Genomic DNA, 46,346 nt, shown 5'->3' with positions numbered 1-46,346 from the left:
GAATCGTACTTGTCTTGAATGCTTTCTACTACCTGCTTATCAGACATATAAGCCTTTAATTCGGTTACATTCCGATCATCTAACCATTCGGCAAATTGTTCAAGTTATTTTTACATGATGCCTAAGGTACTAAAATGGTCATTAGCCAAAGTGAGTACTATATCTCCCCAGAAGAATATCTAGAAGGCGAGAAATTTAGTGAAATCAAACACGAGTATATTGATGGGCAAGTCTATGCAATGGCAGGGGCAAGTGATGCTCATGTCACAGTTAGCATGAATGTATCAATACTGTTAAGAAACCATCTCCGGGGTAGTGGTTGCCGTGTTTACATGGCAGATATGAAAGCACAAATTGATGTGATAAATCGCTATTTTTATCCCGATGTAATGGTTACTTGCGATACACGAGAGAAAGAATTTGAATATTTTAAGTGCTATCCTTCCTTAATTATTGAAGTACTTTCTGAATCAACCGAAGGCTATGACAGAGGGAAGAAATTTGCTAGTTATCGACACTTAGAATCACTACAAGAATATGTGCTAATTTCATCAGAGCAAATGAGTGTGGAATGCTTCCGCCGCAATGAGTCAGGATACTGGGTACTTTACCCTTATGAAAAAGGAGAAGAAGTGCATTTAGGTAGCGTTGATTTTCATTGTGCGATGCCTACGGCGGGCTACGCCTACGCAGAAATATATGAAGATGTAATATTAGTAGATGAGAATATTTCCTAATCTAACATTTCTGGATCAATTCCTAAAGCATTGAGTTGTTCAGCAGATAGCGATCGTAATTTCTCTACAATTCTTTCCCGCTTTTGTCGCTCAACTTCCGCTCTTTCTCGTTCAATCACAGCACGTTCCTCACCCGTTAGCAGTAAATTTCCTTGTGCATCCCACCAGCGTAACCAAGGTAACTCTGCATTCTGATAAAATCCTTGCCAGATTCCTAACTCTACACCCATAGGAGCAATTGGGTAATGTCCTCGTTCATTGGGTTGCATCAGTTGATAAGTATTATCGACTAGGTGATACACTTCAACTTGTGCTTTTGCTACTTCATAAATTCCATAATAAGGCACTCGAATTGCCTGCTCATAAACCCAAAATTTACCAACATTTCCACCTTCCCCTTGAGATGGCGGCGTTTTATCTCGTTCTTCTGAACCATCTCCAGAGACAAATTCAATCACAATTAGGGGTGCAACATACTCCTTCCACAGCACATAAGAACGGCGCATTTTACCGTTAAGTGTCGGTGGTACATTGGGTACATAAAACCAGTCTGGCGCTTCAGCCCCTTTCTCAGGAGGATCTGTCAATCGCCAGTAAATACCAGAATCTTGTCCGATACAATATTGACCATCAGGATGAAGTTTTTCTAAAACAGGTTTAATTGAATCTGTGATTAAAATGCTTTGCGGATGCTCCTGAAGATTTTTCACAAATGTACCATCTGAGTCTGGTAATTGGGTGTGGTCAGGTAAAGTTAATGCCGATAGAGAAGTCATAGGCTTTAACCAATGGGTTGTCTGATTCTTATTGTAGATTGCTATTTTGCTATTTTTGAATAGACGTGCTACTAGACTAAATGCCATTCATATAACAAAAGTCAATCTTTCTATATGAAAAAAGCTATTACGATTACTGCGGATATTCTCTATATCCTCACAATCATTTGCATTCGGCTTAACTATAGATAATATAAAGCGAGAACCTATTGCTTGTAAATCGTATGGTATTACATAAGTTGGTATATCAAAAATCCATCCTATGCCTGCTTATGCAGTATTTTCCGAACGTTCCCAGACTACCCTTGTGTATCCTCCATCCATGTGAAAAATCACTCTTACAGTTTCTCTGGCTAACATAAATATTTCATTCATTACAATATAATTATTCTGTTTTGATGCTTTTGAGAGGGCGGGCTAGCCCACCCCACAATAATTACAAACCAGATGTCAAATCCGCAGCAATAGATGCATAATACCCGATCACATTTCTGGCAAAGCATCCTTCAAGCCGCTCGCCGCAACTCTTCTTAACTTTTATCCACTGAATAATATGGTTCTCAGGAAACACCAGGATCGTCAGCAGTTTTGATTTCTTTTAAAATTCGTTCTACTTGGTTAACTTTTTCACCTCTATTCTGTTCTTTGAAAATATTTAAAGCTTTTTCTAAAGAAGATAGCGCCTCGTCTTTTTTATTTGTTTGCCACAATGCCAGTGCAAAATTAGTCAGCCCTTCGCCATAATTAGGATTAATTTCCAGAGCTTTTTTATATTCAGTAATGGCTTCTTGCCAGCGACTTTGGCTTGCGTAAACAATACCGATCGCATTGTAAGCTAGAGCGTATTTTGGCCGGAGGCGAATGGCTTCTCGAAAGGAGCTAATTGCATCTTCTGGTTTCTTTTGCCGAAAAAGTACATTTCCCAGTTGAAAGTGTCCAAAGGCATCTTCTGGAAATTTTTTAATTAATTTGCGTAAATTTTCCTCTGCACCTGTTAAGTCTCCTTGACTAAATAAACCATTGGCTTGTTGCAGGAGTTGCGATCGCTCTGGTGCATCTGTACCTGAAGATTGTGCTATTTTTTGGGGTTGTCTCTGTGCAGACTGTTCTGGTGAATGTAAAGAAACTTGTCCAGGAACCGCTAACACTAATGGCGATATTCCCATTACACTGATAATACTCAGCATCATGCAGCCAATAGGTTGAACAAATGCTGATTTGGATTTGCACTTCACCTTCATCGCCCTGAATGCCTCAATAATGTTCTAATCTTTATGATAAATTGGACTGCGTTAGCGCGTAATGCATCACAGGACAGACGATAAGGGCGCACATATATGTGCGCCCTTATTAAGCTAATTTGGAATTATTTACACACCTTCTCTTAACTTATCCAATACACTCCGATCTTCCAATGTTGAAGTATCTCCAGATACCTCTTGTCCGGCAGCTAGATTCCGCAGCAAGCGCCGCATAATTTTACCCGATCGCGTTTTGGGCAAAGCGTCTGTAAAGCGAATTTCTCCCGGACGTGCGATCGCACCAATTTCTTTGACAACATGCAGTTTGAGTTCTTTACTCAGTTCCTCACTTGCCTGATAAGTACCTTCTAAAGTCACAAAAGCAACTACTTCTTCACCTTTAAGTTCATCGGGTTTACCCACTATCGCCGCTTCTGCAACTGCTGGATGCGAAACCAATGCTGATTCTACTTCCATTGTACCGAGTCGGTGTCCTGATACATTCAGTACGTCATCCACACGACCCATTACCCAGAAGTAGCCGTCTTTATCTTGTCTTGCGCCATCACCAGCAAAGTAAGTATAGTTACCATTTTGGGGCGGAATGTGTTCCCAATAGGTGCGGCGGAAGCGTTCTGGATCGCCGTAGACTGTCCGCATCATTCCTGGCCAAGGATGTCGCACCGCCAAATAGCCACCTTCGTTATTGGGTACAGTGTTTCCTTCTAAATCCACGACATCTGCAATAATTCCAGGGAAGGGAAGAGTTGCAGAACCGGGTTTGGTGGGAATTGCTCCTGGTAGCGGTGTAATCATGATACCGCCGGTTTCCGTTTGCCACCAAGTATCCACAATTGGACAACGTTCCCCACCAATAACTTTGTGATACCACATCCAAGCTTCCGGGTTAATCGGTTCGCCGACGGTTCCCAGCAAACGCAACGAAGACAAGTTTCGCGCATTCGGATGTTGTTCGCCCATTTTAATAAATGCTCGAATTGCTGTAGGTGCGGTATAAAAAATATTCACGCCGTATTTTTCAATTACATCCCAGAAACAGCCAGGATTAGAAGCACGGGGCGCACCTTCATACATCACCGTGGTTGCACCATTGGAAAGCGGCCCGTAGACAATATAGCTATGTCCCGTAATCCAACCGACATCAGCGGTACACCAATATACATCTGTGTCTTGAAGGTCAAAGATCCATTTAGTGGTGATATGGGTATACAAATTATAACCAGCAGTTGTATGCACTACACCCTTCGGTTTGCCCGTGCTGCCAGAAGTGTAGAGGACAAACAGCATATCTTCGCTGTCCATCGGTTCGGCGGGACAATCTGCTGATACACCCTTTTGCAAATCATGCCACCAATGATCGCGTCCGCCCAACTGCATATAAGTTTCCTGTCCGGTGCGCTTGACAACTAGGACATTTTCTACACTGGGAACAGCACCATCAGCCAAGGCTTTATCTACTTGTTCCTTGAGAGGAACGATCGCATCTTTGCGCCAACCACCATCAGCCGTAATTACCAGTTTGGCTTTAGCATCAATTAAGCGATCGCGCAAAGCTTCGGCACTAAAACCACCAAATACTACCCCGTGGGGTGCGCCAATTCTGGCACAAGCTAACATAGCGATCGCAGCTTCGGGAATCATCGGCATATAAATACCAACGCGATCGCCTTTTTGTACGCCTAGTTGCTTCAATACATTGGCAAACTGGCAAACTTCCCGGTGCAGTTGGGCGTAGGTAAGGGTACGCGAATCACCTGGTTCTCCTTCCCAAATCAATGCGGCTTTATTTTTGCGCCAGGTAGTGAGATGTCTGTCAAGGCAGTTGTAAGAAATATTCATCTTACCGCCAACGAACCACTTAGCAAAAGGTGGTTGCCAATCTAATACTGTGTCCCATTTTTGGAACCATTCTAATTCTTTTCCAGCCAAATCTGCCCAAAATTGCTGTGGATCGGCTTTGGCTTTGTCATAAAGGCGCTGATACTCTTCCAGACTTTTGATATGGGCGTTCTGCGAGAATTCTGAGCCGGGATGAAAGAGGCGGTTTTCTTGTAGGATTGATTCTATAGTTGGTTGAGACATGATTACATTTACGAGCGGTATTGTTACTGAAAACTATTTTTAGCTTAGTTTTGCTAGACGCTGTTTAGATTTTCGTTAAGCTAGATAAAAATTGCCGAGTTATTTAGTTTACATTCATTTTCATCTAGAACTTATCAGTTAATACCATTATTAAGTCTGAATGAATCTCCAGATGCAATAGAGTTATTAAGGGGTGCATCCCAGTTTTATTTTGCACTGAGAGAATAACTATCATTGCGTTCGCGCAGCGTGTCGCAGACAATCAATCGCATGGACTAGTTCTTAGTTGGAGATTTTGCGATTGCTTATCTACGAGACGCTACGCGAACGCTTCACTATACCTGTTCAAGTTGAGTTAATGAATGATCGAACTGTTGCAAAAGTAGGAAGAAAGGTAAGAACACTGTGACTACCGATGTCAGCACTTGGTTCGAGTGGGCGCGAAGTAAGCGGATTGTGCTGGCAATACTAATGTTAAAAAATGATAACTTCTGATTGGACTAAATAAAATTAATTAATACGTATCTATCTTAGGTTATAGTTTATTTGGCTTATAAAGATTGATAGTTGATGGTTTTGAACAGCATGATAACTACACTCATACTGGCCATGTTTTACAAAAAAATAAATCTATATGCATAGACGAGCGCCCTTATATTATTTGTTTTTAGGAGTATTAACGAGTTCTAGCTGTTTTATCTTCAGTGTAGCAGCCCAAGTCCCATCTAATTCGCAGCAATCCTCGACTCGGAGTGAAGCTCAAGCTGCTAGTTGGTTTGAAGCCCATCGCGCACAGCCAGGCGCTTTACGAGCATTTGTACAGCGAATGCCGAAGGGAGGAGATATCCACAGTCATCTAAGTGGGGCTGTGTACGCAGAACACTATCTGGAGTGGGCTGCCACCGATGGTTATTGTGTGAATCCAAAGGTAGGGGTTTTAGTTGAACCTAAAGCTTGCGGTCAGGACAGTAGCTATTTTCCAGCTTCAGAATTGTTAAACCGAACATCTATTTATGATTCCCTAATAAATCGTTGGTCTACTCGCAACCTCCAATCTGCTGGTAAATCCGGACACGACCAATTTTTTGAAGCTTTTAGTGGTTTTGGGACAAGATCAGACTCTATGAGCCGTCGGGATGATATGGTCGCAGAAGTAGCAAATCGGGCAGCTTCGCAGCATATTACCTATCTAGAGTTAATGCTTACCGTTCAGGGCAGTGAGGTTCGACAGCTAGGGCGTGAAGTTGGTTGGAATAAAGATTTGCAAGAGATGCACCGTCAATTGCTCAAACGAGGATTAAGCAAGCTAGTGACACTGGGCAGCCAACAATTTGCACAGTTGGAGCGCGAAGTCTCGAAAACACTCGGTTGCGGCACTCCATCAGCACAGCCTGGATGTACAGTGACGGTGCGCTATTTGCAGCAAACGACAAGAACAAAGTCGCCCGTTGAAGTGTTTGCTCAGTTAGCTTATGCTTTTGCACTAGCTTCATCGGATTCGCGGGTAGTTGGCATCAATCTCGTCGCCCCAGAAGACAACCCGATTGCACTGCGCGACTACACCCTGCAAATGCAAATGCTGCAATTTTTCAAACGCCAATATCCCGATCTCAAGGTCGCGCTCCATGCAGGAGAGTTAACCCTCGGTTTGGTTCCGACCGAGGATTTACGTTTTCATATTCGGCAAGCTGTAGAAGTGGCACAGGCATCTCGCATCGGACATGGCGTGGATATTCTTTTTGAGGAGCGTCCCTTCGAGCTGATGGAGCAAATGCGGCGACTCGGCGTGTTGGTTGAAATCTGCTTGACTAGTAATGAGGTCATTTTGAATGTCCAGGGAGACAATCATCCTTTTAGGGAGTATTGGAAGGCTGGAGTACCAATGACCCTTGCTTCAGATGATGAAGGCATTTCCCGCATTGATTTGAGTCATGAATATCTATTAGCGGCAACGAGATATGGGCTGGGATATAAAGACCTCAAGCGACTGGCTCGCAATAGCTTAGAATATAGTTTCGCTCCGGGAAATAGTCTTTGGAAGTCGCCTGAGTTTAAGGCAATGGTTCCAGCTTGTGCAAGCGATACTCCTGGTGAAACCTCTGTTTCTCAAGGGTGCAGTGCTTTTTTGCAGAAGAACGATCGCGCGCGGATTCAATGGCAGCTAGAGTCAGAATTTGCTCGATTTGAGCCATTGCAGAACTGGCTTTGATTGATTTTCACAAAAAATGTAGAGCAACGAATTATTTGACCGCAGCGACAAATTAGAAGTCAAGTTTTTCATACCTGCAAGCTTTACTGGAAACAATACATTATCTTTCGCCAGTCTCGCCGCCTGCGATCGCTAGTTGACGGTTTTATTGTCCATCTCATTTTCCCGGCTGTCTTTGCGTTTGATAATGAGTAATAAGTAATGGGTAATGAGTAATAAGTAAAAGAGCAACAGGCGCAATACCAGTGCAAGAACTTGTACATTCTTACTCATTACTCCTTACTCACTACTCATTACTCCTGCATTCGAGGTGTGGTGAGAAATCCGGGATTTATGGCTCGGAGTGTTTTGGAGAGCGATCCTCATCGCGTTTTAGAAGGAATGGCGATCGCACGACAGTTAAAGAACTCCAAATCGTCTAGTACCGCAAGGCGGAAATCAAAAGTTAACACTGAGCGACTTGCCTTGAGCGCAGTTGAAAGAAGTCGAAGTGTCAAAAGTCAAAAAAGAGAGGCTTGTGTCTCAAAAAATTATTATCGATCCAGTTAGCCGGATTGAAGAACACGCCAACAAAAGTTCTCTCGTAACATTCAACATTCATTCTTCTGTAATTTGCATTCCAAAATGCAAATCTTCCAAGGGCGATAATGCCTAATGGTACAATAACAGAAGCATGAAAGCGTGAATAAAAAAATCCTCATTTCTCCTGAAGAACTCACGTCACTGCTAGCAGAAAAATCATCACAGACTGTCATTATCGATACGCGAAGTCAAGAAGATTATGATATTTCTCATATTTATCAAGCCATAAATATTAGAGATTTTTTCACCTATCTTTTAGAGAATTCATCCCCAGGAGGATTAAAGGAATTGCAAGAGTATTTTGCAGAAATCATGAGTAGGGTAGGAATATCTGGTGCAGAACATTTAATTGTTTATGAAGATGCTTTAAATAAAGGTTATGGTCAATCTTGTCGAGCAGCTTTCTTACTGAAATATTTGGGTTGCGCTCAGGTATCTATTTTACATGGAGGATATAGAGCATGGCTCAAGGCAGGATTACCTACTACCGATGAAGTAGCGAAGCGTGAAAGCAGTATATTTAGATTGCATCCCAACGCTGATATAATGGTGACTACCACCGAGATGTTGCAAGCAATTGAGAATCCAGCAATTATTAAATTAGATGTGCGCGATCGCAACGAATGGCTTGGGTTGAGTTCTTCTCCTTACCATCCTGATTTTTGTCCCCGCAAAGGTAGAATCCCTAACTCTGTATGGTTAGAATGGCATCATCTGATGAATTCTGAATCGGAAATCCCTACGTTCCGATCGCCAGATGAAATCCGAGAAATTTGCCAGTCAGTAGGTATTACTTCGGAGTCAATTGTGTACATTTACTGCTTTAAGGGTTCAAGGGCTGCGAATACATTAATAGCCCTTGAAGAGGCGGGAATTTCTACTAGAAATTATTTTGGCTCTTGGAATGAATGGTCTCGTGATTTTTCACTACCAATTGATAGCAAAGTTATGCAATGAGCGTATAAACTTCAGTCTTAACAGCTACTACTATTTTATTTGGAAGGTAACATCAAATCGCTGGACGATCGAGCGATCGCCTTCCCAAGATCGCCATTCCTTGAGTTTTAATCTAACTACCCCTGTAGCTTTAGCTTTGAAGGTAAATATTCGTTTTCCACCAACACCCGTGCGTCCATCTGTTGGGCTGCTATAAAAGGTTGAATTCTGAAGTTCAATCACATCTGGATCGCTTTTTTCAATCTCCCAGATGTATCCCGTGCTTGGATTTTCTGCTAGATTGAGTACAATTGCACGACCCCTATAAACTGTAAAAGTTTTACCTTGGTCTACCTGGGTAATGGCAAGCGGTGACACTTTCTTCTTTTTAATACACTTGTGGCGATCGACTACCCCAACGACAGTTGGAGCATTGAGATAACTTATAAACCCTTGATTAAATTCTAAAACCGTAACCAAAGTTATTGGCATCAACATAAAGAACATTGTTCAGCACCAAAAAGATCGTAAAACTCATTGACAAACAGACATCAATTAATAGTTTCATAGATACTGTGAACCTACAAGTTCATTTGGAGACGCTTGGCGAGGTTCTGTTAGATTTTACAGCGATCGCAGATTTATTTAACTTCAACCAGAGTCGGTAGTTGACTAACTTTTCAGACCTTTTATGGGTGCAACAATTACGTGGCGGCTCTGAATCATTTACCCATTGATTCTGACTCCTGAATTCTGAATTATTCTTCAATCAGACATCAACATTTATCTGTTCTATCTGTCTAGCGGCTTTATCCCAAAGCTTTGCTGAAGTCTCATCTTGCCAATGAGTTCTCAAATTTTCCGCTTTTTTGTGACATATTCGTTCTAACATTTCTAATATTGCGGATAATGTCAGTTGATTAATTAATGATTCTAAAATCTCCATATATTCTTTTTGCATGATATTTACCTCCTTAATGACAACCACATTTAGAGCATTGCAGGGATTATTGTTGATGCTCCTCAATATGTACAAAATTGCTGGGGAATTAACACCTACAGTTTTTCAATATTGCCGCGCGATCGCTAGCCGCGCAAGCCTTTTCTATCCCCCGATAAACCTGTTTTGCGCGGTACAACACAAAACTCTGATGTCTACTTCCAAGCTAGAGAAACTGTCAATCCTTACTATCTAGCTTGTGCAGACATCATCCAGAAAATTATGGATGAATTTGCTATTTTAAAGTGAAAATATTTTCTAAATATCTGAAAACTTGGCAACAGTTTGCCAAATGAAGAAATGAACATTGGAAGAGGCAGAGGTGGAGAAGGGAAAAACTTACTGCAACTTCTCCCCTCCTCTCCTCATCTCCCTATTCCCCAGTGTCTATTTACTAGAATGCGACTTTTCCGGCATGACTATATTAGTATGGCTTGCCTTGCCATTTTTGCCGTTAGTATTTCCGTTACCATTGCGGGGATGGATGACACCATAACCGCCGTGGTTACGTTCGTAAATTACATTAATCTCTCCAGTTTCAGAATTATGGAACATATAAAAGTCGTGTCCCACGAGTTGTAGTTGTTCTAGAGCTTCTGCAACAGTCATCGGCGGCATGGAAAAATATTTGGTGCGGACGACTTCGTTGGGCAATTCAGCGGTGCGATCGCCAATTAAATCTGTTACTATCGACTCTGGAATAACTACTTCTGTTGGTTGAGCATGAGTTTTGTGGTCTTGACGCCGTTCTTTATATTTCCGCAGTTGACGCGCAATTTTATCTGCAACTAAGTCAATGCTGGCATATAGGCTCTCGCTGCTTTCCTCGGCACGAATAACGCTACCATTAGCATAAATAGTTACTTCAGCCGCTTGTCTTGGATTAATTCGGGGATTCCGGGCGACGCTAAGATGCACATCTACTTCATTTGTAATGCTTTGAAAGTGACTAACTGCTTTTTCAATTTTTTGATGTACATACTCACGAATCGCATCGGTGATTTCAATATTTTTGCCGTGGATGACAAGCTTCATGTAATACTCTCCCGCTGAATATTTTAGATGTGTGAATTTGCTTTGTATGAAAAGAAATTGCGGTAAGCTTTATTACTCCCGCCAAAACAAATTGTGAACTATATTGTATCTACTGCTGTTAAGCTGTCTCTCAGCTTACTGCATCTGAGGAATTGTCAACTATACCCTTGATTTACCTCCTCATCTCTGCGCTGATGTCTAATTGTATATCCAATTAGCACTCTTGAGTGAGGAAATGTAATTGTAACTCCTATGACTACTTTTTCCTTTAAAGGAATGCTTACAGAACTGTTGATAGTTGCTCCTTCTGTATTCGATTGAGGTTTGCTTGCTGTTGTTCAAGAATACAAGGCTTTGTGGAAGTTTGATTCTGTTTGAAATGCAAACAATTGTATTAAAGTCATCAGCCAGTACATTGTTCCTTATTGTCTTGGCATAATGCTTATTGCAGAGAATTCCTCCTAAAACCTATTGAGGTTATATATTCAAGCTAGCACTTTGTATTTTCTAATGCATGTTCCCTTGACTTTCCTTTAAAATCCTTTGCAAAGCTTGACAATTGTTGATTCTAATCCTGTAACTTGAAATATATTTAGTTCTTTATACGGTTGAATTTTGGCATGATCCATAGTAGTAAACCACAAAAAAACATTTGTTTGCTGTATAACCAAGGATTAATGCCTTACTTGGAAGCTCATGGATGGCAGCGATCGCTTCTAAGTGAGCGCATTCATGACCCAAGTCTAGATGACGTGTTAATTTTGCTAGAACATCCACCTGTCTACACTTTGGGACAAGGAAGCAACTCAGACTTTCTTAAATTTGATATTGACAAAAGTCAGTATGATGTGCATCGAGTTGAACGAGGTGGCGAGGTTACTTACCATTGTCCAGGTCAACTGGTGGGCTATGCAATTTTAAATCTGCAACGTTATCGTAAAGACCTCCATTGGTACTTACGGCAACTCGAAGAAGTAATAATTCGTGTATTGGCAATTTATGGATTGCAAGGAGAAAGAATTCCGGCTTTTACTGGCGTTTGGTTGCAAGGGCGAAAAGTTGCGGCTATTGGTATTAAAGTCAGCCGTTGGATTACTATGCACGGCTTTGCATTAAATGTTTGTCCAGACATGACAGGCTTTGAGCGCATTGTACCCTGCGGTATTTCTGACAAACCTGTAGGCAGTTTAGCCGAATGGATTCCAGGTATCACCTGCCAAGAAGTGCGTTTTTACATAGCACAATCTTTTGCGGAAGTCTTTGGCGTGGAATTAGTAGAATCTCAGCCTCAAGGGTTTTTCTTCTCTGATATCAATTTAATATGAAGCTGCATAGAAAAGGGCTTCTAAAATAAAGTTATAGGAGGAAACAGACATTACCTGCTCAAATGTAAGTTCATTGAACAATTGCTGTATGCGATGCCTACGGCGGGCTACGCATACGCGTAAATTTTGTAGAGAAGAAAATAGTTCATTTTTAAGTGGTTTATTCAATAACTCCCAAAGCCATTCGCTCGGGTTAAGCTCAAGAGAATGAGTGGTTGAAGCAGAGGAATAATAAATTCTTGCCAGCGAATCGCAGAACTTGTATGAGCGGGAGCTTGGTCAATCTGTAAAATTGCATAGTCGTCGCCTAATTGCTGAGATAACCAGTCTAAAAACTGTTGAAAATATTCACCATTGAGTTTGGGGTAAACGTGAGTGAAAATGTTTTCCACTTATTGGCTCAATTGGCACCATAAAGCCAAAAATTGTCTCGTTGCCATTTAACCTCAACAGTGGGCTTAACTCCAGCAGCAGTAATTACTTTCCCCGTGAGGGTTTTCAGCCCAACCCTAGTTTCCTCCTGACAGAGGTAGTGGACACCTTTCCTTGTGCCAGAAGCTTTTCGAGACTATTCAGAATGACACCGAGTTTTTTTGAAACTCAGATACCAACTCTTCATCCTGCTTGTAGCTTTGAGGACGCGGTACTTTTAGTTTTGCTCCTAACCGATATCGAACCCATGCATAAACTGTTCCATACTCGATATCAAGTCCATGTTCTTTTTTCAACCACTCACCTATCGCACCATAGCTACTAAACCCTTTTCCTGTTTTTAACTCCTCCTCAAGTGCTGCGATCGCTGCGTCATGAATTTTGCGTTTTGCTCCTGGAGCTTTTTTGATTTCCAGTAATTCATATAGCCCCCCTGCTCTATACTTTTGCAACCACCTTGTCACAGTTGAGGTATCTTTCGCCAAACGTTTTCCAATTTCTTGCTGCTCCTTAACCTGTCCGCTTTTTATCCACCACAGCATAATAAGCTTTTCTTTCTGGTTTCCCAAGTTAGCTGTTTGTAGACGTTTTTTAAGTTCTTCTTCGCTCTCTGCGATTTCAATCTTAAAAGGGCGGCTCATGGTTATTTTAATTTATCGAGTTTGTTTTCTCCATTATATGCAGCTTCATATAAAATTGGTATAAGTTATATTTTTGTTGAGAAAAATCGGGGTGATGGATAGCCTAAAAGGAGAGAGGTCTAATCTGTTGCATACAAACGAAAAGAGTAAAGTATTAAACAATCCGGTTGACAATTGTCCATACTTCTCCATCAGAGCGGACATAGGGAACGGAGATTGTCTTAAAGCCAGTAATAAAGGGCTTGTAATAAATCTGCCAATACATTGGACTCAGTTGATTGGCACAAGCCTTAAGAAAACGGACTTCTGCGGCCAGTTCACTTGCTAGTTGATTAATGCGTTCAGCATGAACCTGAGCCACTTCTTTCGCTTCCTCTAGCTCCTGCTGTTGGATAAGTTGTTTGGATTCACCTTGCCAACGCACTAACTTACCTTGTTTTTGTTTTATCTTGCCTTCCAAAGCGGCGATCGCTGCATCTATGCCTTGGAGTTCAACTGATAATTGGGCATTTTCTCTGGCTTGACGGCGGTAAGCTTCCACCATCGTCTGGGGTGAATCATTCTCGCCAGAGATGACATTATTTTTTATAGTGAGTGCAGCGCGTTCTTCTAAAAGAGCCTGAATTTGAGAGTTAAGCGCTGCTATTTCAGCCTGAGTTTGCTCCATAAATCGAGTTTTAAATGCTGAGTAAAATATTAAAAGCTTTTTGCGCCTTGGGTATCTAGAGAAAGCGATCGCACCTCGGCTGTAATTCCTTCTTCTTGCCAAGCAGCTAACATCGCCGCCTCCACTTCCTTTGAGTGTAACTTATCCGCCAAAGCTAACAGTGTCGGCCCTGCACCACTAATCACCATACCATAAGCACCAGCACTAACAGCTGCAATGTTGAGAGCATCATAACCAGGAATCAAAGCTTTGCGATAGGGCTGATGCAATCTATCTTGCAAAGCTGTCTTTAACCATTGTCCGTTACCAGTTTCCAAGCCGCGTAACAATAACCCCAAATGGGCGGTATTGAAAATCGCATCCGCACGACTCACCTCAGTTGGCAGAACGCCCCGCGCTTCTGAAGTGGAAAGTTCAAAATTAGGAATAGCCACAACTGGCACAACATCTTTATGCCAGGGAACATCACAAATTTCCCAACCTGCACCACTGGTAGCAGCGAGACGACATCCTCCCAACAAGGCTGGAACTACATTATCAGGATGTCCTTCCATTGCGATCGCTAACTCCATCACCTGCGACTGAGAAAGAGTTGCACCTTCTAGTTGATTAGCAGCAACCAACCCACCAACAATTGCTGTCGCCGAACTACCCAAACCCCGCGCCAACGGGACACCTAACTTAATCTCTATTTTCACAGTTGGCGGTGTCTGCTCTATATGTTGATAGAACTTGACAAACGCTTGGTAAAGGAGATTGCTTTCATCAGTTTGGACTCGTTCAGCTTCGGTACCAGTGACATGAATAATTAACCCACTTTCTTCCAGGCGAGTGAACTTGAACTCGTTGTACAGCTTTAATGCTGCACCGATGCAATCAAAACCCGGCCCCAAATTCGCAGTTGTGGCAGGAACGGTAACAGTGATGGTAGAAACAACAGACATTGGCAAAACTCACTAATCATCAACTAGCATCCCATGTAAAGGGTTGATTTGCGAATGAATTATGTGAATTCTCTGTAAGTAGTCCAAAACCCAGCATTCATTTATGTATGATATATTCTGCGGTAATTGGAGTTTAATAAGCAATCAAGCTGAAATGATATGAGCGATAGATCGAGCAATGATTCAAATTAGTTTTTTCTTCAATCTAGCTTGTGACTTACTCTGAATCTGCATCCAGTTTATCCAATAGTCTTTTGCCATGAATCACCGCTACAATAGTTAAAGAATTATCCTGAATTCGATAGATGAGTCGATAGCTGTATACAAACTTTTCCCTAATATTATCATCGCCAAACTCTGGTACTATTCGACCTGAGAAAGGAAAGTTACTCAACTGACGAGTTACATCGATTATTCTTTGAACCACTGCCGCAGCAAAAGCAGTCGAGTCACGAGATATATATGTAGCAATCGCTTCTACATCTTCTAGCGCTTTGGAAGACCAAACTACTTGATAAGCCATTTGCTCAAACGTTCTTCAGCTTCTTCTTGTGTAATTACTCCTTCTATATCAGCTGCTTCTAATCCACGACTAACCTTCTCAATTACGTATAAATGGTATTGGATATCTTCGATTGAGCAATCGTCTGGCAATTGATTCAGCAGAGATTGAACTTTTTCTTTTGTGGTATTCATAGCTTGATTTTTAGTTTATTAATAAAGCAACTGAACGCTATGCTTGGGTGTAGAGTCCACCATCATTAATATAACTCTAATATGACATTGATAGCCTACCCATAGTGAGTAGCTATCAATGCTCTATTATTCCTCAGAAAGATACCTAGCGATCGCTCTTTTTAACAAGTTTATTGGTCAAAAAGATTACTTCAAAGTTCCCAAAACGGGCGCTACCTCAACCTCAGAAATTTGCGGAACCAAGAGTCCCTTAGCATAAATCTGGGGATTGGTTTGCGAGACTATGGCATAAGACTGGCGAAGATTAGCATTGACTGCAACGGTCTTCACATCGTACATCTGCATCGCCATCTTGGGATAGAAACCAATACCAATAATCATCAGCAGAAAACAGGCGGCGATAAATACCTCACGAGGTCTAGCATCCTCGTAGACTGCATCTTCTGGCACGAGACAGTCTGTACCAAAACAAACTGTTCCGTCATCTTCTTGATTTTCTAAGCCAGCATTATTAATGTCGCATAGCAGTGCTGCATCTTTACCATAAAATACCTCTCGCAGCATGGAAAGTAGATAAATAGGTGTGAGGATAACTCCAACTGCGGCAAGAAAAACCGTTACGGTGCAGAAAGTTGAACTGTAAACGTCACTGCTTGTCATCCCAACGAATACCGAGAGTTCGCCAGCAAAGCCGCTCATTCCGGGAAGTGCCAGAGATGCCATCGCTCCGATTGTAAACAGGGCAAAGACTTTGGGCATGGCTTGACCAATACCGCCCATATCTTTCATTACCATTGTGTGGGTGCGATCGTAAGTAACACCTGCTAAGAAGAACAGCACCGATGCAATTAAACCATGCGAAATCATCTGCAACATCGCACCATTGATTCCCAAATCAGTGAAGGATGCAATCCCAAGCAGCACAAACCCCATGTGAGAAATCGACGAATAAGCTAAACGCCGCTTCATATTCGTCTGAGCAAAGGAGTTCAATGCACCATAGATAATGTTGACAACACCGAGAATGGCTAGAACCGGCGCAAAATAAATGTGTGCATCGGGGAGTAGTTCGAGATTCAGGCGAATCAGTCCATATCCGCCCATCTTCAACAACACACCAGCTAATATCATCGATACAGGAGAGGATGCTTCGCCGTGGGCATCAGGCAACCAAGTATGCATGGGGAAAACAGCAAGCTTGACACCAAATGCAATCAACAATCCTGCATAAAGTAGCAGTTGTAGACTAAGAGGATATTCTTTGCTGGCGAGGGCGGTGATGTCAAATGTCATATCACCGCCGCCGTATAGCCCCATTGCCAGGGCTGCCACTAAAATAAATATAGAAGCTGCTGCGGTATATAACAAAAATTTCGTAGCTGCATAACGTCGCCTTTGCCCACCCCAAATACAGACTAGTAGGTAGACGGGAATTAACTCTACTTCCCACATAATGAAAAATAGGAGCAAGTCTTTGGCAACAAACACCCCTACTTGTGCCGAATACAGCACCAGCATCAGAAAATAAAAAAGGCGGGGACGGCGATCGACTTGCCAAGCTGAAAATATCGAGAGTGTGGTGACAAATCCGGCTAAAAGCACAAGTGGTGCTGAAAGCCCATCGACTGATACCGCCCAGTTAAAACCTAACTGAGGCACCCAGGCATAATTTTCCACCATTTGAAAACTAGCACTGCTGGCATCGTAATGCTTCCAAAAGGCGTAGCACATCAAGGCAAAATCTGCAATACCTACACCCAGTGCATACCACCGCACGAGTTTACCATCTTTATCAGGCAACACAGGGATGAGCAGAGAAGCAACAAGTGGCAGTAAGACAATCGCGGTAAGCCAGGGAAATTGATCCGCTATCATGTATGTATAGAAAAATACTTATTTAGTTAATTATGTCATTCTACTAAACTTTGTAACAATTTCTTCATAAATCTTTTTCCCAGTTAACTGCTTTGACCAAAAAACAATTTACTGGAGACTGGGAAAAAAATATTTTTATTTGTTAAGTGTTCTTGTGTAGACAGTTGATGATGGTTACTTACTTGCTTAGGGTACTAATCCCGCCCGCAACGCACGGACAGCAGCTTGTGTCCGGTCAGCAACACAGAGTTTATTGAGAATACCTCGAACATGAGTTTTGACAGTACCGACTGTTAAATAGAGCCTTTTCGCAATTTCTGCATTGTCACAGCCAGCGACAATCAACTCTAAAACATCCATCTCTCTATGAGTTAAAGGATAGCTGACTATACTTTTCTCAACATCTGGGTCAATACCTTCAATCAAAACTCTTTTTCCAGATGCACCTTTGTTGCCATCGGGGAAATCTTGACGTATTTGTTGTAGTACAAGGTCTGCGATCGCTGGATCGATCCATGAGCTACCTGCATAAGTTGTTTGCACAGCCTCTACTAGTTTCTCAGTTTCTATATCCTTCATGCAATAAGAATCTGCACCTGCTGCAAATGCTGCTAAAACTGCTTGTTCGCTATTTTGCATCGTTAAAATTAGCAGCTTTGTTGTATAGTCCTCATTTTCTGCCTGATATTGCCTAAATGTGCGTGTTAGCTCAATACCATCCATGTCAGGCAAACCAATGTCAATAGTAGCAACATCCGGCTTGAGAGTTTTCAGAAGCTTGATACCATCAGCTGCATTGGCTGCTTCACCAACAATGTTAAACTCTGGCTGAGTTTGTAAGGCAGACCGCAAGCCGATTCTTGTCAGGTTGTGATCTTCAATCACAAGGATCTTGATTTCACTCATAGTTGCTTAACTTTACTGTTATTTATCTAAAGTACAGATTAAAATAATCTCGTTCTTCTATTCGGGATCTTATACAAAAAGCAATGCGTTTGGCATTATTCCCTGAAGTTCATCTACCATTAGACATAAATAACCTTATCTTGTAAGCCTTTCTAAGGCAAGAGTTCCGATATGACAATATAATAATTCAATCAAAAAAATATTTTTATACATCAACCTCACGCTCGATGTTTTATGTTAAACAATTTTTCATTAAAAATCTGGTAGCAAGTAAAAGTAGGCGATCGTTAAGTAATTATCCTTGTTTTCAGCGGGATTATGCACAAAAAACGGACTAAAATAACTCACTCTAGACCCAGGCACTCATATTAATTGGAGAATTCAGGCAGCTAATATACTTACAAAAAATACACAAGACAAAGAAAAAATAAGTTTAATTACGTAGACAATAGTTATTTAACTCAGCAAACTCTAAAAGAAAATGTTAATCCTTAATAATCTCAGCGCGGGTGAAGTAAGCTATTACTAGATTTGCTAGGGATAGCCAAGCACTTCTTTTTTATTTAGCCATGTCTTTAACTAAAACTGTCAAAAAAGATAAAATTCTCGTTGTTGATGATGTTTTTGACAATCTACTGGTCTTAGAAGCAGTCCTAGAAGATGAGGACTATGAAATTAACTTGGTAGAAGATAGTAAGATTGCTCTGGCTATGGTTGAAGAGTCACCGCCAGACATAATTCTCTTAGATGTGATGATGCCGGAGCTAGATGGCTATGAATTTACTCGCCGCATCCGACAGAATCAGGCATTGCCATTTATCCCGATTCTGCTGCTCACGGCTCACTATGAGTCTAGCGTTGTTGAAGGACTAGACGCTGGTGCAGATGACTTCATTCGCAAACCATTCGATCCTGATGAACTACATGCAAGGGTGCGATCGCTCCTGCGCCTCAAGCATAGTATCGACGAACGAGATCAGATGGCGAACCTCCGGGCAGATTTTGTCTCACGTTTTACTCACGACTTACGCATCCCCCTAGTAGCCTCTAACCGCGTCTTAAAATTATTGCTGGAAGGCAGGTTTTGCGATGTTTCGCCACAATTGCAAGAAATAATTAATACCATGATTGGCAGCAATCAAGACCTGCTGGAAATGGTAAATACCTTGTTAGAAGTTTATCGTCATGAAGCGGGCTGTAAAACCTTAAAAATCTCTCCCTGCAATATTCAGGAATTAGTTGGTGAAGTTTCGCAAGAATTAACTCCTTTAGCTGAAGAAAAAGGATTAGCTGTAAATATCGATCTAGGTGAAGCGGCAAGCAGCGTCATGGGCGATCGCGTAGAATTGCGGCGAGTTTTGACGAATCTTATTGGCAATGCTATCAAGTTTACAGACAAAGGCTCTGTAAATATTCACTGTTATCTGACTCCGGTAGCTGTGAATATTGATATCCAAGATACAGGGCCAGGAATTTCTAAACCAGATCAGACAATATTATTCGAGCGATTTCGTCAAGGAAAACACCAACGTTCTGGTAGTGGCTTGGGATTATATCTTTCTCGCTGTATTATCGAAGCACATCAAGGCACAATCGATGTGACATCTGAACCAGGCAAGGGCAGTACATTTACTATCCGCCTACCTTTAGCTGACGAAAACTAAAATTAGACAGACAAAAAATTATTACCGATCGATTTCTGGAATAATATCAGGACGCTGTTTATCTTCCCAACCTACAGGACGTTTGGAATTGTACCAGGCAATCAATCCTAATAGTCACAGCAGCAAGAAAGCCTAATCCTAATAACGCTGTCAGCACAATAGAACAAGTAGAGTTATCTTGTGATGTTGGGATGTCTGTTAAAAGATAGATAAATAGAATATTAATTATGAATTAGCAGCCTTGAAAAATCAGTAATATATGGAGAAAATATCTTGCGATCGCTATTATGAAAATGCCTAAAAATATTAGGTAAAAAACAGAGTTAATAAAGGGAGAAGGTTCAGTAAATAATTATTTAACTTAAACCTTCTTCTTAAATAAAATTCCACCTTGTACAATATTGCCAAAATCTATTTACTTGAGCAAGTTGTTACAGCGAGGAAAACCTCTATCACAGTGTACTATTCTAAAGTCTTTTTAACTTCATCTTTGATATTTTCGGTCGTGTGACGGACTTGGGATTCAGCTTGTTTAGCTTTACCTTCAGCTTTATCTTTAGGATCGCCAGTTACTTCGCCGACTGCCTCTTGTACTTTACCTTCAACGTTTTTAGCAAAAGCTTTTGCTCTATCTTCGATACTCATATTATTTGTTCCTAAAATATGTTACGTAGTCATTAACTATTGCTTGCTTGAAAAGCGCTGCAATATCTATAGATTAGTTTTAAATAACTTTTAATGCTTCTATCTAACGATGTTTTTATAACAAATATTTGTGTTCGTTGTACATAGTTTTTTAACCTTAAAATTCATCTTTGGAAATTTAATTAATATCCAAAAGAGGGAAAGGGATCATTCGATTGTTCTATCTTTAGACAAAATCATTTATCACTTCAGGTAGACAGCCATGATAATAAACTGCAACTTGGCTTATTACCACTGGATATGGTAAATACAGCGCTCTTTATCTAAGTTGAGTACACTACCCACCCGCCCTATCGGGCACTCTCCCCGATAGCTTGGTTATACATTAACAGTCACTTATTAACTTGCAATCCGCTGTATGTTACTTCTACAACTCCGGCTAATTAAGCAAATACTAGAAATAACTGGCACCAAAAATAGTTTAAATGTCAGTAAATACTTTAGGATTAGTAGCTTGTATAACAAGGATTTTGTCACAAAATTTAGCAGAAATCAACATAATTGTTCAGATTTTAACTGAAGAATAGTTTAGCTAGTGCAAGAAGGCATAGAGAAGTCTCAGCAGCGACTTTGAATTACCTAATAAAAGTTGTGAGTAATTTCTGCTAAAAGATAGCAGGAAAAATTATCCACGTTTATTTCTAGCTTTTTAATTGTAGTATTTATGAAGATATTTATGCAATCAAATTTTAGTACTCAAGCAACTCCCAACTCCCAATATATAGACTCTAGAATGCAAATAGATTCATCTGTTAACATTTTCATCGGATATTCTATCTTGATTCCAATGATTGTGTTTGTAGGGTTTAATATCTATAAGAAACACCGGGCTGCTGTTTTCCGCCGACAAGTTACTTCTTTAGAGAAACTGTGGCATTTGAATATTAAAAAAGAGCTTGAAGAAAAATAATTATGAAGTACTTATTTCTAGTTTTGGTGCTTATATTCTCTTTAGTCGCTCCTAATGCGGCGATATCTGACAACAAGCCGCTTCTCGACGAGAGCTTATACCAACACGTTGACGCTGAAGTAAAACAGCCATACAACTTAATATCTGGACTTGGCACAATTCACCATCCAGTTTCTACTTCTAATCCCCAAGCCCAAGAGTTTTTCGATCAGGGATTAAATTTGATTTACGCTTTCAATCATGATGAGGCGGCGCGTTCTTTTGAATATGCTGCTAAACTCGATCCGAATTTAGCGATCGCATATTGGGGTGTTGCTTTAGCCTTGGGGCCTAACATTAATTCAGAAATAGACCCCAATCGGGAATTAGCTGCTTACCAAGCAGTACAGCAAGCTTTGGCCCTTTCTACCCAAGCTTCCACCCAAGAACGAGACTATATTACCGCCTTAGCAAAACGTTACTCTCAAGATACTAATGCTGATTTGTATCAACTAGCGCTTTACTACGCCAAAGCAATGGGAAACCTAGTCAAGCGCTATCCTGATGATTTGGATGCAGCGACACTTTACGCTGAAAGCCTGATGGATCTGCATCCTTGGCAGCACTGGACTAAAGATGGTAAGCCACAGCCAGATACAGAAGAAATTGTGGCTATTTTAGAATCAGTTCTCAAACGTAACCCGAATCATGCAGGAGCTAATCATTACTATATTCATGCAGTGGAAGCCTCACCTTCTCCAGAACGGGCCCTTGTCAGTGCTAACCGACTCGGAACTCTAGCGCCAGCAGCGGGACACTTGGTACACATGCCAAGTCATATTTATTTTCGTGTGGGAGATTATGAAAAGGCAATGCAGGCAAACAAGCAGGCGATCGCTCAAGATGATATTTACATCAAAAAATATCAAGTCCAGGGCACTTACCCCATGATGTATTACAACCACAATATACATTTCCTCATGGTGGCCAGTAGCATGGCAGGAAGATATGAAGATGCTCTTAAATCCGCAGATAAATTAGTTGCAAATGCTACTGCAATTGACCCGTATGCACCAATGCTAGAGGGATTCCTCGGCAGCAAAATGCTGATTCAGACACGCTTTAGTGATTGGGATGCCATCTTAGAAACTCCTGCTCCCGAAGCTAAATTGCCCACTACCTCAGCACTTTGGCATTTTGCTCGCGGTATAGCAAGCGCAGCCACAGGCAAACTTGAAGATGCAGCAAGTGAAAGTCGGGCATTACTAGCTGCCAAACAGGGAATTTCCACTCAAGCAACCATTGGATTTAGTCCAGCCAGTAATATTTTAGACATCGCCTCAAAAGTTCTAGACGCCAAAATTGCTAGGGAAAAGCATGATTATGAATCTGCCATCCAATTGCTAGAAAAAGCAGTAGTAGCAGAAGATGCCCTTAATTACGTGGAACCACCAGATTGGTACTTTCCGACGCGGGAATCTTTGGGTGCTGTGCTTTTGGCTAAGGGTGACTATAGAGAAGCTGAGAAAGTCTTTCGTGCCGATTTAAAAAAATATCCCCATAATGGACGTTCTCTATTTGGCTTGCAGGCAAGTTTGCAGGCACTAGGCAAAGATGAGGCCGCTCAACTTGTCAAAGCTGAATTGGAGACAGCTTGGAAAGGTGATGTTCGGCAACTTAAGATTGCAACTTTGGTTAATTAGCCGAACATGATGTTACCCCACTTACTCTCCTTTTCCAAAAGCAGAGGCTAGCGCCAAAGAAAAAGACTCGCAATGCTTGCTGCTATAAGCATCGTAGTTGCTTTGATAGCAGGTTCTCCAAAAGAGTACAAGTCACAATAGTTTTATATTTGTTGCCTGACTTTGCCTTTCGTATTAAAATTTTGAAGTAATGCTTCATGGTGAATGCAGTCAAACGTTCAATTCGGATACTAAAGATGCGCCCCTGCATGTCTGATTTTCTATATCACCCTACAGAATTTATCTTATTCCATTTCCAACCCCTTTTTGCGGTGGATTGTACTTGGGGTATGTGGGGGCGGGCGATCGCTTAGGTGCGATCGCATCACTAGTTAACTATCTACTGGGTGCAAAGAGTTGGCTCGTATGTCATCCTAGATTTATGAGAGTTAATTCAGTGATGTCTTTGGTTTTAGTATTGAAAGGCTTTTTCCTTTTAGTATTTACAGACTTCTGAGAGAAATTAAAATCTCTACACAGTGATGATTTTGGAGAGAATCGATGTCAATTTATGTAGGTAACCTCTCTTATGATGTTACACAAGAAGATTTAAGTGGTATTTTTGCAGAATATGGTACTGTAAAGCGCGTTCAAGTACCTACTGACCGTGAAACAGGTCGTCCGCGCGGCTTTGCTTTTGTGGAAATGGGAACTGAAGCTGAAGAAACTGCTGCCATTGAAGCTCTCGACGGTGCTGAGTGGATGGGTCGTGACCTGAAAGTGAATAAGGCGAAACCCAAGGAAGACAGAGGTGATAGAGGTTCCTTTGGTGGTGGTAACAGAGGAGGATACGGCAACCGCGGCGGTGGCGGTGGCGGTGGCGGACGATACTAACCTTGGAAACAAAAACTTACCAAGAGTCTTAAGGTCAGACAAACAAGAGTCTGTCTTTTTTTTGTAATGTTACCGCCTGCATAGCCATTAGACCTCTTGCAAAAAGCACTTTTGCAAGAGGTGGGAAAAGGGTAAAGGTTAAGGGGGAAGGGCAAAATACAGAACCTTTCCCTTTCCCCCCGCCCCTTATCCCCAGAGGGGGCCCCACCTTCCCCTTTTCCTGACTTCTGCAAGAAGTCTATTGATGAAGTCAACTTAGTAGGAGAAATAATGACCCAAGTAATTGTAGGTGACAATGAACACATTGAGTCAGCCTTACGACGATTTAAACGAGAAGTTTCCAAGGCGGGAATTTTTCCAGACATGAGAAAGCATCGCCATTTTGAAACACCCTTAGAAAAACGCAAGCGCAAAGAAGTTGCCAAGCACAGACAAAGTAAGAGAAGTTTTCGTAATTAAGGGCTGAGATACAGCAGAATTCAGGAGTCAGAATTCAGAATTCAGAATTCAGAAGTCAAACAGGCTCTATACCTTGCTTTGAGACGCGAGCTTGTGTACTTCACCTTCCTTGAAATTCGCTGTAAATATGAATAAATTCCCTCATAGATTCTATGAGGGTTTTCCTTTTGTCTATTTTAAAATCAGGAAACCTAAAGAAACGCTAAAATCAACTCAGCCTTTGTATTGTAGCGGTTGTGTCCCACATCACTCAGAGTGCGGTTCACTGCATAAATCCTGATTGTCAACGTCCTTATCCTCAGCCTTGGGGAAACAAATTTTGCAACAGCTGTGGCGCACCGCTAGAGTTGTTAGACCGCTATGTTCCACTTCAGCCCTTGGGATCGGGAGGATTTGCTCAAATCTACACGGTTTGGGATGAAAAAACTCAAACCGAAAAAGTGTTGAAAGTATTGGTAGAAGATTCGCCAAAGGCACTGGAGTTATTTACCCAAGAAGCGGCGGTTTTATCCGGTTTGCACCATCCAGGTGTCCCCAGAGTCGATGCCGAAGGGTATTTTCAGGTACAACTGTTTAACCCCAAACCGCACCAACTGCCTTGTCTGGTAATGGAAAAAATTAATGGGCGGACTTTAGAGGAGATATTAAAAAAGTTTCCCCAAGGGTGTCCAGAGAATTTGGTTTTAAACTGGTTTGCCCAAGCTGTGCAGATTTTACAAGAATTACACAAGCGTCAGATTCTTCATCGGGATATCAAACCTTCTAATTTAATGCTGGGTACATCTTCGCCATCTTTAACCCCGTCTCAAGGGCAAATAGAGGGCGATCGCTTGGTGTTAATTGATTTTGGCGGGGCAAAACAATTTAGTGCCTCTAAGCTGCGTTCTCAGTCTAGTTCCACGCGATTATTTTCTTCTGGCTACAGTCCGCCAGAACAAGTGATTGGAGGTATTGTTGGGCCAAGTGCCGATTTTTATGCGCTTGGTCGAACGGTGATTGAACTACTAACAGGCAAATACCCGCTAGAGTTGGAAGATCGGCAAACAGGTAAATTGCACTGGCGAACTGTGGCGAATGTCAACCCGCAACTAGCAGATTTGCTGGATGAGATGGTGCAGGAGGATGTGCGATCGCGTCCAGCGAATGCAGCTATAATTCAAAAACGTTTGGCGAAGATTTCTCAACCATTACCGCCACCAGGGTTATTTGCTCAACTGCAAGACAAGATTAAGCAAGCCTCAACGCAAGTTTCCCAGAGATTTACACTGATAACAGAAGCTATTGAACGAGTTTTAGCTAACTTTAGCCTAGCTGTCACCAAAACCGTTATTTTTATCGCTCAGACAATCGTCAAAATTTTCCGAGCTTGTTTGGCGACGATTTGGGCGATGATCCTGAGTACTATCGGCGCTTGTTTTGGTGCGATCGCTGGTTTTATTTTGGCCTATCGTACCAGCTTGGGGCCTCAGGTTGTGGAATTGATTGGGAGTCAGTTAAATCAATTAGTGCCAAATGCTCAACCCGTCTTCGGGGCAGATATTTTGGTGTTCGTCGCCGCAGGCTGGGGAACCGCATGGGGATTGACAGTATCCGGGTGTTTTGGTCAACGGCGGCGATTTTTAGTGGCTTCCTTGATGGGCATAATTAGCTATGGCTTCGGCTGGTTAATTTTGCAATTAATCACCCCAAAAGATAGCGGCGAGGGCTTAGTGGCAGTGATTTTAGTGGCAGTTTCCCTACTCACCTTGAGTTTAGGACTTCGCAGCCATCATGTAGTGTACGCTGTGTTCGCGGCCTTTGGCAGTGCGATCGCCTATGCAGTTTTGATTCTTTTGAAGTTAGCACCCCCAATTTTCCAATTTACCAGTCAACCAGCCTGGTCAGAGTTACAGTTACCTCTGACTTTTTTTGGCTCTGTAGGCTTCTTTATCAGCTTCTGGTTAGGAGTGAGTTACTACTTAATTGTCCCTGGATTGCGCCTTTTAGGATGGCGATGAAAGAGGCGGGGGAGCACGGGAGCACGGGAGCACGGGAGCACGGGAGCACGGGAGCACGGGATGAAGTTGCAGTAAGTTTTTCCCCTCTGCCCCTCTGCCCCTCTGCCCCTCTGCCCCTCTGCCCCTCTGCCCCTCTGCCCAATCCCTAAAAACAAGATCCCCCTAGTCGTATTTTTATCGAGCTAGGGGGATCACATATTTGGTAGTCTATAATTGGTTCGGTATAGTTCCTTACGATTTGATTCTATAGCCTATATTTCCGTTTGAGTAGTCTTACTATTAGAATTTATGGTATTTTTACAGCTTCTTAATCAATGCTTCATCCCTGTACTTCCTTAGAGAAGCAGTATATGTAAGGATGACAGTACGTGATGTTCGTAACTTGTCATTTTTGTAAATATCAGTAAAAAGTATGAAACTTAAGATTGTTGCCACCGTCTCCTTGTTAGCTTGTTTAGGGTTTGCAGAGCAGGCTCTTGCATTAAATCAGCTAGACTTGGATCAGTTAAAGGCAACAAGTGCCTGTCCTCGGTGTAATTTGAGTGGCGCTGACCTAACTAGGCTGAATCTAACTGGAGCGAATTTGCGAGGGGCTGACTTGAGCGCCGCTACATTATCTCAAGCTAATCTCACGAATGCCGATCTCACCGGTGCAAATTTAGAAGGTGCGATTCTGAATTCGGCGAATCTCAATGGTGCTTCTTTAACAGGAGCAAATTTAAAATCAGCATCCCTGGAAAATGCCGATCTGTCTTTCGCCGGCTTCATCAGTGCCAATTTAGAAGCAGCAAACTTAAAAGATGCCAAATTGCAATTTACTAATTTTCGGGGTGCTAACTACCGATTAACGACTTTAAATAATGGTGTTGTCACCTCCGACAAACCTTATGGCTGGTCGTTAGAGCGTCAAAATCCCAGAGAATGTAACGAGTACAAACCCGAAAATACTCTAGGCACAACCTGCTACTCAAAATAAACTGAGCATTGGGCACAAGAGGCAGAGGGGCACAGGGGCAGAGGGGAAAAACTTACTGCAACTTCTCCCCTGCTCCCCTGCCCCCTGCCTCCTTCAACCCCTATCCTTGTATAGCAAAAGCATTTTGTTTGTTAACAGTTCTTTATCATGGGAAAAAAGCCTAGCCTATAGATTAATTAAATCGATGCTTACCCATATAAAAGACCTAGCAGCAAAACTAGCGCCCCGTTTAATTGAAATTCGCCGCCACATCCACTCTCACCCAGAACTCAGCGGTCAGGAGTACCAAACAGCAGCTTTCGTAGCTGGTGTTTTGTCTTCCAGTGGACTGCACGTACAAGAGGGAGTTGGCAAAACGGGTGTCATTGGAGAACTTCAAGGCACTAGCCAAAATGGCCGTTTATTGGCAATTCGTACTGATATGGATGCCTTGCCAATTCAAGAGGGCACTAATTTAGAATATGCCTCTCGTGTAGATGGTATTATGCACGCTTGCGGTCACGATGTTCATACCACTGTAGGGTTAGGAACGGCAATGGTGCTGTCCCAAATGGCTGAAGAGTTGGGTGGGAAAGTACGGTTTTTATTTCAGCCGGCCGAGGAAATTGCTCAAGGCGCAAGCTGGATGGTGAAAGATGGAGCGATGGAAAACGTTTCAGCTTTATTAGGGGTTCATGTTTTCCCTTCTATACCCGCAGGATCTATTGGGGTGCGTTACGGGGCATTAACAGCCGCTGCTGATGATTTAGAAATTCTGATTATGGGAGAATCTGGACACGGGGCGCGTCCCCATGAGGCGATTGATGCGATTTGGATTGCTTGCCAAGTGATTACTGCACTGCAACAAGCCATCAGCCGGACGCAGAATCCTTTGCGTCCTCTAGTCTTGAGTATCGGGAAATTTAATGGTGGCAGAGCGCCGAATATAATTGCTGATAAAGTGCAATTATTGGGAACCGTGCGATCGCTCCATCCCGAAACCCGTGCCCATCTCCCAAACTGGATTGAAAACATTGTATCTAATGTTTGCCATACCTACGGAGCAAAGTATCAAGTCAATTATCGCCAAGGTGTACCCAGCGTCCAAAATGATTACGCTCTGACGCAATTGTTACAATCAGCCGCAGAAGAAGCTTGGAATAGCGATCGCGTTCAAGTACTACCCGAACCTTCCCTTGGTGCTGAAGATTTTTCTATATATTTGGAACACGTCCCCGGTTCTATGTTTCGGTTGGGTGTCGGCTACAAAGAAAGAATCATAAATCACCCTTTACACCATCCCCAATTTGAAGTCGATGAATCTGCAATTATCACCGGGGTTGTAACGATGGCATACACCGCTTATAAATACTGTCAGCAAAATTTGTAAACAAAAACTCCCAGCAGATAAATGCTGGGATGTTTTTGTTTAACTAATTTTTTTTAGCGGATATAGAAAGCCCAAAAGCATTCTACGCATTCGATTCGCTAACAACACCTAATTTCTCTTGAATTTTGGTCTTAGCAGCTTTGAATTCAGTAGCCAGTTGCTCGCTTTCATCGCTGCTCAAGTTGTTACGAATGGCAGCAAACATTGTGCTTTCTTCTTGACGAATATGGTCGCCAACAGCTTCCATCAGCTGTGTAACTCGATCTTTGAATTCAGATGAGGAAGGGCTAATAGCCTTAATTTGGTCTAACACCTGCTTCATTTCAGCTTGTTCATCAAACAGTTCTTGGGTGTTATCTTGACCGTAGAAAGGACGTACTCGTGGGTAGACTACTTCCTCTTCAGCTTCAGCGTGGGCAGTTAAATCCTTATAAATTTGACCGAAGTACTCTTGGATCTTCTGCGGATCGTTGCTTTGCAGTAGTTCGGTGAATAAGGTATTTACCTTGTTGTGATCGAGGCGGATGACATCTTGGATATTTAGATCCTTTTTGTCGCTGTTTTGGGTGACAGCGCTACCTACTACGCCACTGACTGCGGCCATAGCGTCTTGAACACGTGCCCAAATTCCTTGATCTGCATCTTGTCCGGTGAGTTCGCGGACACCCAGAATTTCCAGAATGCCTTTGAGTTGCTCTTGGTGAGCGCGGTTCTCAAAGTTGATGGTATTCAATGGCCCAATTGCTAGCAACACATCAGCGCCAACTTTTTGAGCAGCTTTGTGAACTATCAAGCCACTCATTACTATTTGATGTTTCAGCAATTCATGCTGAGAGACTTTCTCATACAGGCTTAACTCAGAACCTTTGAACAATTCGCGAGCTTTTTCAATGAATTGTGTAACATTTTGTTTGGGTTCAGCCTGAATGCCATACTGACCAATTACGGTTTCCAGAACACCAAGGTTTTTTTGATCGTCATTGATAAAATTTCGGATGCGATCGGCAATTTCAGCATCAAGTCCTTGCGTCAAAAGCGATTGTTCATTTTCGATCGCCAACTCTTGCAGGGCTTTAATACTTGCAAGTTTTACAGCAATAGCATTGCGTTTCGTATCATCTAAAGTAGTTACCATCCGTGTTCTCCTCGGCAAAGTGTTCATAATTCTTACTTGATATAACCTTGACACAGAGACTAGGGAGATTCCATCTTTCTTTTGAGCGATCGCTCTCACAACTCTGGGTAGAGAAACAAAACTTTTCGTTAGATAAAAATCGAAGCGATCGTTTCAATTCAATTAATGGTTGCAATCAAATCAAGCAGTTTAGTATGGCACTCAAATTGAATAAATTACCTATTTTGGAATAATCTATATCTTTGGAATGAAAATTAACATTAAAAAAACTACTTCTTATTCAAGAGGGCAAAATCGTAACCAGTTCCACTAGAGCAAGACTCACAACGCTCAATTTTGACAAGCATTGCTTCTCCTTGACGCTCCCCAGAGGGCGAAAACTTAATCATTCCGGTTGCTCCAGATGTTGAAAAATTGGGATTAGACAATACCCTTTGTAATCCTTCGCGGGTACTATCTTCTTTTAAGCCAGCAATAATTGCTTGGAGTGCATCATAAGCTCCTGCTGTTCTCTGATTTACTTGAGCATTCCAAAGCTGAAAGGCATTTTTTGCAAAGGGGTTATCTTTATTAGCATCACGATGCCAATACACAGGTAATACCATTCCTTCGAGATCCTTGCCATTTTGTAAAGTTGTAGCACTGTACATAGTTTCAGAAGCAAACAATGGCTTTCTACCTTTAACCTCTTGTGCTACTTTGGTAGCAAAGTATATATTTCTGATTGAAGGCATTAGTAAAAAGCCACTTGCATTTTCTGTTTCGATGGCTTTATCTACAAAAGCTTTAGGGTCAAAATTCTTATCTGCTAAATTGCAAGGCGTAGTAATAACGTTGCTGCCATAATTTTTGATAGCTTGAGTGTACTTTTCTACAAGTATCTGATTTGATGAAGAGGTTGAATTATCTCTTGAATTACGAACATCGCCACAAATAGCAACATTCCTTGCTTGTCGAGCAATGTAGCGAGAATGAGTATCTACTAAATTATCATATAACGGATTTACGTGAAATAAGTAGTTATTTGTGGAACTATTAGGCTGACTATTTAATGTATTATTAGCTAATTTTTCTGAATTTTCTGCTTGATTTGGTAGCTCGACGGGTAAGACTAAAACCAAACCTTTCTCTTTATATATTTCTGCTTTACGTCTAACACCCACAGCAGCTACAAGGCTTTTATCTTCAGCTAATTCATTATCTAGCCGTGCAGAATCTTCTCTATTATCAGCACTGGCAATTACAATTTGCAATTTTTTACCATTAATTCCTCCTTGGTTATTAACTTCATTTTGAGCTTGAGCTACACCGCGTAAAATCTCTTCTGCTAAACTAGGATCGAAGTTAATTGGTGCGACGATCGCAACTTTTATAGCTGACGAATTATCTCGCGCTATTTTGGCATTGTTTAAATAAATTAAAGTTTCTGGGTCATTGCGATTATTTTTCAGAGAATCAGTAAATTTTTGAACGGCAGTACTGTAATCTTTCTCAGCAAAAGCTTTAACTCCATCTGTTTTTTCAGGGGATGTTTGCACTTTCACCAAAATCCTTGTACCCAAATTCATTAATGACGGCTTATTTGTCAAAGAAGATGAAGCTGATATGGGGTTTGATGGTGTTACAATGGTAGAAGAAACTTTGCTAATTAACCATAAAATAACTGCTACCATTATCCCAGCCAGACCCAGAGAAATAAGCAGTTTCAAATTTTCTTTTTTATCTGTCATGAATAATTACCCAAATTTTACAAACAAAATTTATCTGAGAATAAACAGATTTATGACAATTGAGCAAAACCAGAAAATTAAAAATATTTAGAAATAATTTTGTTTATTATTTCAGACATACCCAAAATAATAACTGCCAATAAACCTGCCAAAATAACTAGTAATCCTACGAGCAGCAGTCCATTTAAACCAGATTTTAAAAGATTATTGGTTAGGAGATTTCTGAAAATTAAGACAACGAGTAAATTTGCTATGAGAGCAATAATAATTAAATAAGCTTTTTCTAGAAGTGGACGAGATTGAATAAAGACTAATCCTCCTAAAATTAGCAACCACAATCCCGAACTAATCCAAGTCGTTCCGAGAAAACTTATAAGTGCGATCGCTAAAAATGAACTACCCGATCCAGCTATTATTGCTCCAGACAATAATCTCCTGTTAGATAATTCTGGTAAATATCGAGTTGATTGATGTTGATTTTGTGGTTGCGATCTTGATGGCAGAGTAGGTGGAATAACTGTAGGAGCCGATGTAGATTTTAGCGGTGGCAACTTCTTCAAGTCTTGTAAGACAGCCTGTGCAGATTGATAACGCTGTTCGTGATTTTCTTGTAGGGACTTATTAAGAATCATCTCTAATTCTTGACTTATGGGTTGCGTTAAATGCTGCCGCCAATTAGAAGTCCAACCATAGCCTTGTTTCATCCACAAACTTGAAGGAGAGATATTGGTTAGCAGTTGAAAGCAAGTTATTCCTAAGCTGTAAATATCACTAGACAGAAAAACTTTACCCGTTTGCATTTGCTCAATTGGTGCGTAACCTAATGAACCAATAATTGTCCCTATCGTAGTGTTTGTAGGTTCCGTCTTTTGCTTTGCCACCCCAAAATCAATTAGTACTAACTTCCCATCATTTTGACGGCGAATAATATTTTCTGGTTTAATATCTCGGTGAATTACTTGCAGTTTATGTATATCTATCAGCACAGATAATAAATCATTTAAAAAATCTCGAATTTTGGCTTCATCAAAAATTCCTTGTTGTTTTAACTCTTGCAACAGATTTTGCCCTTCGATAAACTGCTGCACTAAATACAGATATTCAGCTTCCTTAAAATATGCATACAAATTGGGAATTTGGGCATGTTCTCCTAGTTCTTTGAGACGTTTAGCTTCGCGTTCAAATAACTCAGTCGCTTTTTTATGTGCCTGACTACCCTGACTGCCATAAAATTGACTTAGAACCAATTGCTTAACAACACATCGTTCATTGAGCTTGTCTATATCTTCTGCGATATATGTGCGTGCAAACCCTCCTCTCCCTAATGGTGCGATGATTCGGTAACGATTTCTCAATAGCGATACCAACTCTGTGCCACAACTGAGGCAGAAATTTGCCCCGCCAGGATTTTGAGGATTCTCGCAATTAGGATTTAGGCAGCAGACCATATAATTATCGCTGTCATTTTATTAGTTTTTAGAATATACCTTAAATTCCCTAGAGGCATTACATTGTAAAGTCTCTACATAGATAATGACGAGTGCTTCTTACTCTCGTAAACAATTGACCTCGCTCTACATTGTGAAAATTCCCTGTAAGTTGAATATTTTTGTAGAGATACCCACCCCATTCTAGTCAATAAAAACCAGGCTTGGCGATCGCTTCTCTTCGATCCCAAACACGAAATAACCTGACTTTTAGCAGCCAGGAACTTCATCTCTCTGGGACAAAGATCGCACTTTTCACCAAAGTATTTCAATGACTAAATTTTTCTATACGAATCAACCGCAATTCTCAAAAGCAATACAGCCCTTCAGGTAACACCTGGTTTGTCACAGAAGGTTTTTTATCCCACCAACGCCGTAATTACCACACATCTCCATTGCGGGGTTTACAAAACTCCCCGCAATTGTGACGATTACGCTAGAATTATTAAAGGTTCTTTACAGAGTTGCCGATCGTTCCTAATTCTGTTAAAACAGCCTAGCATTCAAATGTAAATCTTATAAACACCCTCTAGAGTTCACCAAAAGCTTCTATGACGCTCCCAATTCGCAACGTCGCCATTATCGCCCACGTTGACCATGGCAAAACCACGCTGGTTGACGCACTCCTCAAACAATCCGGCATTTTCCGCGAAGGCGAAGACGTTCCGGATTGCGTTATGGACTCCAACGCCCTAGAACGGGAACGGGGTATTACTATCCTGTCCAAAAATACGGCGGTTCGCTACAAAGAAACACTAATTAATATTGTTGATACTCCTGGACACGCTGACTTTGGTGGCGAAGTTGAACGCGTACTCGGCATGGTTGACGGATGTCTTCTGATTGTCGATGCCAATGAAGGCCCCATGCCCCAAACACGCTTTGTCCTCAAAAAAGCTTTAGAAAAAGGGCTGCGCCCCATCGTTATCATCAACAAAATCGACCGTGGTCAAACTGACCCCCACGTTGCTGTTGATAAAGTTTTGGATCTGTTCTTGGAATTAGGGGCAGATGAAGACCAGTGTGATTTTACCTATCTGTTTGCCTCCGGTATGGCAGGTTTTGCTAAGGAAAGCCTGGAAGCAGAATCGGTAGATATGCAACCTCTGTTTAATGCGATTCTGCAACACGTTCCACCACCAGTAGGCGACAGCAATAAGCCTCTGCAATTGCAAGTCACAACCCTAGATTATTCTGAATATCTGGGACGGATTGTCATTGGCAGAATTCACAACGGTACTATCCGCGCAGGGCAACAAGCTGCTTTGGTAACAGAAGATGGTACTATTGTCAAGGGTAAAATTACCAAGTTGATGGGCTTTGATGGACTGAAGCGCGTAGAGATGGAAGAAGCAACCGCAGGTTATATTGTCGCGGTGGCTGGTTTCGCTGATGCTTATATTGGGGAAACGATTACTGACCCCAATGAACCGCAAGCTTTACCACTAATTAAAGTGGATGAACCAACCTTGCAAATGGCCTTTTGGGTGAATGATTCGCCCTTTGCTGGTCAAGAAGGTAAGTTGGTAACATCAAGACAAATACGCGATCGCCTATTCCGCGAACTCGAAACCAACGTTGCTTTGCGTGTCGAAGAAACCGATTCTCCCGATAAATTCCTCGTTTCCGGTCGTGGAGAACTCCACCTGGGTATCTTAATTGAAACCATGCGCCGCGAAGGCTTCGAGTTTCAGGTATCTCAGCCACAGGTAATTTACCGCGAAATCAACGGTCAGCCTTGCGAACCTTACGAACTCTTGGTATTAGACATTCCTGCTGATGGTGTGGGTAGCTGTATTGAACGCCTGGGACAACGCAAAGGCGAAATGCAAGATATGCAACCAGGTAGTGGCGATCGCACCCAGTTAGAGTTTGTCATTCCCGCCCGTGGTTTGATTGGTTTCCGGGGTGAATTCATGCGGATGACTCGTGGTGAAGGCATCATGAACCACAGCTTCTTAGACTACCGTCCAATCAGTGGTGATATTGAAGCCCGTAACAAAGGCGTTTTAATCTCTTTTGAAGAAGGCGTTTCTACTTTCTACGCTATGAGAAATGCCGAAGATAGAGGAGCATTCTTTATTACTCCCGGCACAAAGGTTTACAGAGGCATGATTGTCGGAGAACACAATCGTTCCCAAGATTTGGAACTAAATATCTGTAAGACCAAGCAGTTGACCAATCACCGGGCTGCTGGTGGCGATGAATTGGTGCAACTGCAAGCACCAATAGACATGAGCCTAGAGCGTGCTTTGGAATACATCGGCCCCGATGAATTGGTGGAAGTTACACCCCAATCAATTCGTCTGCGGAAGATGTCGAAGAAGTTGGCGAAACGATAAGTTAAGTAAAGCAATAACTTAATTGATTTAGAAAGTCCGCATCAGCGGGCTTTTTTTTTTGCTAGGTGTGTAACAACTATTTTTTAAATGAATATAACAATGAATAGAAGTATAATAATGCCTGATGTTTATTACACATGAGCCAAAGTAAGCAGCACTTAAATCATCCTGTCTTAGGAAAGTTAGTCAAAGAATTTAGACCAAAAATTTCTAGATCGCTTAGTAAAACTATTAATATTCCCTTATCTTGTATCACATCAAAAACTGTTTGGATTAGTCAAAACTAGGCGTAAGCGCCACCCTTGACATTGACGCTTGCTTACACCCAACAAATTTGGGCTTTAACTTCTTAAGTTGACACCAATGATTGCGATCGCAACAATTATGTATGCTGTAAAAAATTTAATTATATGTAACCAATAAAACTGAACTGTACAAAAAAAATAAGTAAAGTTGCGTATGCTTATTGTACATCTACTATCTAGGCTGATTTATTACACATGACACTGAACTCGCTCACAGACAGTCCAATTGTTGCATTTACAATTCTTCTAACAGTAATCTTTACTGTCCCTCCGATATTTGAGCGATTAAGGCTACCTGGATTAGTGGGGTTGTTGGTTGCAGGTATATTACTAGGGCAAAATGGACTAAAGTTGTTAAACCCTGAGTCTGAAACTATCAATCTGCTCTCTGAGATCGGCAAGCTTTATTTGATGTTTGTGGCAGGTTTAGAAATTGACTTAGAGCAGTTTCGTAAAACTAGAAATCGCTCAATCGGGTTTGGCATTTTAACATTTTTAGTTCCAATGATTGCTGGCATTGCGACAGGACGATTATTCAATTTTGGTTGGAATGCCTCCTTCCTAATTGGTTCTTTACTGGCTTCTCATACCCTCTTGGCATATCCAATTGTGAGTCGTCTGGGAGTGGTAACGAATGAAGCTGTAACCGTCACGATTGGTGCCACAATTTTTACTGACACAGGTGCTTTGCTAGTATTAGCGATTTGTGTTGGGATTCACGGAGGGCAATTCTCCGCCATGAGTTTAGCGATTTTATTAGGTGGATTAGCAATTTACACTGCTGTTGTCCTGTTTGGCTTTGACTGGGCAGGAAAAGAGTTTTTTCGCCGCTCTGGGGATGAACAAAGTAACCAGTTTTTGTTTATATTACTAGCATTATTTTTGGCATCTGTTGGAGCGCAGGTAATTGGAGTTGAAAAAATTGTTGGTGCTTTTTTAGCAGGTTTAGCTGTCAACGATGTTCTAGGACGTAGCCCAGTCAGAGAAAAAATCGAGTTTATTGGTAGTGTTTTATTTATCCCTTGTTTCTTTGTGGACATGGGATTATTGATTAATATTCCTGCATTTATCAAAACCCTCAGTTCAATTTGGCTGACTCTAGTAATTGTAGTAGCTTTGATTGGCAGCAAATTTATAGCAGCATTCTTAGCCAAATTATTGTATCGCTACAACACAGCGGAATTGCTAACGATGTGGTCATTGTCGCTACCACAGGTAGCAGCCACACTAGCAGCAACCTTGGTTGCTTATCAAACGAAAAATCCTGCTGGTGAGCGCTTAATCAGTGAAGCTGTCTTAAACAGTGTCATTGTGCTTATGCTAGTAACTGCAATACTAGGCCCCATAATAACAGCACGATTTGCTCCTTCACTACAGCTTTCTCAGACAGATTTTGAAACAGATAGTTTAACAACTTGGTGGCAAGGTAGTGAAGATGAGCAAGTAGAGAAAAATCAATATCCATTTACTGTACTAGTGCCAATATACAACCCCCAAACCCAGCGCTATTTAATCGAAATGGCAGCACTACTGGCTAGTCATGAATCTGGGAAAATTGTGCCATTAGCTATTACTAGAGCACATATTCACATGGATAATCCACAATTAGTAACAGCGCTTGACCAGAGTCAGCAAAGATTAAGTTTAGCTAGAGAAATCAGTCAAGAATTTGATGTAGAAGTTTCACCTGCAAATCGGATTGACGATGATATAGCTTTGGCAATCAGCCGCACCAGCCGAGAACAAAATGCTAGTTTAATAGTGATGGGTTGGTCGCAGACAACAGGTTTACGCGCCCGCTTATTTGGTAATGTTATTGATAGCGTGTTTTGGTCTTCTCACTGTCCGGTTGCAGTTACACGCCTTTTAAGTAGTCCCAAGACAATCCAAAGAATTCTTGTACCAGTAGGAGACTTAACGCGGCAAACTATAGGCGCTTTGAGATTTGCCCAGATTTTAGCTGATGTTAATCAGGCAGAAGTTGTGTTGTTACACGTATGCGATCGCAAATCACCCCCAAATCGAGTAGAAAGATTTGTATCTCAATTGTCTGACATCGCTTCTAAAAGCCAGTTACAGGTGAATACGAATATCCAAACAATCAGGGGTGATGATGTCGCTAGAGTCGTAATTCGGGAAGCTGAGGCGTTTGATTTAGCTGTTTTACGTTCCGTTCGTTATCGCACAGCTGGCGGATTAGCAGTTAGCGAAGTGACAACGCAGATGATTCAAGAATTGAAGTGTTCAATTGTATTGTTGGGAGAGCCGAATTCGTAATGTACCAGTCAACGCTAGTAAAATAATTGCGATCGCTTTTGTCTCAGTGATAGGAATTGACAAGAGCGATCGCGTGGTTTTATAACTATTCTCCAAATTGCTCTTTAGACAATAACGGCTCAAATGATTGGTAAGCCTCATAGTTCCGAAAATGTCGAGCATATAAATCAACAATATCCTCAGATGAATCAAAGTCATCGTACAAAACTGAATTCACATCTACCACTTGCTGCAAAGACCAAGTAATAGTTTCTCCATTCTCATTTGTATAGCTGACACTTTCATTTTTACCATGATTCAAAGCTTTTGCTTTTGCTTTCTCTAAAGAAGCAGCTTTAATCAAAATAAAGCTTTATTGGTACAAATATTGATAATCCGGTTTATCTGAAGATGATTTGTATAGAATTATAGCAATATAGAAGGATTCTGCTTTATTTACACTTTTAGTTTTCATCTCATATTTTCCACGAATCTTACAAAGGTAAGTATTGAACACGATTACTTAATTCTTCAAGATAGGCAGTTTTAGCAATAATTTCTAAATCACGAACACAATCACCAACAGTAACTCTGAGTTTATGGGCATAAATAACACCAGCAAAATTTATTTGTTTGTCTTGACGACGGTTCGCTTCAGCTAGAAAATCGTCATCTTGGGAAAACAAAACACGCTCAAGTTCTGTTGCACGGTCAAGTATAAGAGGATCGGGAAAGCTAGTCCGCCCATCTTCTTGTACTGTTAATACATCTACACCCCGAATCCGTAATCCATCTGTAATTCCTCGATGCACATTCTCATCAATATAAAGAGCAATGCTCATTTAATTAATCCTTCTGCACGGAGTCTTTTTGCTAATGGAGATTCTCCTGTTTCTAAACGTAATCTTTCCGCATACTCAAAACGTTGCTGCATATCAGCATCAATTTCTTCTTTCTGTTCCCAATAATAAGCTAAAGCCGAATAAATCTGGCTCATGCTTAAATGTGGATATTGAAAATGTAATTCTTCTGGACTCCAACCATAAGCATGAATGGAAGTAATTAATTCCACAAGTTTCATTGATGTTCCTTTAATGAAAGGAACATTGTTTTCATCAACTAGAATATGTTTGTATTCAGTAGTTGTTGCTTGAGTCATAATTTTTACGTTAAAGTTTTTGGAGTTGTTTTAATTTTTTACTTATATCTTAAATTTATGTTTATCACTCTTCCTACACATTATTTTACCGTTGAAACCAACTGCGTACCCAACGCCACAACCGACGCAACCACACCCAAAACTCACGACGGGACACTACAGGCGTTTTTGGTTGAGAAAGACGCTCAAGTGCATTGTTGCAAAGTTGCACGTTATCATCAAGTCCCATCGCCTGAAATAGTTCACGGGCATTACGATAAGCACCCAGCGCGTCTGATTCCCGATTGACGTTTTCTAATGACAGACCTAAATTAAACCATGCTGTTGCTTCAGAATTGCGATCGCCAATTTCCCTAGCTATATTCAAAGACTGCTGGAAGAAATCTATCGCCTGTTGGTACTGCCCCTGATACAAGTAAGCAAGACCCAAATTCATTAAGGATTTGCCTTCAGAATTGCGATCGCCAATTTCCCTAGCGATATTTAAAGACTGCTGATAGAAATCTATCGCCTGTTGGTACTGCCCCAAAGAGTTGTAAGCATTACCCAAATTACCTAAGGAATTGCCTTGTGAATTGCGATCGCCTATTTCTTTAGCGATATCCAAAGACTGCTGATAGAAATCTATCGCCTGTTGGTACTGCCCCTGAGAACCGTAAGCATTACCCAAATTATTTAAGCATAAGCCTTCAGTATTGCGATCACCTATTTCTTTAGCGATATCTAAAGACTGCTGATAGAAATCTATCGCCTGTTGGTACTGCCCCTGAGAACCGTAAGCAATACCCAAATTAGCTAGGGATTTGCCTTCAGAATAGCGATCGCCAATTTCCCTAGCGATATCCAAAGACTGCTGCAAGAAATCTATCCCCTGTTGGTACTCCCCCAGAGAGTTGTAAGCAATACCCAAATTACCTAAGGATTTGCCTTCCCCATTGCGATCGCCTATCTCCCTTTTGATCTCTAAAGACTGCTGGTGAAACTCAATTGCCTGTTGGTATTGCCCCAGAGAGTTGTAAGCATTACCCAAACTGATTAGGGAATTGCCTTCCCCATTGCGATCACCTATCTCCCTTTTGATCTCCAAAGACTGCTGGTGGAACTCAATTGTTCGTTGGTACTGTCCCAGAAAGTAGTAAGTATTGCCCAAATCGCCCAAGGAAATACCTTCCCCATTGCGATCGCCTATTTCTTTAGCTATGTCCAAAGACTGCTGTTGGAACTCAATCGCCTGTTGATACTGTCCCAGAGAGTAGTAAGCATTGCCCAAATTGCCCAAGGAAATACCTTCCCCATTGCGATCGCCTATCTGTCTTTTGATCTCCAAAGACTTCTGGTGGAACTCAATCGCTTGTTGGTACTGCCCCCATATATGGTAAATAAGACCCAAATTACTTAAGGAAGCTCCTTCCCACTGATGATCACCTATGTCTCTAGCTATATCTAAAGACTGCTGGTGGAACTTAATTGCCTGCTGGTTTTCTCCAAGTGAATAGTAAGCATTACCCAAATTGCCTAAGGATTTGGCTTCCCACTCACGATCACCTATCTCTCTAGCTATGTCTAAAGACTGCTGGTGGAACTCAATTGCGCGTTGGTACTGCCCCCAGTAGTTGTAAGCAATACCCAAATTGCCTAATGATTTGGCTTCACCATTGTGATCGCCTATCTCCTTAGCTATTTCCAAAGACTGCTGGTGGAAATCAATCGCCTGTTGGTATTGTCCCAAGGAACTGTAAGCAGTGCCTAAATTGTTTAAGGAAGCGCCTTCCCGATTGCGATCGCCTATCTCCCTAGCTATGTCCAAAGACTGCTGGTAGAAATCTATCGCCTGTTGGTACTGCCCCAGAGAGAAGTAAGCAAGACCCAATGAAGTGAGAGAAGCTAAATAATTCCAATTTTCTCTCTGGACAATTTTTTCCCAAGCTGCTATCAACTGCCCCCATAAGTCAACTTGATTGGTATAATAACCCCGCAAGGTCAGAAAATAATTGCAAGTGTTTAATATATCAAATGCCGAGTCATAATTTTCTAATTGATACCAATGATAAAAGATTTCTAGATATTCCTTGATATCTTCTTTAGTCTGCCAAGGTTCTTGTTTAACATTCAAAAGATAGTAATTGATGGCTCGTTGATGCGCCTCTGTCTGATCACCAGCTTTATACCGCACATATTCCAACACAACTGGCTGAAACTCATACCGCCGCTTACCATTGAGTTTTTCTAACAACAAAGAACGCTTAACCAGATTCCTCAATTCTCCCTCAATCTCTGTTTTTGAACTTCCCGGCAATACCACCACGGCTGCTGCACTATCAACAGCACCACGATAAACACTGATATTGAGCAACAAAGCCTTTTGGAATTCACTCAATCGCTCAAAACTGGCATCCAACACCAACACCATCCCCACATTTTCCCGGCGATGCACACCTACCACTTGGGGATCTGTCAACAACTGCCGTAAATTCCCTAAGCCTAAATCTGCCAATCTTCTTAAATCAGGGTCTTGGGGATATTCTTCTTTTAATAAATCTGCTACTAATCTCAACAGCAGGGGATGCCCATCTACCAATTCGACAAAATCCCCTAAATCCCCACAAATGCCTAATGCAGTTAACAGTGCTATTCCTTCTACAACTTGTAAACCTTTCAAAGGTAGCCACTCAAAGCCTTTTAATTCCGGTCTTTCCCTAGTGGTAACTATTACCTTACTATTACCGCCATATTCCACCCAAGCATTGAAAAAGTCACCGTAGAATTGACTTCCCCACTGTCTATCTGGCTGTAATAAACTCTCCAGGTTGTCAATGATGAGTAAAAATTGCCCAGATTGCAGACACTTAACTAGTGCTTGCATTAACTGAGTTTCTTGTTCTGGAACCGGAAAGCCAAATTCACTGAGAACTTGGCGGGCTAAATCGCTAAAACCTGCGCCATAACTAACATCAGCCCAAAATCTCTTTGGGAAACCCTCAATTTCGTCATAAATTTTAGCTGCCAGCATCGATTTACCTGTGCCACCGATGCCTTCTATGCCAATTAGGAAGGTATTTTTATCAGTTAACCATTGCTGTATTTGGGCAATTTCTGTTTTCCGTCCCTGCCAGTAAGCCAAACTTTTGTTAGGGTTGCCTGCTTTGAGAACCCCTGGCGATTCTGGTTGAGAGATTTGTTGTAATCGCTCTAGTACTGGTTCTATTCGGTCAACAATAATCTTGACTTCTGCTGCATTTATCTGTCCTACTTGAGTTACCTTACTGTCACCGTAGGTAGTGAGATTCATTTCAATATTGTTTGAGTTACTGGGGCTGGGTTCCTCTGCCATTGCTTACAGTAGGTAAAATTTTTGCTTGATATTGTGGCTGTGAACTCGACCGTTCGTGTTCAGAACTCGACCGTTCCTGTTTAGAACTCGGCCGTTCCTGTTTAGAACTAGACCGTTCCTGTTTAGAACTCGGCCATTCCTGTTTAGAACTCGGTCATTCCTGTTTAGAACTAGACCGTTCCTGTTTAGAACTCGGTCATTCCTGTTTAGAACTAGACTGTTCCTGTTTAGAACTCGACCGTTCCTGTTCAGAACTCGAAACATCAAAATTTTTAGGGTGGGCAGTACTCTATCCACCCTATTTATTAAAAACTTACTTGGTTTGCGTCAATCTTCCCAACTTGCTTCACCGTACTTTGGTCGTAAGCATTAGCACTGACCTGAATATTGTCTCCGGGTTGATCGGTCGATGCTTGCAAAATTTTAGCTATTTCCTCTGCAAGTACTGTATCCGCTTCTAAAATCTTTTTGAGTTGCACTCGCAAACTTGCTTGTAAATCTTCATCTTCTGGCTTTTGCGCCACATCCGTTGCTGCTTCGTTCGCTGCTTCCTTAGCCTCTACTTTGGGATGTAACTTAGCCCAAATAGCTTTAGCTTTATTCCAAACATCCTCACCTACTTTCTGAGATGCCCCTTCTACAGCTTTATTGCCCACATTTAACAGAAATGGCAGACAGGGAGCGAGAAATTTAACGAGTAGAGCTATATCCATTGGTTTACAATGTCTATTTCATAAATGTACATTTTTACTGAGTATATTAACGCTTCTTCCCCTGTCACCTTGATTCTTTTAACTTGATGCAAAATTTAGCCCAATAATCGCTGCCAAGTTAGTTCTTTTGTCGCTTCATCCCAATGCCAGCGTAATAAATTAGCAGGTTGACTCTTGGCAATTCCAGGCAAACCAATCGCTTGTCTAGGTGGATCTGTAGCTAACAAAATAGCAGTCTCGACATCACAAATCCCCCACTTCACCAAATTCTGCACTCCCACTAATAAGGGTAAAGTCGTCCCCGATAAAGTGCCATCAGCCAGTCGTGCTGTACCGTTTTTAACTTCAATTTGCCGACTGTCCCAAGGATACACGCCATCGGGTAGCCCCAGAGGGGAAAGGGCATCACTCACAAGGAACAGCCCTTTTTCTTGATAGCTAGCGCGAAGTAATATTTGCAGCATCGTGGGGGAAACGTGTTCACCATCAGCAATAAAACCACACATCACATCAGGATGAGTAATTGCTGCCCCTAATAATCCTGGTTCGCGGTGATGCAATGGTGGCATGGCATTGAAAGCATGAGTTACCATCGTTGCACCGAGTTCAAAAGCAAGTTGCGCTTGGGCTGATGTTGCCTGAGAATGTCCTAAACTAACGGTAATTCCCAAAGAACGCAAATATGGAATTACTTCACCAGTGGGATCTAACTCCGGCGCTAAGGTGATGACTTTCACAACGTGGGCATAATCTCCCAAAACCCGCTTTACCTCGTCAATTGTTAAGGGTAATAAGTACTCTGCTGGGTGTGCGCCGCGCTTTTGGTAATTCAAACATGGCCCTTCTAAATGGACTCCGAGAATCTTGGCAGATGATCTCACCCCCAACCCCTCTCCGTTGACGGAGAGGGGAGTAAAATTAGCAATGACTGCAAGCGATCGCTGAATCTTTTCTACTGAAGTTGTCACAAGTGTCGGTAAAAATCCATCTACCCCGACATCCCACAAAAATTGCGTTATTTTCTGGAGTACATGAGCATTTTCAGCCGTTAAATCAGGAAATGCCAAACCCAATGCACCGTTAATTTGCAAATCAACGCCACCCAATGAAATCCAGTCACCTGCAACATCTATCACAGATGCACAGATGTCTTTCCCGACTGTATCCATTGGCAAGATTTGCTCTATTATGCCCTCTTGATTAACCAAGAGCATCTGCAAATCTTTGTAACCAGGTACTCTAGCATTGATAATATCTACAGGATTTTGTGTTGCTTGGGTCATCATACTGACGAGAAAAGAGCTAAATCTGATTTTAGATGCAACCAATATCAATGAGTCAATTCAAACAACGCCAATAGATGAGATGATGATCCGCATCACCTAGCTTCCATAAGCTAGCTCAAATAATTTTGAATTTTAAATTTTGAATTTTGAATTATTATGACTCCCCTAATTGGTATTATCATGGGCAGCGATTCCGATTTGCCCACTATGAAAGATGCGATCGCAGTTTGTGAAGAATTTGGTATAGAGACCGAAGTGGCGATCGTTTCTGCTCACCGTACCCCAGAACGAATGGTGCAATACGCTCAACTTGCACACCAACGCGGTATTAAAGTGATTATTGCCGGTGCCGGTGGTGCTGCTCATCTGCCGGGAATGGTAGCGTCTTTAACTCCACTTCCTGTTATCGGTGTTCCTATACCCACCCGTAACTTACAAGGTGTAGATTCTTTGTATTCTATTTTACAAATGCCTGCGGGTATCCCTGTGGCAACAGTGGCGATCGGTAATGCCAAAAATGCCGGTCTTTTAGCAATACAAATCCTCGCAACTCATCAACCAGAATTGTTAGAAAAAGTGCAACAATATCGCCAAACCTTATGTGAATCAGTAATTGCAAAGCAAGCAAAACTAGAACAACTAGGCTATGAACAATATTTACAGCAGATGTCTTAGATAATTCGTAATTCGTAATTCGTAATTAGTAATTAGTTAACAAATATTAACAGCAGATCTGGGGAGATGAGGGAGATGAGGCGGACAAGAAGAATAACTATACCCAATGCCCAATGCCCCATGAAATTCTAAGATTGAAGCGATCGCTCCAGAATCAATGCAGCATTCTGAAGTATCTTGATCCTGAGACCTTAGTCAAAAATTGAGAGCTAATGTGCCAACTGCTCGGAATGAATTGCAATGTTCCAACGGATATTTGCTTTTCTTTTGAAGGGTTTTCTGCACGGGGAGGAAAAACGGATGACCATCGCGATGGTTGGGGCATTGCTTTCTTTGAAGGAAAGGGATGTCGAATGTTTTTAGACGCTCAACCTTCTGTTGCTTCTCCGGTAGCGGAGTTTGTGCGAAGTTATCCTATCCACTCAACCCATGTCATAGCCCATATCCGCAAAGCTACTCAGGGTGAAATTGCCCTACACAATTGCCATCCTTTCCGCAGAGAATTGTGGGGTCAGTATTGGGTGTTTGCCCACAACGGTAATTTGCCAGATTTCGAGCCAGAAAATTTGGGCTTTTATCAAGCCGTAGGTGATACCGATAGTGAAAAAGCATTCTGTACGATCCTAGAAACATTGCGATCGCGCTTTCCTAAAGGTAAGCCCGATATCAAGGAACTGTACTTTGTGCTGCAAGAAATTACTGCTGTAATTGCGAAATTAGGTATATTTAATTACTTATTATCAGATGGAGAACACTTTTTTGCTTATTGCTCAACTAAACTCAGCTACATTATTCGCCAAGCGCCCTTTGCTGCTGCCCATTTAATTGACCAAGACATGACCGTAGATTTTCGGGAAGTGACTACTGAACGCGATCGCGTCGCTGTCATTGCTACCACACCCCTGACTGACAACGAAGTTTGGACACAAATCCAACCAGGGGAATTACTAGTTTTTCAGGACGGTTTGCCCCTGAAATATGCATTCAGTTAATAATAAATAGTTGTTCGATTTTTCCCATTTAGATAATTTCTAGATGGGTTTTGTTTTTAATGCTCAGGACTTATACCAATTCTTTATGAAGCTGCGCTAAATAAAGCTTCGAGAATAAAGTCGTAAGAAGTAAGGGAGGCAATGTGTTCTGGTGTAATTGTTTCTAAGACGGAAGCTAGCTTTTGACGTAGTTGG

44 protein-coding genes and 2 pseudogenes are annotated in these 46,346 nt (G+C 41.6%); 19 read left to right on the top strand and 27 right to left on the bottom strand.

Annotated features, from left to right (window positions below; translation table 11 throughout):
- Positions 1 to 134 precede the first annotated feature (134 nt).
- Complete coding sequence (locus AC1F2U_RS29970) at positions 135 to 737, top strand: Uma2 family endonuclease (RefSeq protein WP_480264441.1); 603 nt, start codon at positions 135 to 137, stop codon at positions 735 to 737.
- Here AC1F2U_RS29970 and AC1F2U_RS29965 read toward each other — a convergent pair.
- The 3 genes from AC1F2U_RS29965 to acs form a co-directional block, all read right to left on the bottom strand.
- Positions 734 to 1,513 carry a Uma2 family endonuclease gene (locus AC1F2U_RS29965; protein ID WP_480264440.1) on the bottom strand — a complete coding sequence of 260 codons (780 nt, stop codon included), beginning with the start codon at positions 1,511 to 1,513 and terminating at the stop codon, positions 734 to 736. The two genes, AC1F2U_RS29970 and AC1F2U_RS29965, sit on opposite strands and share 4 nt — an antisense overlap.
- Before the next feature lie 560 nt (positions 1,514 to 2,073).
- Entirely contained in the window at positions 2,074 to 2,754 is a 681-nt protein-coding gene (locus AC1F2U_RS29960; protein WP_480264439.1) for a tetratricopeptide repeat protein, read from the bottom strand.
- 129 nt (positions 2,755 to 2,883) lie between these two features.
- A complete protein-coding gene (gene acs, locus AC1F2U_RS29955) occupies positions 2,884 to 4,857 on the bottom strand; it encodes an acetate--CoA ligase (RefSeq protein ID WP_480264438.1) in 1,974 nt (657 codons plus the stop codon).
- Between the two features lie 634 nt (positions 4,858 to 5,491).
- Between acs and AC1F2U_RS29950 the strand changes: the two genes are divergently transcribed.
- Positions 5,492 to 7,066, top strand: a complete 1,575-nt coding sequence (locus AC1F2U_RS29950) for an adenosine deaminase (RefSeq protein ID WP_480264437.1) — start codon at positions 5,492 to 5,494, stop codon at positions 7,064 to 7,066.
- 132 nt (positions 7,067 to 7,198) lie between these two features.
- Here the strand turns inward: AC1F2U_RS29950 and AC1F2U_RS29945 are convergent, their stop codons facing one another.
- Together AC1F2U_RS29945 and AC1F2U_RS29940 are read right to left on the bottom strand one after the other, a co-directional pair.
- Positions 7,199 to 7,339, bottom strand: coding sequence for a hypothetical protein (locus AC1F2U_RS29945; RefSeq protein ID WP_480264436.1), 141 nt, complete (start codon positions 7,337 to 7,339; stop codon positions 7,199 to 7,201).
- 89 nt (positions 7,340 to 7,428) lie between these two features.
- Positions 7,429 to 7,563, bottom strand: coding sequence for a hypothetical protein (locus AC1F2U_RS29940; protein ID WP_480264444.1), 135 nt, complete (start codon positions 7,561 to 7,563; stop codon positions 7,429 to 7,431).
- A gap of 20 nt (positions 7,564 to 7,583) precedes the next feature.
- Here AC1F2U_RS29940 and AC1F2U_RS29935 point away from each other — a divergent pair, with 20 nt between their 5' ends.
- Both AC1F2U_RS29935 and AC1F2U_RS29930 read left to right on the top strand, forming a co-directional pair.
- Positions 7,584 to 7,721 (top strand): hypothetical protein, encoded by a 138-nt coding sequence (locus AC1F2U_RS29935; protein WP_480264443.1) that lies wholly within the window; start codon positions 7,584 to 7,586, stop codon positions 7,719 to 7,721.
- A gap of 26 nt (positions 7,722 to 7,747) precedes the next feature.
- Positions 7,748 to 8,605 carry a sulfurtransferase gene (locus AC1F2U_RS29930; protein WP_480264435.1) on the top strand — a complete coding sequence of 286 codons (858 nt, stop codon included), beginning with the start codon at positions 7,748 to 7,750 and terminating at the stop codon, positions 8,603 to 8,605.
- A 30-nt stretch (positions 8,606 to 8,635) separates the two neighbouring features.
- On the opposite strand, the gene AC1F2U_RS29925 is transcribed toward AC1F2U_RS29930, so the two are convergent.
- On the bottom strand, positions 8,636 to 9,082 hold the full coding sequence (locus AC1F2U_RS29925) for a protease inhibitor I42 family protein (protein ID WP_480264434.1): 447 nt from the start codon (positions 9,080 to 9,082) through the stop codon (positions 8,636 to 8,638).
- Positions 9,083 to 9,353: 271 nt separating this feature from the next.
- Complete coding sequence (locus AC1F2U_RS29920) at positions 9,354 to 9,545, bottom strand: hypothetical protein (RefSeq protein ID WP_292860261.1); 192 nt, start codon at positions 9,543 to 9,545, stop codon at positions 9,354 to 9,356.
- Positions 9,546 to 9,552: 7 nt separating this feature from the next.
- Between AC1F2U_RS29920 and AC1F2U_RS29915 the strand changes: the two are divergent.
- A pseudogene (locus tag AC1F2U_RS29915) lies at positions 9,553 to 9,821 on the top strand (hypothetical protein); the annotation flags it as partial.
- Positions 9,822 to 9,971: 150 nt separating this feature from the next.
- Here the strand turns inward: AC1F2U_RS29915 and hpf are convergent.
- Positions 9,972 to 10,619, bottom strand: a complete 648-nt coding sequence (hpf, locus tag AC1F2U_RS29910; protein WP_322687893.1) for a ribosome hibernation-promoting factor, HPF/YfiA family — start codon at positions 10,617 to 10,619, stop codon at positions 9,972 to 9,974.
- Positions 10,620 to 11,239: 620 nt separating this feature from the next.
- On the opposite strand from hpf, the gene lipB reads away from it, so the two are divergent.
- Positions 11,240 to 11,944: a lipoyl(octanoyl) transferase LipB gene (gene lipB / locus AC1F2U_RS29905; protein ID WP_480264433.1), complete on the top strand. Its 705-nt coding sequence runs from the start codon at positions 11,240 to 11,242 to the stop codon at positions 11,942 to 11,944.
- A 164-nt stretch (positions 11,945 to 12,108) separates the two neighbouring features.
- On the opposite strand, the gene AC1F2U_RS29900 is transcribed toward lipB, so the two are convergent.
- From AC1F2U_RS29900 to AC1F2U_RS29865, 8 genes are all read right to left on the bottom strand, one after another.
- Positions 12,109 to 12,336 (bottom strand): hypothetical protein, encoded by a 228-nt coding sequence (locus AC1F2U_RS29900; protein ID WP_480264432.1) that lies wholly within the window; start codon positions 12,334 to 12,336, stop codon positions 12,109 to 12,111.
- Positions 12,337 to 12,516: 180 nt separating this feature from the next.
- The gene (locus tag AC1F2U_RS29895) at positions 12,517 to 13,017 is read right to left on the bottom strand and encodes a helix-turn-helix domain-containing protein (RefSeq protein WP_480264431.1); all 501 of its coding nucleotides are present in this window, start codon (positions 13,015 to 13,017) and stop codon (positions 12,517 to 12,519) included.
- Between the two features lie 154 nt (positions 13,018 to 13,171).
- Complete coding sequence (locus AC1F2U_RS29890) at positions 13,172 to 13,684, bottom strand: hypothetical protein (protein ID WP_480264430.1); 513 nt, start codon at positions 13,682 to 13,684, stop codon at positions 13,172 to 13,174.
- A gap of 29 nt (positions 13,685 to 13,713) precedes the next feature.
- Entirely contained in the window at positions 13,714 to 14,628 is a 915-nt protein-coding gene (gene thrB / locus AC1F2U_RS29885) for a homoserine kinase (protein WP_480264429.1), read from the bottom strand.
- Positions 14,629 to 14,845: 217 nt separating this feature from the next.
- Positions 14,846 to 15,151: a type II toxin-antitoxin system RelE/ParE family toxin gene (locus AC1F2U_RS29880; RefSeq protein WP_480264428.1), complete on the bottom strand. Its 306-nt coding sequence runs from the start codon at positions 15,149 to 15,151 to the stop codon at positions 14,846 to 14,848.
- Positions 15,136 to 15,324 (bottom strand): hypothetical protein, encoded by a 189-nt coding sequence (locus AC1F2U_RS29875; protein WP_322685876.1) that lies wholly within the window; start codon positions 15,322 to 15,324, stop codon positions 15,136 to 15,138. The genes AC1F2U_RS29880 and AC1F2U_RS29875 overlap by 16 nt, the downstream gene beginning before the upstream one ends.
- 186 nt (positions 15,325 to 15,510) lie before the next feature.
- On the bottom strand, positions 15,511 to 17,199 hold the full coding sequence (locus AC1F2U_RS29870) for an NAD(P)H-quinone oxidoreductase subunit 4 (protein ID WP_480264427.1): 1,689 nt from the start codon (positions 17,197 to 17,199) through the stop codon (positions 15,511 to 15,513).
- Positions 17,200 to 17,385: 186 nt separating this feature from the next.
- A complete protein-coding gene (locus tag AC1F2U_RS29865) occupies positions 17,386 to 18,105 on the bottom strand; it encodes a response regulator (RefSeq protein ID WP_480264426.1) in 720 nt (239 codons plus the stop codon).
- A 569-nt stretch (positions 18,106 to 18,674) separates the two neighbouring features.
- Between AC1F2U_RS29865 and AC1F2U_RS29860 the strand changes: the two genes are divergently transcribed.
- Positions 18,675 to 19,769, top strand: coding sequence for a hybrid sensor histidine kinase/response regulator (locus AC1F2U_RS29860; RefSeq protein ID WP_480264425.1), 1,095 nt, complete (start codon positions 18,675 to 18,677; stop codon positions 19,767 to 19,769).
- A 21-nt stretch (positions 19,770 to 19,790) separates the two neighbouring features.
- On the opposite strand, the pseudogene psb35 reads toward AC1F2U_RS29860, so the two are convergent.
- Positions 19,791 to 19,962: pseudogene (gene psb35 / locus AC1F2U_RS29855) on the bottom strand (photosystem II assembly protein Psb35).
- 269 nt (positions 19,963 to 20,231) lie between these two features.
- A complete protein-coding gene (locus AC1F2U_RS29850; RefSeq protein ID WP_100899406.1) occupies positions 20,232 to 20,414 on the bottom strand; it encodes a CsbD family protein in 183 nt (60 codons plus the stop codon).
- A 736-nt stretch (positions 20,415 to 21,150) separates the two neighbouring features.
- Here AC1F2U_RS29850 and AC1F2U_RS29845 point away from each other — a divergent pair.
- From AC1F2U_RS29845 to AC1F2U_RS29815, 7 genes are all read left to right on the top strand, one after another.
- Positions 21,151 to 21,384 carry a hypothetical protein gene (locus AC1F2U_RS29845; RefSeq protein ID WP_480264424.1) on the top strand — a complete coding sequence of 78 codons (234 nt, stop codon included), beginning with the start codon at positions 21,151 to 21,153 and terminating at the stop codon, positions 21,382 to 21,384.
- 2 nt (positions 21,385 to 21,386) lie between these two features.
- Positions 21,387 to 23,066, top strand: coding sequence for a tetratricopeptide repeat protein (locus tag AC1F2U_RS29840; protein ID WP_480264423.1), 1,680 nt, complete (start codon positions 21,387 to 21,389; stop codon positions 23,064 to 23,066).
- A 540-nt stretch (positions 23,067 to 23,606) separates the two neighbouring features.
- On the top strand, positions 23,607 to 23,939 hold the full coding sequence (locus AC1F2U_RS29835; RefSeq protein ID WP_094351322.1) for an RNA recognition motif domain-containing protein: 333 nt from the start codon (positions 23,607 to 23,609) through the stop codon (positions 23,937 to 23,939).
- Between the two features lie 270 nt (positions 23,940 to 24,209).
- Positions 24,210 to 24,398: a 30S ribosomal protein S21 gene (gene rpsU / locus AC1F2U_RS29830; protein ID WP_012407716.1), complete on the top strand. Its 189-nt coding sequence runs from the start codon at positions 24,210 to 24,212 to the stop codon at positions 24,396 to 24,398.
- 236 nt (positions 24,399 to 24,634) lie between these two features.
- The gene (locus AC1F2U_RS29825) at positions 24,635 to 26,395 is read left to right on the top strand and encodes a serine/threonine protein kinase (RefSeq protein ID WP_480264422.1); all 1,761 of its coding nucleotides are present in this window, start codon (positions 24,635 to 24,637) and stop codon (positions 26,393 to 26,395) included.
- 412 nt (positions 26,396 to 26,807) lie between these two features.
- Positions 26,808 to 27,371 (top strand): pentapeptide repeat-containing protein, encoded by a 564-nt coding sequence (locus AC1F2U_RS29820; RefSeq protein WP_480264421.1) that lies wholly within the window; start codon positions 26,808 to 26,810, stop codon positions 27,369 to 27,371.
- A 184-nt stretch (positions 27,372 to 27,555) separates the two neighbouring features.
- On the top strand, positions 27,556 to 28,740 hold the full coding sequence (locus tag AC1F2U_RS29815) for a M20 family metallopeptidase (RefSeq protein WP_480264420.1): 1,185 nt from the start codon (positions 27,556 to 27,558) through the stop codon (positions 28,738 to 28,740).
- An 82-nt stretch (positions 28,741 to 28,822) separates the two neighbouring features.
- Here the strand turns inward: AC1F2U_RS29815 and AC1F2U_RS29810 are convergent, their stop codons facing one another.
- Positions 28,823 to 29,875: a hemerythrin domain-containing protein gene (locus AC1F2U_RS29810; protein ID WP_480264419.1), complete on the bottom strand. Its 1,053-nt coding sequence runs from the start codon at positions 29,873 to 29,875 to the stop codon at positions 28,823 to 28,825.
- A gap of 47 nt (positions 29,876 to 29,922) precedes the next feature.
- Here AC1F2U_RS29810 and AC1F2U_RS29805 point away from each other — a divergent pair, with 47 nt between their 5' ends.
- Entirely contained in the window at positions 29,923 to 30,108 is a 186-nt protein-coding gene (locus AC1F2U_RS29805) for a hypothetical protein (protein WP_480264418.1), read from the top strand.
- 36 nt (positions 30,109 to 30,144) lie between these two features.
- Here the strand turns inward: AC1F2U_RS29805 and AC1F2U_RS29800 are convergent, their stop codons facing one another.
- Both AC1F2U_RS29800 and AC1F2U_RS29795 read right to left on the bottom strand, forming a co-directional pair.
- Entirely contained in the window at positions 30,145 to 31,605 is a 1,461-nt protein-coding gene (locus AC1F2U_RS29800) for an ABC transporter substrate-binding protein (RefSeq protein ID WP_480264417.1), read from the bottom strand.
- Between the two features lie 77 nt (positions 31,606 to 31,682).
- Positions 31,683 to 33,053, bottom strand: coding sequence for a protein kinase domain-containing protein (locus AC1F2U_RS29795; RefSeq protein ID WP_480264416.1), 1,371 nt, complete (start codon positions 33,051 to 33,053; stop codon positions 31,683 to 31,685).
- 590 nt (positions 33,054 to 33,643) lie between these two features.
- Between AC1F2U_RS29795 and typA the strand changes: the two genes are divergently transcribed.
- Together typA and AC1F2U_RS29785 are read left to right on the top strand one after the other, a co-directional pair.
- Positions 33,644 to 35,434 (top strand): translational GTPase TypA, encoded by a 1,791-nt coding sequence (gene typA / locus AC1F2U_RS29790; protein WP_480264415.1) that lies wholly within the window; start codon positions 33,644 to 33,646, stop codon positions 35,432 to 35,434.
- Positions 35,435 to 35,934: 500 nt separating this feature from the next.
- Positions 35,935 to 38,016 (top strand): cation:proton antiporter domain-containing protein, encoded by a 2,082-nt coding sequence (locus AC1F2U_RS29785; protein WP_480264414.1) that lies wholly within the window; start codon positions 35,935 to 35,937, stop codon positions 38,014 to 38,016.
- An 85-nt stretch (positions 38,017 to 38,101) separates the two neighbouring features.
- Here AC1F2U_RS29785 and AC1F2U_RS29780 read toward each other — a convergent pair whose 3' ends face one another.
- The 6 genes from AC1F2U_RS29780 to nagA form a co-directional block, all read right to left on the bottom strand.
- On the bottom strand, positions 38,102 to 38,359 hold the full coding sequence (locus tag AC1F2U_RS29780; RefSeq protein ID WP_480264413.1) for a DUF4288 domain-containing protein: 258 nt from the start codon (positions 38,357 to 38,359) through the stop codon (positions 38,102 to 38,104).
- 130 nt (positions 38,360 to 38,489) lie between these two features.
- Complete coding sequence (locus AC1F2U_RS29775) at positions 38,490 to 38,837, bottom strand: DUF5615 family PIN-like protein (RefSeq protein ID WP_480264412.1); 348 nt, start codon at positions 38,835 to 38,837, stop codon at positions 38,490 to 38,492.
- A complete protein-coding gene (locus tag AC1F2U_RS29770) occupies positions 38,834 to 39,154 on the bottom strand; it encodes a DUF433 domain-containing protein (protein ID WP_480264411.1) in 321 nt (106 codons plus the stop codon). Before AC1F2U_RS29770 ends, AC1F2U_RS29775 begins: the two co-directional genes overlap by 4 nt.
- 85 nt (positions 39,155 to 39,239) lie before the next feature.
- Complete coding sequence (locus tag AC1F2U_RS29765; RefSeq protein ID WP_480264410.1) at positions 39,240 to 42,485, bottom strand: tetratricopeptide repeat protein; 3,246 nt, start codon at positions 42,483 to 42,485, stop codon at positions 39,240 to 39,242.
- A 305-nt stretch (positions 42,486 to 42,790) separates the two neighbouring features.
- Positions 42,791 to 43,198 (bottom strand): hypothetical protein, encoded by a 408-nt coding sequence (locus tag AC1F2U_RS29760; protein ID WP_099103888.1) that lies wholly within the window; start codon positions 43,196 to 43,198, stop codon positions 42,791 to 42,793.
- A gap of 95 nt (positions 43,199 to 43,293) precedes the next feature.
- The gene (gene nagA, locus AC1F2U_RS29755) at positions 43,294 to 44,481 is read right to left on the bottom strand and encodes an N-acetylglucosamine-6-phosphate deacetylase (protein WP_480264442.1); all 1,188 of its coding nucleotides are present in this window, start codon (positions 44,479 to 44,481) and stop codon (positions 43,294 to 43,296) included.
- Between the two features lie 159 nt (positions 44,482 to 44,640).
- Between nagA and purE the strand changes: the two genes are divergently transcribed.
- Positions 44,641 to 45,159 carry a 5-(carboxyamino)imidazole ribonucleotide mutase gene (gene purE, locus AC1F2U_RS29750; RefSeq protein WP_480264409.1) on the top strand — a complete coding sequence of 173 codons (519 nt, stop codon included), beginning with the start codon at positions 44,641 to 44,643 and terminating at the stop codon, positions 45,157 to 45,159.
- 212 nt (positions 45,160 to 45,371) lie between these two features.
- Positions 45,372 to 46,151, top strand: a complete 780-nt coding sequence (locus tag AC1F2U_RS29745) for a class II glutamine amidotransferase (RefSeq protein WP_480264408.1) — start codon at positions 45,372 to 45,374, stop codon at positions 46,149 to 46,151.
- The last annotated feature ends 195 nt before the right edge of the window (positions 46,152 to 46,346 follow it).

This window comes from Nostoc sp. LEGE 12454 (assembly GCF_056620565.1).
The sequence above is the reverse complement of the archived record's forward strand: the minus strand, read 5'-3'. Positions and strand labels throughout refer to the sequence as shown.

Bases quoted from the DNA above. Each gene is read 5' to 3' on its own strand.
- AC1F2U_RS29765 (WP_480264410.1), bottom strand. From the start codon at position 42,485: ATGGCAGAGGAACCCAGCCCCAGTAACTCAAACAATATTGAAATGAAT.
- acs (WP_480264438.1), bottom strand. From the start codon at position 4,857: ATGTCTCAACCAACTATAGAATCAATCCTACAAGAAAACCGCCTCTTT.
- AC1F2U_RS29920 (WP_292860261.1), bottom strand. From the start codon at position 9,545: ATGCAAAAAGAATATATGGAGATTTTAGAATCATTAATTAATCAACTG.
- AC1F2U_RS29815 (WP_480264420.1), top strand. From the start codon at position 27,556: ATGCTTACCCATATAAAAGACCTAGCAGCAAAACTAGCGCCCCGTTTA.
- lipB (WP_480264433.1), top strand. From the start codon at position 11,240: ATGATCCATAGTAGTAAACCACAAAAAAACATTTGTTTGCTGTATAAC.
- AC1F2U_RS29860 (WP_480264425.1), top strand. From the start codon at position 18,675: ATGTCTTTAACTAAAACTGTCAAAAAAGATAAAATTCTCGTTGTTGAT.
- rpsU (WP_012407716.1), top strand. From the start codon at position 24,210: ATGACCCAAGTAATTGTAGGTGACAATGAACACATTGAGTCAGCCTTA.
- AC1F2U_RS29950 (WP_480264437.1), top strand. From the start codon at position 5,492: ATGCATAGACGAGCGCCCTTATATTATTTGTTTTTAGGAGTATTAACG.
- AC1F2U_RS29840 (WP_480264423.1), top strand. From the start codon at position 21,387: ATGAAGTACTTATTTCTAGTTTTGGTGCTTATATTCTCTTTAGTCGCT.
- purE (WP_480264409.1), top strand. From the start codon at position 44,641: ATGACTCCCCTAATTGGTATTATCATGGGCAGCGATTCCGATTTGCCC.
- AC1F2U_RS29880 (WP_480264428.1), bottom strand. From the start codon at position 15,151: ATGGCTTATCAAGTAGTTTGGTCTTCCAAAGCGCTAGAAGATGTAGAA.
- AC1F2U_RS29760 (WP_099103888.1), bottom strand. From the start codon at position 43,198: ATGGATATAGCTCTACTCGTTAAATTTCTCGCTCCCTGTCTGCCATTT.
- AC1F2U_RS29870 (WP_480264427.1), bottom strand. From the start codon at position 17,199: ATGATAGCGGATCAATTTCCCTGGCTTACCGCGATTGTCTTACTGCCA.
- hpf (WP_322687893.1), bottom strand. From the start codon at position 10,619: ATGAAGCTTGTCATCCACGGCAAAAATATTGAAATCACCGATGCGATT.
- AC1F2U_RS29800 (WP_480264417.1), bottom strand. From the start codon at position 31,605: ATGACAGATAAAAAAGAAAATTTGAAACTGCTTATTTCTCTGGGTCTG.
- AC1F2U_RS29895 (WP_480264431.1), bottom strand. From the start codon at position 13,017: ATGAGCCGCCCTTTTAAGATTGAAATCGCAGAGAGCGAAGAAGAACTT.
- AC1F2U_RS29795 (WP_480264416.1), bottom strand. From the start codon at position 33,053: ATGGTCTGCTGCCTAAATCCTAATTGCGAGAATCCTCAAAATCCTGGC.
- AC1F2U_RS29945 (WP_480264436.1), bottom strand. From the start codon at position 7,339: ATGAGTAAGAATGTACAAGTTCTTGCACTGGTATTGCGCCTGTTGCTC.
- AC1F2U_RS29890 (WP_480264430.1), bottom strand. From the start codon at position 13,684: ATGGAGCAAACTCAGGCTGAAATAGCAGCGCTTAACTCTCAAATTCAG.
- AC1F2U_RS29965 (WP_480264440.1), bottom strand. From the start codon at position 1,513: ATGACTTCTCTATCGGCATTAACTTTACCTGACCACACCCAATTACCA.
- AC1F2U_RS29960 (WP_480264439.1), bottom strand. From the start codon at position 2,754: ATGAAGGTGAAGTGCAAATCCAAATCAGCATTTGTTCAACCTATTGGC.
- AC1F2U_RS29810 (WP_480264419.1), bottom strand. From the start codon at position 29,875: ATGGTAACTACTTTAGATGATACGAAACGCAATGCTATTGCTGTAAAA.
- AC1F2U_RS29770 (WP_480264411.1), bottom strand. From the start codon at position 39,154: ATGACTCAAGCAACAACTACTGAATACAAACATATTCTAGTTGATGAA.
- AC1F2U_RS29820 (WP_480264421.1), top strand. From the start codon at position 26,808: ATGAAACTTAAGATTGTTGCCACCGTCTCCTTGTTAGCTTGTTTAGGG.
- AC1F2U_RS29875 (WP_322685876.1), bottom strand. From the start codon at position 15,324: ATGAATACCACAAAAGAAAAAGTTCAATCTCTGCTGAATCAATTGCCA.
- AC1F2U_RS29775 (WP_480264412.1), bottom strand. From the start codon at position 38,837: ATGAGCATTGCTCTTTATATTGATGAGAATGTGCATCGAGGAATTACA.
- thrB (WP_480264429.1), bottom strand. From the start codon at position 14,628: ATGTCTGTTGTTTCTACCATCACTGTTACCGTTCCTGCCACAACTGCG.
- AC1F2U_RS29850 (WP_100899406.1), bottom strand. From the start codon at position 20,414: ATGAGTATCGAAGATAGAGCAAAAGCTTTTGCTAAAAACGTTGAAGGT.
- nagA (WP_480264442.1), bottom strand. From the start codon at position 44,481: ATGACCCAAGCAACACAAAATCCTGTAGATATTATCAATGCTAGAGTA.
- AC1F2U_RS29845 (WP_480264424.1), top strand. From the start codon at position 21,151: ATGCAATCAAATTTTAGTACTCAAGCAACTCCCAACTCCCAATATATA.
- typA (WP_480264415.1), top strand. From the start codon at position 33,644: ATGACGCTCCCAATTCGCAACGTCGCCATTATCGCCCACGTTGACCAT.
- AC1F2U_RS29925 (WP_480264434.1), bottom strand. From the start codon at position 9,082: ATGTTGATGCCAATAACTTTGGTTACGGTTTTAGAATTTAATCAAGGG.
- AC1F2U_RS29835 (WP_094351322.1), top strand. From the start codon at position 23,607: ATGTCAATTTATGTAGGTAACCTCTCTTATGATGTTACACAAGAAGAT.
- AC1F2U_RS29745 (WP_480264408.1), top strand. From the start codon at position 45,372: ATGTGCCAACTGCTCGGAATGAATTGCAATGTTCCAACGGATATTTGC.
- AC1F2U_RS29865 (WP_480264426.1), bottom strand. From the start codon at position 18,105: ATGAGTGAAATCAAGATCCTTGTGATTGAAGATCACAACCTGACAAGA.
- AC1F2U_RS29970 (WP_480264441.1), top strand. From the start codon at position 135: ATGGTCATTAGCCAAAGTGAGTACTATATCTCCCCAGAAGAATATCTA.
- AC1F2U_RS29785 (WP_480264414.1), top strand. From the start codon at position 35,935: ATGACACTGAACTCGCTCACAGACAGTCCAATTGTTGCATTTACAATT.